At 68.6% G+C, this 42,240-nt stretch carries 42 protein-coding genes (1 of these 42 running past the window's edge); 19 read left to right on the top strand and 23 right to left on the bottom strand.

Going from position 1 to position 42,240, the window contains the following annotated elements:
• The coding region (locus AC069I_RS41130) for an isocitrate lyase/phosphoenolpyruvate mutase family protein (RefSeq protein WP_478267786.1) at positions 1 to 395 on the bottom strand (395 nt) is incomplete at its 3' end.
• A gap of 514 nt (positions 396 to 909) precedes the next feature.
• Here AC069I_RS41130 and fusA point away from each other — a divergent pair.
• On the top strand, positions 910 to 2,949 hold the full coding sequence (gene fusA / locus AC069I_RS41125; protein ID WP_478267779.1) for an elongation factor G: 2,040 nt from the start codon (positions 910 to 912) through the stop codon (positions 2,947 to 2,949).
• A gap of 96 nt (positions 2,950 to 3,045) precedes the next feature.
• Here fusA and AC069I_RS41120 read toward each other — a convergent pair whose 3' ends face one another.
• From AC069I_RS41120 to pdhA, 6 genes are all read right to left on the bottom strand, one after another.
• Positions 3,046 to 3,819: a PE-PPE domain-containing protein gene (locus tag AC069I_RS41120; protein ID WP_478267778.1), complete on the bottom strand. Its 774-nt coding sequence runs from the start codon at positions 3,817 to 3,819 to the stop codon at positions 3,046 to 3,048.
• A 71-nt stretch (positions 3,820 to 3,890) separates the two neighbouring features.
• Entirely contained in the window at positions 3,891 to 4,241 is a 351-nt protein-coding gene (locus tag AC069I_RS41115) for a VOC family protein (protein ID WP_478267777.1), read from the bottom strand.
• Positions 4,195 to 5,463 carry an MFS transporter gene (locus AC069I_RS41110; protein ID WP_478267776.1) on the bottom strand — a complete coding sequence of 423 codons (1,269 nt, stop codon included), beginning with the start codon at positions 5,461 to 5,463 and terminating at the stop codon, positions 4,195 to 4,197. Before AC069I_RS41110 ends, AC069I_RS41115 begins: the two co-directional genes overlap by 47 nt.
• An 81-nt stretch (positions 5,464 to 5,544) precedes the next feature.
• Positions 5,545 to 6,738 carry a dihydrolipoamide acetyltransferase family protein gene (locus tag AC069I_RS41105; protein ID WP_478267775.1) on the bottom strand — a complete coding sequence of 398 codons (1,194 nt, stop codon included), beginning with the start codon at positions 6,736 to 6,738 and terminating at the stop codon, positions 5,545 to 5,547.
• Positions 6,731 to 7,729 (bottom strand): alpha-ketoacid dehydrogenase subunit beta, encoded by a 999-nt coding sequence (locus AC069I_RS41100; protein WP_478267774.1) that lies wholly within the window; start codon positions 7,727 to 7,729, stop codon positions 6,731 to 6,733. The genes AC069I_RS41105 and AC069I_RS41100 overlap by 8 nt, the downstream gene beginning before the upstream one ends.
• Positions 7,726 to 8,817, bottom strand: a complete 1,092-nt coding sequence (pdhA, locus tag AC069I_RS41095) for a pyruvate dehydrogenase (acetyl-transferring) E1 component subunit alpha (RefSeq protein ID WP_478267773.1) — start codon at positions 8,815 to 8,817, stop codon at positions 7,726 to 7,728. The genes AC069I_RS41100 and pdhA overlap by 4 nt, the downstream gene beginning before the upstream one ends.
• 135 nt (positions 8,818 to 8,952) lie before the next feature.
• Between pdhA and AC069I_RS41090 the strand changes: the two genes are divergently transcribed.
• The 4 genes from AC069I_RS41090 to AC069I_RS41075 all read left to right on the top strand — a co-directional run bounded on the left by AC069I_RS41090 (position 8,953) and on the right by AC069I_RS41075 (position 10,778).
• Complete coding sequence (locus AC069I_RS41090) at positions 8,953 to 9,435, top strand: Lrp/AsnC family transcriptional regulator (RefSeq protein ID WP_478267772.1); 483 nt, start codon at positions 8,953 to 8,955, stop codon at positions 9,433 to 9,435.
• Between the two features lie 94 nt (positions 9,436 to 9,529).
• The gene (locus tag AC069I_RS41085) at positions 9,530 to 9,760 is read left to right on the top strand and encodes a hypothetical protein (RefSeq protein ID WP_478229412.1); all 231 of its coding nucleotides are present in this window, start codon (positions 9,530 to 9,532) and stop codon (positions 9,758 to 9,760) included.
• A 141-nt stretch (positions 9,761 to 9,901) separates the two neighbouring features.
• On the top strand, positions 9,902 to 10,201 hold the full coding sequence (locus tag AC069I_RS41080) for a hypothetical protein (RefSeq protein ID WP_478267771.1): 300 nt from the start codon (positions 9,902 to 9,904) through the stop codon (positions 10,199 to 10,201).
• Positions 10,202 to 10,316: 115 nt separating this feature from the next.
• Positions 10,317 to 10,778 carry a hypothetical protein gene (locus AC069I_RS41075; protein ID WP_478267770.1) on the top strand — a complete coding sequence of 154 codons (462 nt, stop codon included), beginning with the start codon at positions 10,317 to 10,319 and terminating at the stop codon, positions 10,776 to 10,778.
• Here the strand turns inward: AC069I_RS41075 and AC069I_RS41070 are convergent.
• A complete protein-coding gene (locus tag AC069I_RS41070; protein WP_478229415.1) occupies positions 10,735 to 11,910 on the bottom strand; it encodes an ROK family transcriptional regulator in 1,176 nt (391 codons plus the stop codon). The two genes, AC069I_RS41075 and AC069I_RS41070, sit on opposite strands and share 44 nt — an antisense overlap.
• A 93-nt stretch (positions 11,911 to 12,003) precedes the next feature.
• On the opposite strand from AC069I_RS41070, the gene xylA reads away from it, so the two are divergent.
• Positions 12,004 to 13,173, top strand: a complete 1,170-nt coding sequence (gene xylA, locus AC069I_RS41065; protein WP_478267769.1) for a xylose isomerase — start codon at positions 12,004 to 12,006, stop codon at positions 13,171 to 13,173.
• Here xylA and AC069I_RS41060 read toward each other — a convergent pair.
• On the bottom strand, positions 13,170 to 14,186 hold the full coding sequence (locus AC069I_RS41060) for an alpha/beta fold hydrolase (RefSeq protein ID WP_478229417.1): 1,017 nt from the start codon (positions 14,184 to 14,186) through the stop codon (positions 13,170 to 13,172). The two genes, xylA and AC069I_RS41060, sit on opposite strands and share 4 nt — an antisense overlap.
• Positions 14,187 to 14,284: 98 nt before the next feature.
• Complete coding sequence (locus tag AC069I_RS41055) at positions 14,285 to 15,040, bottom strand: thioesterase II family protein (RefSeq protein ID WP_478229418.1); 756 nt, start codon at positions 15,038 to 15,040, stop codon at positions 14,285 to 14,287.
• Positions 15,041 to 15,201: 161 nt separating this feature from the next.
• On the opposite strand from AC069I_RS41055, the gene AC069I_RS41050 reads away from it, so the two are divergent.
• Positions 15,202 to 15,579 (top strand): hypothetical protein, encoded by a 378-nt coding sequence (locus AC069I_RS41050; protein ID WP_219151665.1) that lies wholly within the window; start codon positions 15,202 to 15,204, stop codon positions 15,577 to 15,579.
• Here the strand turns inward: AC069I_RS41050 and AC069I_RS41045 are convergent.
• Positions 15,576 to 16,439, bottom strand: coding sequence for an alpha/beta fold hydrolase (locus AC069I_RS41045; protein WP_478229419.1), 864 nt, complete (start codon positions 16,437 to 16,439; stop codon positions 15,576 to 15,578). The genes AC069I_RS41050 and AC069I_RS41045 overlap by 4 nt on opposite strands.
• 57 nt (positions 16,440 to 16,496) lie before the next feature.
• Between AC069I_RS41045 and AC069I_RS41040 the strand changes: the two genes are divergently transcribed.
• Positions 16,497 to 17,315 (top strand): helix-turn-helix domain-containing protein, encoded by an 819-nt coding sequence (locus AC069I_RS41040; RefSeq protein ID WP_478229420.1) that lies wholly within the window; start codon positions 16,497 to 16,499, stop codon positions 17,313 to 17,315.
• Positions 17,316 to 17,401: 86 nt separating this feature from the next.
• Complete coding sequence (locus tag AC069I_RS41035) at positions 17,402 to 18,250, top strand: fructosamine kinase family protein (protein WP_478229421.1); 849 nt, start codon at positions 17,402 to 17,404, stop codon at positions 18,248 to 18,250.
• A gap of 1 nt (position 18,251) precedes the next feature.
• Here the strand turns inward: AC069I_RS41035 and AC069I_RS41030 are convergent, their stop codons facing one another.
• Positions 18,252 to 18,926 carry a TetR/AcrR family transcriptional regulator gene (locus AC069I_RS41030; RefSeq protein ID WP_340681732.1) on the bottom strand — a complete coding sequence of 225 codons (675 nt, stop codon included), beginning with the start codon at positions 18,924 to 18,926 and terminating at the stop codon, positions 18,252 to 18,254.
• Between the two features lie 93 nt (positions 18,927 to 19,019).
• Here AC069I_RS41030 and AC069I_RS41025 point away from each other — a divergent pair, with 93 nt between their 5' ends.
• Positions 19,020 to 19,745, top strand: a complete 726-nt coding sequence (locus AC069I_RS41025; RefSeq protein ID WP_340681733.1) for an SDR family oxidoreductase — start codon at positions 19,020 to 19,022, stop codon at positions 19,743 to 19,745.
• 96 nt (positions 19,746 to 19,841) lie between these two features.
• Here AC069I_RS41025 and AC069I_RS41020 read toward each other — a convergent pair whose 3' ends face one another.
• The 3 genes from AC069I_RS41020 to AC069I_RS41010 form a co-directional block, all read right to left on the bottom strand.
• Positions 19,842 to 20,105 (bottom strand): amphi-Trp domain-containing protein, encoded by a 264-nt coding sequence (locus tag AC069I_RS41020; protein WP_125677397.1) that lies wholly within the window; start codon positions 20,103 to 20,105, stop codon positions 19,842 to 19,844.
• 81 nt (positions 20,106 to 20,186) lie between these two features.
• Entirely contained in the window at positions 20,187 to 20,783 is a 597-nt protein-coding gene (locus tag AC069I_RS41015; RefSeq protein ID WP_478267768.1) for a formylglycine-generating enzyme family protein, read from the bottom strand.
• Between the two features lie 30 nt (positions 20,784 to 20,813).
• Complete coding sequence (locus AC069I_RS41010) at positions 20,814 to 21,959, bottom strand: Cmx/CmrA family chloramphenicol efflux MFS transporter (protein ID WP_478229423.1); 1,146 nt, start codon at positions 21,957 to 21,959, stop codon at positions 20,814 to 20,816.
• Between the two features lie 368 nt (positions 21,960 to 22,327).
• Between AC069I_RS41010 and AC069I_RS41005 the strand changes: the two genes are divergently transcribed.
• Both AC069I_RS41005 and AC069I_RS41000 read left to right on the top strand, forming a co-directional pair.
• Positions 22,328 to 23,407 (top strand): NAD(P)H-dependent amine dehydrogenase family protein, encoded by a 1,080-nt coding sequence (locus AC069I_RS41005; protein ID WP_478229424.1) that lies wholly within the window; start codon positions 22,328 to 22,330, stop codon positions 23,405 to 23,407.
• Entirely contained in the window at positions 23,404 to 23,883 is a 480-nt protein-coding gene (locus AC069I_RS41000) for a carboxymuconolactone decarboxylase family protein (RefSeq protein WP_340681737.1), read from the top strand. The genes AC069I_RS41005 and AC069I_RS41000 overlap by 4 nt, the downstream gene beginning before the upstream one ends.
• Positions 23,884 to 23,941: 58 nt before the next feature.
• Here the strand turns inward: AC069I_RS41000 and AC069I_RS40995 are convergent, their stop codons facing one another.
• Positions 23,942 to 25,561, bottom strand: a complete 1,620-nt coding sequence (locus AC069I_RS40995) for a GMC oxidoreductase (RefSeq protein WP_478229425.1) — start codon at positions 25,559 to 25,561, stop codon at positions 23,942 to 23,944.
• A gap of 95 nt (positions 25,562 to 25,656) precedes the next feature.
• Between AC069I_RS40995 and AC069I_RS40990 the strand changes: the two genes are divergently transcribed.
• Positions 25,657 to 26,022 carry an RNA-binding S4 domain-containing protein gene (locus AC069I_RS40990; RefSeq protein WP_340681739.1) on the top strand — a complete coding sequence of 122 codons (366 nt, stop codon included), beginning with the start codon at positions 25,657 to 25,659 and terminating at the stop codon, positions 26,020 to 26,022.
• A gap of 5 nt (positions 26,023 to 26,027) precedes the next feature.
• Here AC069I_RS40990 and AC069I_RS40985 read toward each other — a convergent pair whose 3' ends face one another.
• Positions 26,028 to 26,240: an ArsR/SmtB family transcription factor gene (locus AC069I_RS40985; protein ID WP_478229426.1), complete on the bottom strand. Its 213-nt coding sequence runs from the start codon at positions 26,238 to 26,240 to the stop codon at positions 26,028 to 26,030.
• A 227-nt stretch (positions 26,241 to 26,467) separates the two neighbouring features.
• Between AC069I_RS40985 and AC069I_RS40980 the strand changes: the two genes are divergently transcribed.
• Both AC069I_RS40980 and AC069I_RS40975 read left to right on the top strand, forming a co-directional pair.
• On the top strand, positions 26,468 to 28,789 hold the full coding sequence (locus AC069I_RS40980) for a cellulose binding domain-containing protein (RefSeq protein WP_478267767.1): 2,322 nt from the start codon (positions 26,468 to 26,470) through the stop codon (positions 28,787 to 28,789).
• A complete protein-coding gene (locus tag AC069I_RS40975) occupies positions 28,786 to 30,237 on the top strand; it encodes a cellulose binding domain-containing protein (protein ID WP_478232897.1) in 1,452 nt (483 codons plus the stop codon). The genes AC069I_RS40980 and AC069I_RS40975 overlap by 4 nt, the downstream gene beginning before the upstream one ends.
• A gap of 163 nt (positions 30,238 to 30,400) precedes the next feature.
• Here AC069I_RS40975 and AC069I_RS40970 read toward each other — a convergent pair whose 3' ends face one another.
• A complete protein-coding gene (locus AC069I_RS40970; protein ID WP_478229429.1) occupies positions 30,401 to 31,204 on the bottom strand; it encodes a class I SAM-dependent methyltransferase in 804 nt (267 codons plus the stop codon).
• A gap of 50 nt (positions 31,205 to 31,254) precedes the next feature.
• On the opposite strand from AC069I_RS40970, the gene AC069I_RS40965 reads away from it, so the two are divergent.
• Positions 31,255 to 31,827 (top strand): TetR/AcrR family transcriptional regulator, encoded by a 573-nt coding sequence (locus tag AC069I_RS40965; protein ID WP_478229430.1) that lies wholly within the window; start codon positions 31,255 to 31,257, stop codon positions 31,825 to 31,827.
• Positions 31,828 to 31,941: 114 nt separating this feature from the next.
• Here the strand turns inward: AC069I_RS40965 and AC069I_RS40960 are convergent, their stop codons facing one another.
• From AC069I_RS40960 to AC069I_RS40945, 4 genes are all read right to left on the bottom strand, one after another.
• Positions 31,942 to 32,775 carry a bifunctional 5,10-methylenetetrahydrofolate dehydrogenase/5,10-methenyltetrahydrofolate cyclohydrolase gene (locus tag AC069I_RS40960; RefSeq protein WP_478232895.1) on the bottom strand — a complete coding sequence of 278 codons (834 nt, stop codon included), beginning with the start codon at positions 32,773 to 32,775 and terminating at the stop codon, positions 31,942 to 31,944.
• Positions 32,772 to 33,395: a cyclodeaminase/cyclohydrolase family protein gene (locus tag AC069I_RS40955; protein WP_478267766.1), complete on the bottom strand. Its 624-nt coding sequence runs from the start codon at positions 33,393 to 33,395 to the stop codon at positions 32,772 to 32,774. The genes AC069I_RS40960 and AC069I_RS40955 overlap by 4 nt, the downstream gene beginning before the upstream one ends.
• A 121-nt stretch (positions 33,396 to 33,516) precedes the next feature.
• Positions 33,517 to 34,344 carry a peptidoglycan-binding protein gene (locus tag AC069I_RS40950; protein ID WP_478229433.1) on the bottom strand — a complete coding sequence of 276 codons (828 nt, stop codon included), beginning with the start codon at positions 34,342 to 34,344 and terminating at the stop codon, positions 33,517 to 33,519.
• Between the two features lie 79 nt (positions 34,345 to 34,423).
• Positions 34,424 to 35,398 (bottom strand): hypothetical protein, encoded by a 975-nt coding sequence (locus AC069I_RS40945; protein ID WP_478229434.1) that lies wholly within the window; start codon positions 35,396 to 35,398, stop codon positions 34,424 to 34,426.
• A gap of 248 nt (positions 35,399 to 35,646) precedes the next feature.
• Here AC069I_RS40945 and AC069I_RS40940 point away from each other — a divergent pair, with 248 nt between their 5' ends.
• The 3 genes from AC069I_RS40940 (at position 35,647) to AC069I_RS40930 (ending at position 40,932) form a co-directional block, all read left to right on the top strand.
• Positions 35,647 to 36,033 carry a hypothetical protein gene (locus AC069I_RS40940; RefSeq protein ID WP_478229435.1) on the top strand — a complete coding sequence of 129 codons (387 nt, stop codon included), beginning with the start codon at positions 35,647 to 35,649 and terminating at the stop codon, positions 36,031 to 36,033.
• A gap of 77 nt (positions 36,034 to 36,110) precedes the next feature.
• On the top strand, positions 36,111 to 38,474 hold the full coding sequence (locus AC069I_RS40935; RefSeq protein ID WP_478267765.1) for an ATP-binding protein: 2,364 nt from the start codon (positions 36,111 to 36,113) through the stop codon (positions 38,472 to 38,474).
• Between the two features lie 124 nt (positions 38,475 to 38,598).
• Positions 38,599 to 40,932 (top strand): chitobiase/beta-hexosaminidase C-terminal domain-containing protein, encoded by a 2,334-nt coding sequence (locus AC069I_RS40930; RefSeq protein ID WP_478229437.1) that lies wholly within the window; start codon positions 38,599 to 38,601, stop codon positions 40,930 to 40,932.
• 864 nt (positions 40,933 to 41,796) lie between these two features.
• Here the strand turns inward: AC069I_RS40930 and AC069I_RS40925 are convergent.
• On the bottom strand, positions 41,797 to 42,240 hold the 3' portion of the coding sequence (locus AC069I_RS40925) for a hypothetical protein (RefSeq protein ID WP_478267764.1). 237 nt of this gene lie beyond the right edge of the window; 444 of the gene's 681 nt are visible here — the last part of the coding sequence; its start codon lies beyond the right edge, outside the window — the gene reads right to left on this strand; the stop codon is at positions 41,797 to 41,799.

Below are 42,240 nucleotides of genomic sequence, written 5' to 3'. Positions count from 1 at the left end.
GGGGTAGAGGGGGGGGGGGGGGGGGGGTGTTGGGGGGTGGGGGGGGGGGGGGGGGGGGGGGGGGGGGGGGGGTGTTTTGTCCCCCACCCCACCCCCCCCCCCACGACCGGGGCACTCAGGGCCACGCCGAGTTCCCGGAGCGCGGCCAGATCCAGTTCCTCGCCGAAGTTGCCGTTCACCGGGCACGCGAGTTCGCTGACCAGCGCGGCGACGTCGTCCCGGCGGCGCACCCCGATCGGATACACGCAGTCGGCGCCGGCCTCCCGGTAGAGCCTGCCCCGCCGGATGGCCTTGGCAAGCCTTTCCGGCTCCGGGATCCCGCGGTCGCCCAGGAACGCGTCGACCCGGGCGTTGACGACGATCGGGACGCCGGCCTCGGTCGCGGCCGAGCGGATGTCCGCGAGCCGCTGGGCGTGCCGATCGGCACGCCCAGCTTGCCGGTCCGGTGATCGGTGTCCTCCAGGTTGCAGCCGACGGCGCCGGTCTTCGCCAAGCCCAGCAGCTCGTCCGCCCCCATGCCCGGTTCCTTCCTCCTGTGGTGTCCCTCGAAAGGATGGACACCGCCGTCGCCGGAAACCGGTCGGTCTTCGCCCAGTTTCCTCCGGATCCGCGGAAAACCGGTTCCCGGTCCGCGTCTCCGGTGGCTACACTCGCCGCGAATCATCCCGGCGAGGAAGGACAGGACAGTGCGTCATCACCACGCCGTCGTCGTCCCCTCGGCCCGCTACGAGGTGATCCTCGTGTCTCCGCGCGTCCGGTGCCTGCCGCGCGGCTAGCACCGGCCCGTTGACGAACGCCTGACTTTCTCGCGCCCGCTTCCCGTCGTCTCACGACGGCGAGGGCGCCTGCCCGCGTTCGCCCGAATCGCGCAGTCCGAGCTCCGGAGATCACTTTCGAAAGGCCCGCGCCATGCGCACCGTCCCCTTGTCCGCCGTCCGCAATCTGGGCATCCTCGCCCATGTCGACGCGGGCAAGACCACGCTGACCGAACGGATCCTGTACGTCACCGGAACCACTTACAAACGTGGTGAGGTCCATGACGGCACGACCGTGACCGACTTCGATTCCCAGGAGCGAGACCGTGGCATCACCATCTTCGCCGCCGCCGTCAGCTGTACGTGGGACGGCCATCTCGTCAACCTGATCGACACCCCCGGCCACGTCGACTTCTCCGACGAGGTCGAACGGTCGCTCCGCGTCCTCGACGGCGCGATCGCGGTGTTCGACGGCGTCGCCGGGGTCGAACCGCAGAGCGAATCGGTGTGGCGCCAGGCCGACCGCCACGGCGTACCGCGGATCGCGTTCGTCAACAAACTCGACCGCGCGGGCGCCGATCTGGACGCGGCCGTGGAGTCCATCCGGGAGCGGCTGCATCCGCGTCCGCTGGTGGTCCAGCTGCCGATCGGGGCGGAAGACGGTTTCGCGGGCGTCGTCGACCTGCTGCGGATGCGGTCGCTCGTCTGGGCCGACGGCGCCGAGAGGGCCGAGGAAGGACCGGTTCCGGAGTCCCTTGTGGACGAAGCGAACCGGCGTCGCCGTCTGCTCGAAGAGACCGTGGCGGAACTCCATCCGGCCGCGCTGGACGAGTTCTGCGAGTCTTCGGCGGTTTCGACGGAGACGCTGGTCTTGGCGCTGCGCGAGCTGACCCGCACCGGGGACGGCGTCGTGGTGCTGTGCGGCTCGGCCTACCGCAACCGGGGTGTGGAGCCGTTGCTGGAAGCCGTGGTGGCGTACCTGCCCTCGCCGTCGGATGTCCCGGCGGTCCGGGGTGAGTACGAAGGCACGGCCCGCGAACGGCCCGCCGATCCGTCGGCGCCGTTCGCGGCACTGGTGTTCAAGGTGACCTCGACCGCCACCGGGCGGTTGACGTACCTGCGGGTGTACTCGGGCACGATCCGGACTTCGGAGGCGGTGATCGACGTGGGCAGCGGTCGTATCGAGCGCGTCGGCCGCATCCTGCGGGTCCAGGCGGACCGGCACACCAGGGTGGACAGCGCCGTCGCGGGCGACATCGTCGCGGTGGTCGGGCTGAAGACGGCCCGCGCCGGCGCGACACTGTGCACGCCGTCGGAGCCGCTCCTGCTCGAGCCGCCCGTCGTGGCCGATCCGGTCGTGTCGGTCGCCGTCGAGGCACGGACGGGAACCGACACGGAACGGCTGATGGCGGCGTTGGCGCGGCTGGTCGAGGAGGATCCGTCGCTGGTCATCCGGACCGATCGCGAGACCGGCCAGACCCTGCTCTCGGGAATGGGCGAGCTGCATCTGGAGGTGGCGGTGGAGAAGATCCGGCGCGACCACGGCCTGGCCGTCGGCGTCGGGCGGCCTCGTGTCGCCTACCGCGAGACGGTGGCTCGGGGCGTGTCCGGTTTCGTCTACCGGCATGTCAAGCAGGACGGCGGCGCCGGGCAGTTCGCCCACGTCGTCATCGACACGGAACCGTTGGAGGAAGGGGAGTTCGAGTTCGAGTCCACTGTGGCCGGTGGCCGGGTGCCGCGGGAATACGTCCGCGCTGTCGAAGCCGGTTGCCGTGACGCGCTGGTGGAAGGCCCGCTCGGCGGGCATCCGGTGACCGGTGTGCGGGTCACGCTGACCGACGGGGCCACCCATGCGAAGGACTCGTCGGAGATGGCGTTCCGGACGGCCGGGCGATTCGCGCTCCGGGCCGCTTTGGCCGCCGGCACGGTCACCCTGCTGGAGCCGGTCGCCGAAGTGACCGTCACCGTGCCCGAAAGTGCTGTCGGCGTGGTGCTCGGCGACCTCGCCGCCCAGCGTGGCCGGGTGCTGGGGTCGGTGGTGCGCGCGGGAACGACCGTGGTCACCGCGACCGTGCCGCTGGCCGAACTGTTCGGCTACGCGACACGGCTGCGCAGCCGCACCCAGGGGCGGGGCACGTTCACGGCCCGGCCGACCGGCCACGCCCCGGCACCGGAGGGACAGCCGGTCCGGTAGATCGACGATGGCCCGCCCACGACATTGTGGGCGGGCCATCGCCCGAACCGCTGCCACCCGGCGATCGGGCGCCGGGCGGCAGCCGTCTTCAGCCGATCACGCCACCGGCCACGGCGGACGGCAGTTCTGCCGCGGCAACGCGTGCGATCCGTTGGTGTACACGCCGTCCGCGATCGTGTCCTCCATGATCGAGCGGTGATCAGTGGGCCGGGCCCACTGGTAACACAAGTGCTGGGCGAAGTACCCGCCCGGCGCTTCGAGGGTGTCGAAGTGGCAGACACCGTCGGTTTCGATGCAGTAGCGGATGTACGGGATACCGCCGAAGTCGGTGCGGCCGGGACCGAACGACACGTAGCCGCCGAACGGCGACGGTGCCCCGGTACCCGGCGGGAGCACCGCGCTGATCCCGCGTCCCGGCGGGCCGACGGGCTGCATCGGGTCGGCGAAGATCTTCGCCCTGAACCGCGACCTGTCCACCGCCAGCTTCCCGTCGGCGATGTCGTTCAGCACCAGGTTCGCGACCAGCGCGCCCTGCGAGTAGCCGACGACGGTGAATTCCGCGCCGGGGTTCTCGTCGAAGGAGCTTTGGGCGACACGACGGGCTTCTTCGTGCCCGCGCGCGACGCTCTGGTCCATCGGCGTCTGGTCGCAGTTCGGTGCTCCGGCGGCCCCCGCCGGGTAGTGGACCACCTTCTTGATCCCGCCACGCAACCAGGCGTCGTTGTAGACGGTCGCGGCCCCATCGCAGGTGCCGCCGATGAGGATGTAGTAGCGCGCCTGGTCGGCCTGGGCAGCCGGCGCCGTGACGCCGATCAGCCCCGCGGCCAGCGCGGCCGCCGCCAGGACCCCCCTGAGCTTCTTCACACTCATGCCCCTTTCGTTCGACTACGGTGCGTGTTCGAACGCTAGGGACGAGTCATGAAATTTCGATGAAACAGCCTTCAGCGATGGGACAGCACGTTGACCACGTGACCGCCGGGATCACGGACGAAGAACCGCCGGACACCCCAGGGCTCGTCGGTCAGTTCGTGCACGATCTCGGCGCCGGACGCCTTCGCTTCGTCGTACGCCGCGTCGACGTCGTCCACCTGGATCGAGACGGCCGGGACGACGGGCGCCGTCTCGTCGTGGGTCATGAGGCTCAGCTGCACCTCCGGCCGATCCGGATCGGCCAGGGTCACGATCCAGCCGTGATCCATCACCACTTCGAAGCCGAGCACCCGCTCGTAGAAGGCCTTCGCCTGCTCAAGAGACTTGGTCTCGAGGTCGGCTACCACTCTCTTGATCGCCATGCGCCGATACTGGCACAGCCCTCCGACGGTTTCGGGGGAGCAGGAGCGGGGTCGCGAGCATGAGCGCTCCGGCGATGCCGACCGCCGCGCGCGGTCCGGTGAACGCCGCGAGCAGGCCCCACAGCGCGGTCAGCGAAGCGGTGGTGAGTTTTCCGGCGATCGACCAGGCCGACAGCGTGCGCGCCGCTCGGTCGAGGGGAACCTGTTCGAGCCTGCTGGTGGCGAGCACCGGGTTGAACACGCCGATACAGGTGATCAGGCAGAATTCGACGACGATGACCAGGATCAGCCCGGGCACACCGGGCTGGATGAAGACCAGCCCGACGGGCCAGCAGACCCGCAGCCAACCGGCGGTGAAGAGGACGCGGTCCCGGCCGTACCGGGCGACCACGGTCCGGGAGAGCCTCGCCCCGATCAGCCCACCGAGGCAGGGCACGGCGAAGGCGACCGCGTACTCCCACGGAGCGAAGCCGAGTTGCCCGAGCATCAGGACGGCCATCAACGGCGCGGTCGCCATGATCAACCCGTTGACCACGATCGTGTTGACGAACAGCGGGCGCAGCAACGGGTGGGTGAGGATGAACCGCCAGCCTTCCCGCAGGTCGCGGCCGGTCAGCCGCGGCCTCTCCCGTTCGGTGGGTGGCGGCTCCGCACCACCGACCGCACGGATCCCGAGCGCCGAGAGCAGATAGCTGACCGCGTCGGCGGCGATCGTGATCACCGGCCCGAAGAGGCCGACGGCGAAACCGCCGAGCGGCGGACCGAGCACGGTCGCGGTCCAGGTCGTCGATTCGAATCGGCCGTTCGCGATCAGCAGATCTTCGGGTGGCAGCAGGGTCTTGAGGAACGCCCCACTGGCGGCCAGGAACGTGATGTCGGCTGCGGCGACGATGACGGACACAGCGAGAAGCTGACCGAACCCGAGCAAGCCGAACGCGTACGCCACCGGGACGGTCAGCAGCGCCGCACACCGGATCAGATCCATCGCGATCATCACCGGCCGTTTGCGGCGGAACTCGACCCAGGGGCCGAGCGGCAGCGCGACCACGGCGCCGACGACGAGACCGGCGGCCGCCAGCAGCGAGACCTCCGTGGTGCCCGCGCCCAGCGCCACGATGGCGATCAGGCTGAACGCGTCGAACGCGAACCTCGTGCCGAAAGCGCTCGCCGCGTACGCCGCCCACAGCCAGCCGAACCGTCGCCCCAGCGATCTCCCACCCACCCGCGAGATCAAAGCAAGCCGGGACCTCGAAGTCGAACAACGTGTCGTTGGCGGGTCACAACCGCGGGTTGTGCGGCCCGCTCACAGCTCCCCGAGCGCGGTGACCGGCGACTCGACGCAGTCGGCGACGAACCGCAGGAATCCGCCGGCGGTCCCGCCGTCGCACACCCGGTGGTCGAACGCCAGGGTCAGCTCGCAGATCTTGCGCGCCACGAGCGCGCCGTCGACCACCCAGGCGCGGTCGATGATCCGGCCGATGCCGAGGATCGCCGCTTCCGGGTGATTGATGATCGCGGCCGAGCCGTCGACCCCGAACACGCCGTAGTTGTTGACCGTGAAAGTCCCGCCGGTGAGACCCGCCGGGCCGAGTTTTCCTTCCCTGGCTTGTGTGGTGCGGTCTCCGATCGCGGCCGAAAGCTCCCTTGTGGACAGTGAGCCCGCGTCGCGGACCACCGGTACGACGAGACCCCGGTCGGTCTGCGCGGCGAAACCGAGGTTGATGTCCCGCAGCTGCACGATTTCGTCGCCCTCGACACGCGAGTTCAGCTCCGGGTACTTCCGCAGGCCCGCCACGGCGAACCGGGCGACGAGGCCCAAAAGGCTCACCGGGCGATCCGGTGCCGAGGCGTTGAGCGACTTGCGCGCCGCGACGAGTCCGGTCGCGTCGACGTCGACCCAGACCGTCGCTTCGGGGATCTGACGGCGCGAAGTCGTCAGCTTGTCGGCGACCGCCTTGCGAACGCCGGTCAGCGGGATCCGCGTCTCGCCGTCCCGCTGCTCGGGGACGGTGAGCGCCGCTTCGACGTCGGCCCGCCGGATGATGCCACCCGGACCGCTGCCGGTCAGCTTCGTCAGATCGATCTTGTTGTCCGCGGCCATCTTGCGGACGAACGGGGAGATCACGCCCGGCGCTTTCGACGGCTTCTCGGGTGTGGCGACGACGGTGCGCGTCCGGCGGCGCCTCGTCGTGGTGGTCGTGCCGTAGCCGATGAGGACGTTGCCACTGCCTTCGCTCGCGGTCGTCACGCCGGGTTCGGTGAAACCGGGGCCGATGGTGAGCAGCGGAGCGCCGACCGGAAGCGACTGGCCGGGTTCGCCGTGGAGGCGGGTGACGACGCCGGCGAACGGCACCGGCACCTCGACCGCGGCCTTCGCGGTTTCCACTTCGACGACGGGCTGGTCGACACCGACTGAGTCGCCCTCCGCGACCAGCCAGGTGACGATGGTGCCTTCGGTGAGCCCTTCGCCGAGGTCCGGGAGCAGGAAGTCAGGCACCGGCCACCACCGGTTCGTCGTTCCACTGCAGCCGGGCGACGGTGTCCAGGATCCGGTCGACGTCCGGAAGCTGATGGCGCTCCAGTTTCGGTGGCGGGTAAGGGATGTCGAGGCCGGTGACCCGAAGGACCGGCGCGTGCAGCTGGTGGAAGCACTGCTCGGTGACCCGGGCGACCACCTCGGCGCCGTAGCCGCCGAACCCGGCGGCCTCGTGGACGACGACCGCACGTCCGGTGCGGCGCACCGAAGCGGTCACCGTCTCGTCGTCGAACGGGCTGAGCGACCGGAGATCGACGACCTCGACGTCCCAGCCTTCGGCGGTCGCGGCCTCCGCGGTCTCCAGCGCGGTGGCGACCATCGGGCCGTACGCGATCAGCGTGACGTCGTTGCCCTCGCGGCGCACGACCGCGCGGTCCATGGCCGCGCCGTCCCGGGTGAAGGACACAGGTTCCTTCGACCAGTAGCGGCATTTGGGTTCGAGGAAGATCACCGGGTCCGGTGAGTCGATCGCGTCACGCAGGAGGTCGTAGGCGTCCTGGGGAGTGCCGGGCGTGACGACGCGCAGGCCGGGGGTGTGCGTGTAGTAGGCCTCGCTCGAATCGCAGTGGTGCTCGACGCCGCCGATCCCGCCCGCGTAGGGGATGCGGATGACCATCGGCAGCGACAGCGCGCCGCGGGTGCGGTTACGCAGTTTCGCGACGTGCGAGGTGATCTGCTCGAAGGCGGGATAGGCGAAGGCGTCGAACTGCATTTCGACCACCGGGCGGAACCCGCCCATCGCCATCCCGACCGCGAAACCGACGATGCCGGACTCGGCCAGCGGCGTGTCGAAACAGCGTTCCTCGCCGAAGTCGGCGGTGATGCCGTCGGTCACCCGGAACACGCCGCCGAGCGGGCCGACGTCTTCGCCGAAGATGAGTACGCGGTCGTCGTCCTTGACAGCGTCGCGCAGAGCTGCGTTGAGCGCCTGTGCCATCGAGATCTCGGTCATCGGGCCTCCAGTTCGGCGGCGACCAGCGCCCGCTGGGCGGCGAGTTGGCGGGTCGGGACGGCGTACACGTGCTCGAACAGCGACATCGGATCCGGCTCGACGTCGGCGTTGAGGGTGTCGCGCACCCCGGCGGCGAACGTCTCAGCCTCGGCCTGGAAGCGCTCGATATCGTTGGTGGACAGCAGATTCTCGGTGGTCAGATACGTTTCGAGACGGCGCACCGGGTCGGCCGCGCGCCACTTCTCGACCTCGGCCTGATCGCGGTAGCGGGTGGCGTCGTCGGCGTTGGTGTGCGCGTCGATCCGGTAGGTGTGCGCCTCGACCAGGACGGGGCCGAGGCCGGAGCGCGCGTGCGCGACGGCGTCGTCCAGCACTGAGAGGACCGCGACGGCGTCGTTGCCGTCGACCTGCTCGGAGCGCACGCCGTAGCCGACACCCTTGTACGCCAGCGCGGGGGCGGCGCTCTGCTTCTCGAACGGCACGGAGATCGCGAAGCCGTTGTTCTGCACGAAGAACACCACCGGCGCCTTGAACACGGCCGCGAAGTTGAGCGCCTCGTGGAAGTCGCCCTCGCTGGTGGCGCCGTCCCCGATGAGCGCGAACGCGACGCTGTCCTCGCCGCGGCGCTGCATCGCGTGGGCGAGCCCGGCCGCGTGGAGGGTCTGGGTGGCCAGCGGGGTGCACTGCGGAGCGACACGGGTCTTGGCGGGGTCGTAGCCGCAGTGCGCGTCGCCGCGAAGAAGCGTCAGGATCTCGCCCGGTTCAAGGCCGCGGGCGACGAGCGCGACGGAGTCGCGGTAGGTGGGAAAGAGCCAATCCGCGTCGGTGAGGGCCAGTGCGCTCGCGACCTGGCAGGCCTCCTGGCCGGCACTCGACGGGTAGACCGCGAGACGGCCCTGCTTGGTCAGCGCGGTCGCCTGGGCGTCGAACCGGCGGCCGAGCACCATCAGCCGGTAGGCCTCGACGAGCCGTTCGGACGGCGGGTCCGAATAGCCGCCGTGCTCGTCGACGCGTGTGCCGTCCTCGGCGAGGAACCGCACCGGGACTTCGGACGGCAGCAACGCGGCGGCAGGGGTCTCCCGCGACATGGCGCAGCACCACCTTTCACAGACATATGATGCTGAGATGGTGGTTTCCGGAGTCCCAGTGTTCAAGAGGCACGCGGAATGAGCGACAAATTGTCCGTCGGATCGGTTCAGCCGGGCCAACCGTCCAGTAGTGGCGTGGCTCACGGGCCGGATCCGGGACGAACGGTCCTTGCCCTCGACGACATCGATCGCGCGATCGTCGCCGAACTCACCGCCGACGGCAGGCTCGCCGTCCGCGCGCTGGCGGAGCGCCTGCACATCTCGCGTACGAACGCCTACGCGAGACTGGACCGGCTGATGTCCGAAGGCGTCATCACCGGCTTCGGCGCCCGGATCGACCCGCGGCGGGCCGGACTCGGGACGAGCGCGTACATCCTGATCACCGTCGAGCAGACGTCATGGCGGACGATGTCGGCCGAGCTGCGGCAGATCCCGTTCGTCGAGCACGTTTCGCTCGTCGGCGGCGACTTCGACATCCTGCTGCTGGTGCGGACACCGGACAACGCTTCGCTGCGGGATGTCGTGCTGGAACGATTGCAGGCGCTGGACGGCGTGCGGTCGACGCGGACTTGGCTGATCTTCGAAGAACAGCCGGGCGTCGCCCCTCGTGAATGGTGAGGACGTGTGCCGGCCGGAGGTCTCGCGTCTATGAAGGATTTGGGACGGTGAGTGTCCCAGATCCTTCATAGACGCTCCTGCGATCTTCGTCGCGATGCTGCCGCAATTCACCGACCCGGCGGTGCGCTGGCCGGTGCTGCTCCAGATGAGTGTTCTAGGCCTGACCTTCGTCGGCACCTGCGCGGTGGTCTACCCGTGCGTCGGGGCGGGAGCGCAATCCCTGTTGCGCGCACGCCCTGCCGTGTCACGGACCGTTTCCCGGATCTCCGGCGCGTCGATGATCCCGGTGGGAGCACTCCTGGTCGTCGAGCGGCTGGTGGCGTGAGTGCGGCGTATGCGCTTGATGCGCGCGTCGATGTCCGCCGGATGGCGACGGTTTCTGACACGTTCGCCGGGCGGTGACGCTGTAACGCTCTTCGCCCTCCCACCGAATACAGTCGGGTTCGATGGCGGAGGCGGAGGAATCATGGTGCGTGTCCTGCTCCTGCTGCCGGTCGCCGTGGCGTGCTTCGTGGCGGTCGCCTGCGCGAGTTCGGCTCCGACGACGAGCAAGGTGCCGGCCAAGACGAAGGTACAGGCGGCTTGCCGCGAAGACGAGGATCAGTGCCACGAGCCGGGGACGACCATCAAGGGCCGGACCGGCGGTTGCGTGAACGCCGGGCGGGGGATGACGCAACGGGACGTCGAGAAGCAGCGCGACGAGTGGCTTCGTCGGCATGCGGGTTGGTGCGCCGCGGGCGAGACCGGAGCCGTGGCACCCTGTTGACCGAGACGCATCGCCGAGCACGCCATTCGGGTGATAACGGTTCGGCATTCGATGTATCTGACCTGCTCCCCATTGACACCTTCCTACGATCGCGGCGACTGGGTGGAGGAATGCGGTGACGGTGGAGTGCGCGGGTCAGGACTACCTGACGCGGCAGATCGGGGCTCTGCTCGAAGCGATTCGCGAAGAGGGGCCGGTCGGTGAGGGCAGACGCAGTTTCCGCCTCGCGGGGCATCTCGCGGCGGAGGGCGGGTTCCACCTCGGTGACATCCTCGCCGCGACGGCCCAGCTGCTGGCGGTCCACGCGTGGAACAACGGCTATCTCGGCGCGGCGGAGCTGCTGACGCGCCGGATGCGGGACTTCGGTGCCGAGTCGGTGGAGCTGGTGCAGTACCTCGTGCGGTTGGAGACCGGGAGCGAGCAGGGCTGGCTTCCCCAAGACGACCGTGAAGCCCTCATCGACTACGCGCGGCGGGCTCGGAGGCCCGACATCGAACGCCGGGCGCAGGCCATCGAGCCGTTGCCGCCCGGGGTCAGCGGCCCTGAGCGTCCTGATCGGATGGCCAGTGAGTCGTGAGATAGTGCTCCGGGTCAGCGAGGATGCCGCGGATCACCGATCCGGCGGCCCCGCGTACGGCGGCTCCCGTGCCGAGCGCCGAGCGGACGACCCGCACCGGCGACCACGCCGTGCTGGGCACGCGGCGTTCGAGCTCGGCGAGGAGTGGCTCACGAAGCCACGGCTCCAGCCGGGCGTAGGTTCCGCCTAGCACCACCGCCGGAACGTCCATCAGATTGACCACAGTGGACAGTCCGACGCCGAGATGTCCCGCGGCGGTGGTCACCGCGGAGACCGCCGCGTCGTCGCCGGATTCCAGCGCGGAGACCAGGTCGTCCACCGTTTCCGCGCCCGCGAGCCGCAGGATCTCCTCCTGTCCCGCCATCCGTTCCAGGCAGCCGTTCGCGCCGCAGGAACACGGCGGGCCGTCGGGCGCCACCGGCAGGTGGCCGATCTCGCCGCCCGCGCCGCGGACGCCTTCGAACAGCGCGCGGTCCAGCACGATGCCCGCGCCGATCCCGATCTCACCGGACACGTGGACGAAATCCGGCAACGCCGAGCCGTGCCAAAGTTCGGCGAGCGCAGCGAAGTTCGCTTCGTTGGCGACGGTGAACGTCTCGCCGAGCCGGTCGGCGAGGTCGACGTCGCGCCAGCCCAGGTTGGGCGCCAGCCGCACGAGCCCGGATTCGACCAGGCCCGGAACCGCGATACCGACGCCGCCGACGGGAACACCCAGCGCGTCCGCCCGCGTCTGTGCTCCTCGCAGGAACGCCGAGACGCGCTGGAAGACGCGCGGGGTCCGGTTGTCCGCGTACCGGACCTCCTGCGCCCGGACGGTGCCGGTCAGATCGACGAGGCAGGACGCCAGGTAGTCGACGCCGATTTCGATGCCGAGCCCGTGCGGGCCGGTGGGGGAGAGCGACACGACGGTGCCGCGCCGCCCGGGGCCAACGCGCTGTTCCGGTTCGCCTTCGGCCACGAGATCCGCCGCGATCAACCGGTCGACCACGCTCGACACGGTCGCCTTCGTGAGTCCGGTGACGGCGGCCAGGCCTGCCCGTGAGGTGCCGGGACCATCCGCGATCGCCCCGAGGACGAGGGCGGCGTTGTGCTGCCGCACGGTGTGCTGTCCCGCCGGGCGCGTGCCTATCATCGCGCGATTGTATTCGTTCGATGCCTGAACGAAAGCCTTGACCCGCCGGAGTGGCGTCGATAAGTTCAGGCATCAAACTAATTGGGAGGCGAGATGGCTCAGGCACCGACGCGTGAGGACAAGTTCAGCTTCGGGCTGTGGACCGTGGGCTGGCAGGCGAACGACATGTTCGGCCCGGCGAGCCGTCCTCCGCTCGACCCGGTCGAAGCCGTGCATCGTCTCTCGGATCTCGGCGCCTGGGGGATCACCTTCCACGACGACGACCTCGTCCCATTCGGCTCGGCCGACGCGGAACGCGCGCGGCACCTCAAGCGCTTCCAGGGCGCGCTCGCCGAGACCGGCCTCGTCGTCCCGATGGTCACCACGAACCTGTTCAGCCACCCCGTTTTCAAGGACGGCGGCCTGACCAGCAACGATCGCGATGTCCGTCGCTACGCGCTGCGGAAGGTGCTCCGGAACCTCGACCTCGCCGCCGAACTCGGCGCGTCGACGTTCGTGCTCTGGGGCGGCAGGGAAGGCAGCGAGACCGACGCCGCGAAGGACGTCCGCGCGGCGATGGACCGTTACCGTGAGGGCATCGATTTCCTCGCCCAGTACGTCCTGGACCAGGGCTACGGCCTCCGGCTCGCGCTCGAGCCGAAGCCGAACGAACCACGCGGCGACATCCTGCTGCCGACCATCGGGCACGCGCTCGCGTTCATCTCCACGCTGGACAACCACGAGATCGTCGGCGTGAACCCGGAGGTCGGGCACGAGCAGATGGCCGGGCTCAACATCGTCCACGGCATCGGGCAGGCCCTGTGGCAGGGCAAGCTGTTCCACATCGACCTCAACGGCCAGCGCGGCCCCCGGTTCGACCAGGACCTCGTGTTCGGGCACGGCGACGTGCTGTCGTCGTTCTTCCTGGTCGACCTGCTGGAGCACGGCGGCTACGACGGGCCGCGGCATTTCGACTACAAGCCGCTGCGCACGGAGAACATGGACGGCGTCTGGGCCAGTGCCGAGGCCAACATGGCCAGCTATCTCCTGTTCGCCGAACGAGCCCGCGCGTTCCGCGCCGATCCCGAGGTGCGTTCCGCGCTGGACGCCGCCCTCGTCCCGGAACTGGCGACGCCGACCCTCGACGAGGGCGAGACGGCGGCGGATCTGCTGGCGGACCGGTCGGCGTTCGAGGACTTCGACCCGGACAAGGCCGCGGAACGCGGTTACGGCTTCATCCGCCTGTCCCAGCTGGCCCTCGAACACCTCACCGGGGCACGCTAGAACCGGTCGACGTCGAGGACGGCCTTGGCGAATTCCGCCGGGGCCTCCTGTGGCACGTTGTGGCCGATCCCGTTCAGGACGCGGTGCTCGTATTTGCCGGAGAACTTCGACCGGTACGCCTTGCCGTCGGTGTTCGGGCCGTCGAAATCGCTGCCGATCGTGATTGTGGGCACCGAAACCGCCGGCCCCTGCGCGAGTTTCGCTTCCAGCGCGTCGAGTTTCGGGTCGCCCTCGGCGAGGCTCAGCCGCCACCGGTAGTTGTGGATCACGATGGCGACGTGGTCCGGGTTGTCGAAGCAGGCCGCGGAACGGTCGTAGGTCGCGTCGTCGAAGCTCCACTTCGGCGACGCGATCTTCCAGATCAGCTTGTTGAAGTCGTGGCGGTTCTTCGTGTAGCCGAGGATGCCGCGCTCGGTGGCGAAGTAGTACTGGTACCACCAGCCGAGCTCGGCGGCCGGGGAAAGCGGCTGCTTGTTCGTCTCCCGGTTGGTCACCAGGTAGCCGCTCACCGAGACGAGCGCCTTGCACCGTTCGGGCCACAGCGCGGCGATGATCACGGCCGTGCGTGCGCCCCAGTCGAAGCCGCCGAAGACGGCCTTGTCGATCTTGAGGGCGTCCAGTAACGCGACGATGTCGGCGGCGATCGCGGACTGCTGGCCGTTGCGGAACGTGTCCTTCGACAGGAACCGTGTCGGCCCGTAGCCGCGCAGGAACGGCACGATCACCCGGTACCCGGCCGCGACCAGACGCGGGGTGACGTCGACGTAGCTGTGGATGTCGTAGGGCCAGCCGTGCAGGAGGACCACCACCGGACCGCCGGCGGGGCCGGCTTCGGCGTAACCGATGCTCAGTTCCCCGGCGTCGATCTGCTTGATCGGCCCGAACGAGGTGTTCCCGCCGGTCGTGGCGGGCGTCGCCGCCGGGGCAGCCGCGGGCTGGGCCGAGCAGCCCGCCACAGTGACTCCCGCTGTCGCGGCGACGATGGCCTGCGCGAACCTTCTCCTGCTGAGCATCCTGATTCCTCCCGCGAAACGCCTGGTACGGGACGAAATTAGGGGGCAGGCTCCTGGCGCGGCGACCGTCGGACGACGTCACCGGTGTACGTCATCTACTAGGCGACTTCAGGTTCGGCGGTCACGAAGGCCGCTTCCAGCCTGCGGATCCGGGCCCAGAACTCGGCCTCCCTGCCGGGCTCGAGAACGCCCAGATACCCACCGGGTACGACGCGCCCCACGAACGCACCGGACGTCCACACCCGCCAGCCGCCGGTGGCGTCGTCGCCCGAAGCGGACGCGGGATCGTCGGTGCCGCGGATCGCCGCGATCGGGCACGGGAGCCGGGTCCTGGCGGGCCCACGGTAGGCGTTCAGCAGCTGGAGGTCGCCGAGCAGCAGGTCCAGGGCGTACTCCCAGCTTTCGGGTGAGTCACGGTAACCCGCGACGGGAGTGAGCCCGGTGCGGCCGAACACCCGCCCCATCGCCGACGCGCCCGCCTTGGCGTTCTTGTCCGGTGAGCGTCGCTGCGGGGCGCACGCGTCCACGACGACCAGCGCGCCGGGGGCGACGCCGAGGCGTTGAGCGGTTTCCAAGGCGACGAAGGCGCCCATCCCGAATCCGATCGTCACGGAGCGGGAAAACCAGGCCTTCGGTGTCGCGGCGGCCAAGTGCGTGGCGAGTTCTTCGAGAGAGGACGCCGGGGATTCCGCGAGCCGTTCCCCGTGTCCGGGATATTCGAAGGCTCGGATGTTCGCATCGACCGCGCCCGCGAGCGCGTCGAACGCTCGGCTGGTACCGCCGGCGGGCGGAAACAGCAGGTAGCCGGGTCCGCGACTGTCTGATGTGGACAGTGAAACGAGTGCGGCCGTCATGATCCGAAAGATACGCGCGATTAACCCGAATGGGGTAACGGTTCGGATTCGACCAAGATCGATTCACCCTACTGAGGGAGGTTTCGGCGAAAAGCTGCCCGGCCGTGTCGTATCTGGCACTGCCCGTTCGACGTCTTGAAAAGAGCCGGAAGGAGAAAGCGATGAACACCACGACACTGGCCTCGACCACGCGGCTGAACCCGGTGAGCCGCACCCTGCCGGTTCTGCTGGCGATGGAGGACGACGCGGAGGACGTCGGCCGCCTGTCCCCGGACGACCGCCTGACCTGCCACGTGCACGGCCGCTGGATCCACCAGTGCGTGGCTTCCCCGCTGCACGTCAACCCGATCACCCGCCACCGCTGGTGTCGTTCTTGCGCGACCGCGTTGACCGTCTCGGTCGACGAATTGTCCGGCGACGTCACGATGTCCTGTCCTCGGTGCGGCCACGGCGAAAGTGCCGCCTCGGCCAGGCTGATCGCCGCTTGCCGCGCCAGTCTGGCCGCCGCGCGCCGGGGCTCCGGCGCGCGGGCCGCCTAAGCGACCTTGTCGAGGATCCGCTCGATGATCAGGACGCGGTCCTGCGGGCGGAGATAGAGGTAGTGGCCGGCGTCCGGCAGGATTTCGACGTCGGCATGGGGGAGCAGACTCTCCAGTCGTGCGGCGGCAGCGGCGGAATCGTGCACGACGCTGCGCCCGCCGAAGAGGGCGAGCGTGGGTACTTCGATGGACCGCAAGGCCTCCTCGTCCGGGCAGACCTGGAACGGCACTCGGGCGCGATAACACCGGATCCCGGCGAGCACGAGCCGGGCGGCGGGCTGGTCGAGGACGTCCTCGCCGGCGGACCACGTCACGAAGCGGCGCCACAGCCGGTCGCTGTCGAGTACGGCGGCGGCCAAGCTGTACCGGAACACCTTCCGGGCGAACGGCGCGGCGACGGTGGTCGCGTCGAGCAACGCGATGGACGCGAGCCTGCCGGGTGCGTGGATCGCCTGGTTCACCGCGTGCCAGCCGCCGGTCGAACCACCGACGAGACGGACGTCGGTCAGTTCCAGGTTCTCGAGAACGTCGTCGAGGGCGTTCGCGCGGTCGCGGATGTCTTTGAACGGCGCCTTTTGCACGCTGCGGCCCGCTTCGCCGAGAGTGTCGATCGCGTAGACGGCGTGCCGCTCGGCCAAGGCGGGGATCAGCGCCGCGAAGCAGGCCGAGGTCGCCAGAAGGCCCGGCAGCAGGGCGATCGGACTGCCGCCGTCACCGTAGCGGTAGACCCGCGTGGTGCCATGGCGCGTTTCGACGTCGAAGACCGCGCCCGGTTCCGGGCATTCGGCCATGGCACGGTCGTAGGCGGCGAAATAGCGTTTTTCGGCCGCCGGATTCCTGAAGCCTCCGATTTTGTTCATGAGCGGAACGCTAGGCAAAGCCGTCTTCCGGGTCTTGAACGAAAGTAAGATGACGGCATGGGCGGGTGGGGTCTCGTGGTGCCGCGGCGGGACATCGTCCGCGCACCCGGCGAGCGGATTCTCCGGTGGCCGCACCCCGGCCTCGCCGCCCATGTGGCGAGCTACGTCGCGCACGATCTTCCCGACGCGGGCGCGAACTCCTGGCAGGTCACCCCGTTGTCCGTGCTCACCTGGGTGATCGACATCGACGCGCCTGCCAGGGGACCGGATATTCCCGCGTCGCCGGTGCTGGGCCTGCGCGACCGGCCGTTGCGAGTCGACCAGGCAGGCGCTTCGCGCGGGATCATCGTCACCCTGCCCCCGCTCGGTTCGTACGCGTTGTTCGGGATCCCGTTGCGGGAGCTGGCGAACTCGGTCGTCGCGGCGTCGGACCTGCTGCCGTCCGGATCGTTGACCGAACGGCTGGCCGAGGCGGCGGACTGGCCGGAGAGATTCCGGCTGCTGGACGACTACCTCGCGGCGAGGCTCGCTCGCGGCCCCGAGCTGGCCGCACCTGTCCGGTACGCGTGGGACCGGCTTTGCGCGGGCCCGGTCCGCGTCGACGTCCTCGCGGACGAGATCGGCTGGAGTAGGCAGCACCTCAACGTCCGGTTCCGCGAGCAGATCGGGCTGAATCCTCGCACGGTCGGACGGATCGCCCGGCTCAATCGCGTGCTGGCCCTGCTGGACCGGACGTCGTCGCTTTCCTGGGCGGAGGTCGCGCATTCGGGCGGTTACAGCGACCAGGCGCATCTCATCCGTGAGTTTCGGGCGTTGACCGGACGCACCCCGGCCGAGGTCGGGAAGCCGGCGGGGCTGTTCGTTCCGCCCCGGTAAGGCCGTTCGTCTCTCGAAAGCGCACGCACGCGAATTTCCGCGGGACAACGAGCGTTCACCCGATCGGCGGAGGTAGGTTGCGGGGCATGACCCAGGTTTCGACGCCTGCCGAGGCTGCCATGAAGATCACCGGACGCGCCGTCGCCGGGCAGAGGAGCCTGTCGAGCGGGGTGACCGAAGTGGTACTCGACAGCGGCGACACGGTGGTCGTCAAACGGGGCCACGCCCGGAACGCGACACCGGCCGAGGCCGCGGGCCTGCGGTGGCTGGGGGAGCCCGGTGCGGTACGGGTGCCCGAGGTTCGCGGCCACGACGGTGAATGGCTGGTCACGGAACTGGTCGGCGGCGGACGGCCGACGCATCACGCGGCGGAGCGGCTGGGGCGTGGGCTCGCGGAGTTGCACGCGGCCGGTGCGCCGGCGTTCGGCGCGGCGCCGCCGGACGGGCCCGCCGACGCGTGGATCGGCCTGGCCCCGATGGAGAACACGCCGGGCGAGGACTGGCCGACGTGGTACGCCGAGCACCGGGTCCTGCCCTACGTCCGTCGCGCGGTCGACGAGGGCATCCTGAACGGTGACGAAGCCGCTGCCATCGAGCAGGCTTGCGCACGGCTCCCCGAGGTGTCCGAACCTCCGGCGCGCCTGCACGGTGACCTGTGGAACGGCAACGTGCTGTGGGGAGCCGTCGAGGCCTCGCTCATCGATCCGGCCGCCCACGGCGGCCATCGTGAAACCGATCTGGCGATGCTGCAGTTGTTCGGCTGCCCGCTGCTCGACCGGGTGCTCGCCGCCTACCAGGAGGTCGCCCCGCTCGCCGACGGCTGGGCCGACCGGATCGGCGCGCACCAGTTGTTCCCGCTACTGGTCCACACCGTCCTTTTCGGACGGTCCTACGCCGGGCAGGCGGTCGCGGCGGCGAAGGCCGTCGGCCGGTGATTCAGCGCGCGAGGCGGTCGAGCCATTCGGCGAGCATCGCCTGCTCGGCGGAGGTCAGGACATTGCCGGGTTCCTTCTCCAATGCGGCTTTGAGCGCGATGGCGCGGCTGGGGATGTCCGAAGCCTTGTCCGCGCTGTCGGTGGTGATCGCCGCGATCACGTGTTCGCGAGCGGCGGTGATGAGGTCCGGATCGCGCTGCTCCGGCGGGCTCGCGAGGAACGACAGGATCACCCCCATTCCGGTCGCGTGCACCAGCTGCGCGGCTTGCTCGACCGGGACGCGCAGCCTGCCCGCCTCGGCGATGCGTTCGATGATCCGGCGGAGTATCGCGTCGGCCTCCTTGCGTGCTTCGCGAACGCGGGGCTCGCCGTACATGAGCATGTAGAAGGCGGGCTGGTGCAGGCCGAACTCGACGTGGAGGTCCCAGCCTCGCCGGAGGTCGCGCACCGGGTCGCCGGTCTCTCCGAGAGCGTGCTTTCCCTCCAGGTAGCTCTTGAAGCCGTACGTGGCGACGGCATCGAGAAGACCGTCCTTGTCGCCGAAGGTCCGGTAGAGCGTCGGCGCCTGCACTCCGGCGGCGGCGCTGACCGCACGCGTCGACAACGCCTCGCGTCCGCCCTCCTCCAAGAGTTCCGCCGCCGCGCGGATCAACCGGTCCTTCGTGGTCAACGTCATGTATCAACGATAACACTCACGTGGTATCACTGGTTCGATATCGCTGATACAGTGATCTCGTTAGCAATGGAAACCCCTGATGGGAGCACTTGCATGGCACGCGTAGCGATCGTCACCGGCGGTTCGCGGGGCATTGGCAGGCAGTCGGCCGAGCGGCTTGCGTCCGACGGGTTCGCGGTCGTCGTCGTATACGGCGGCAACAAGGACGAGGCGCAGGCCGCGGTCGACGCGATCACCGACGGCGGAGGTCAGGCGATCGCGGCACAGGCCGACGTCGCCGACGAGCAGGCCGTCGCGGCCGTGTTCGACACCGCGGAGAAGACCTTCGGCGGAGTCGACGTCGTGGTCCACGCCGCCGGTGCCATGTACCTGGCGCCGGTGGCCGAACTGGACCTCGACCGGCTGGACCGGTTGCACCGCACCAACATCCGCGGCACCTTCGTGGTCGACCAGCAGGCCGCCCGCCGAGTCCGCGACGGTGGCGCGATCATCAACTTCTCCACGTCGGTACTCGGCCTCGCGCTGCCGGGATACGCCGCCTATGCCGCCTCGAAGGGTGCGGTCGAGGCGATCACTCTGGTCCTCGCCCGCGAATTACGCGGCCGCGACATCACCGTGAACGCGGTCGCCCCCGGCCCGACCGCCACGGCGCTGTTCCTCGACGGCAAGGACGAGGCGACCATCGCGAGCATGGCGGCGCAGCCCCCGCTCGAACGCCTCGGCACCCCGTCCGACATCGCGGAGGTCGTCTCGTTCCTCGCCGGCCCGGCCCGCTGGGTCAACGGTCAGGTCCTTCGCGCCAACGGCGGAATCGTCTGAGCTTCTTGGATCAGAGGTAGCAGTGGTGGCGCGTTGCGAAAGGGGCGGGCCCGCCGACGAATGACGAGCCCGCCCCAGTCCTTTATGGACAGAAGATCAGACGACGGTTCCTTCGGAGTCGTCGTCCGAGTCGGTCTCTTCGATCTTCCACTTCAGCTGGAACTCGACCTCTTCCTCGCCGTCACCGCGCTCGTGCTCGATCGAGAACTGCGCACGAGCGGGGACACGGAACCGTTCCCCGGCGATCTGGATGCGGAAAGAGGTCTCGGACTCGAGCGCGTCGGCGAGCCGGCGCAGTTTCGCGACGACGTCGGCGGTGGAGTAGACGCGTTCGACGTCTCGGGGAGCGGTTCCGGTCACGATTTCCTCCAGTGTCCGACACCCTGGCCGGGTGTCCGTGCCGTCATTCAATCGCGTGATCATCACGTCGTGGAGGCGGGGTCACAGTGACCGGGCGAGGCGGAAGCCGACGTCGTCGACACGGAAGGTCGGGTGGCTGCGGCGCCGTACCGAAGCCCGGCAGCTCCAGTGCTCGTCGAACCAGCCACCGCCCTTGAGGACCCGGTATTCGCCGTACACCTCGGCGTCGTACACGTCCCAGCACCATTCCCAGACGTTGCCGAGCATGTCGTGCAGGCCCCACGCGTTGGGCGCCTTGCCGCCGACTTCGTGCACGGTCTCCGCGGAGTTCTCGCGGTACCAGGCGATCTCGTCGAGCGGCCCGTAGCGCGGACCGCTCGTGCCGGCGCGACAGGCGTGCTCCCATTCCGCTTCGGAGGGCAGCCGATAGCCGTTCGCGGTCCGGTCCCAGACCAGGGAATCCAGCTGGTAGACGGGAGTCAGACCTTCGCGTTCGGACAGGGTGTTGCAGAACTCGAGGGCGTCCTGCCACGAGACATCGACGAGAGGAAGCCGGCCGGGCTCGCGGGTGACCGGAACCGAGGCGAGCAGAAAGGACGCGACATCGACGGTCCAGTTCCGCTGTGTCCGGCGGTCCGACAGCGGCACCTCGCCCGCGGGCACAGTGATCATCTCCATGGTACGGCCGATGGTACCCACCCCCCGCGTTCATCGATGACGCACGCGGGCGGGCCGCAGGACGAGCGGAAGCGCGAGGAGGGTGATCGCCGCGCTGATCCAGATGGCGTAGCGGTAGTCGCCGGTCGACTCCGTGACGAAACCGGCGAGCACCGGGCCAAGGAACGCGCCCGCGTTCAGCGCGACGGTCGCGAACGAGCCACTCAGCGTCGGAGCTCCCGGGGTCACGTGCATGACCCGGGCCACCAGTGCGGAACCGCAGCCGAACGACAGTCCACCTTGGACGGCCGTCACGACGAACAGGGCGATCGGCTGCGTCCCGACCATCGCCAGCACCGCCCAGCCCACCGGCAGCGCACACAACCCGAGCACCAGGCCGCGCCGGAGTTCGCCGTCTCCCGTGCGGCCCGCCACTGTGACACCGAGGAACGCGCCGACGCCGAAAGCCGCCAGCAGCCCGGAAACCGCTCTGGCGGGGAGGTGGGCGACATCCGTCGCGATGACCGCGAGGAAGGCGAAGGTCGCGAAGGTGGCGCCGTTCACCAACGCGCCGAGGAGCATCGCCTGCCGCACGGGAGTTGCTTTCAGTTCACGGGCTTCGCGCCTGATCGAGACTTCGTGCGGATCCGCCGCGCCGGCCGGTGCGGAACGGAACACCAGCACCAGCGCGGGAAGGCACAACGCGGCGACGGCCCAGAACGCCGACCGCCAGCCCGCGAGGTCGCCCAGTACGGCGCCCGCCGGCACTCCGGCGACACACGACAGCGTGATACCCGCCAACAGGACCGCCGTCGCCCGCGCCTGCTTTCCCTGAGGTGCCAGGGCGACCGCCACGGGCATGGCCACGGCGAGGAATCCGGCGTTGACGATCGCCGCGACGATCCGGGTGCCGAACAGCAGCGGGAAACTCGTCGTCACGGCGCCGATGACGTGCACCACGACGAAGGCGGCCAGGAACCCGGCCAAGGCCCGGCGGCGAGGCCAGTGTGCGCTGAGCACGGCCATGGCGGGCGCGCCGACGATCATTCCGACGGCGTAGGCCGACGTCAGCGCGGCGGCCGCGCCCACCGGGACGGACAGTTCACCGGCGATCCCCGGCACGAGGCCGGAAGCCATGAATTCGGAGGTGCCTTGCGCGAAGACGGCAAGGCCGAGGACATAGACGAACAGGGGCAACAGACGACTCCCAAGGAAAAGTGAGCAGGAGGAAGCCGTGCGCGGGGCAGGAGGAAACCCGGCCGGACGCACGGAACAGCGCTCCGGTCACCGGGAAGCGAGAGGGCCGACGCCTAACGGCCGGACACGACGACTCGCCGCCGGATGACCGGCGGCTGGGTTCTGTCCGACTCGGGGCTCGTCACGGGAACGCACACTACACACGCCCGCCGCCGCCCCTCAACCCGATTGCCTGTCACCGCGGAAAACGATGTCCGTTCCGCGTACCGGAACGCTTTCGTTGCCCGCTGGATTGAACCCGAGTAATGCACTCTGACCTGCGGTTTTCGTGATTGTTTCGGTACTGGGATTCGGTTAATCTCGACTTCATGATTCCCACTGTTGTCTGGGGTACAGGCAACATCGGCCGCGCCTCCATCCGGGCCGTCGACGCGCATCCGGCGCTGGAACTCACCGGTGTGCTCGTGCACGATCCCGCGAAGGTCGGCCGCGACGCGGCCGCGCTCGCGGGAATCGACGGCGAACTGGGTGTGGCGGCGACCGATGACGTCGAAGCGATTCTGGCGGCGGGTCCGCGAGCGGTGGTGTACGCGGCGTCCGGCGACATCCGGCCCGCCGACGCGCTGGCCGACATCGTCCGCGCGATCCGGGCCGGGGCGGTGGTGGTGACGCCCGCGCTCTACGCGTTGTACGACCAGCGCAACGCGCCCGAAGAACTGCGCGAGCCGGTGCTCGCGGCGATCGCGGAGGGCGGCGGGTCGCTGTTCGTCTCCGGAGTGGATCCGGGATGGGGCAACGACATCCTGCCGTTGCTGATCAGCGGGCTCGGCACCACCGTCGACGTGGTCCGCTGCCAGGAGATCTTCGACTACTCCACCTACGACCAGCCGGACTCCGTCCGCTACCTGGTCGGGATGGGGCAGCCGATGGACTACGAGCCGCCGATGCTCGCCCCGTCGGTGCCCACGATGGTGTGGGGTGGGCAGGTGCGGCTGATCGCCCGTGGTCTCGGGGTCGACCTGGACGAGATCCGGGAGACGCTCCACCGCCGTCCGCTGGAGACGACCGTGACCACGCGGGCGATGGGCGAGTTCGAAGCCGGCACGCAGGGCGCGGTCCGCTTCGAAGTGCAGGGAATCGTGGACGGCGAGCCCCGGATCGTCATCGAGCACGTCACGCGGATCCACTCGTCGTGCGCGCGGGACTGGCCGATGCCGCCCAGCGGCGACGGGGCGCACAAGGTGATCATCGAGGGCCGTCCCCGGATCGAAGTCTCGGTCGAGGCCACCGACGAGGGCGAGAACCGGTCCGCCGGCGGTAACGCGACCGCGGTCGGCAGGCTGGTCGGCGCCATCGACTGGCTCGTGGACGCGAAACCGGGCCTCTACGACGCACTCGACGTCCCCCTGAGACCGGCGACCGGCAAGCTCGGAAGGAGCGCGCGATGAACATCGACATTCCCGAGGGCAAGGACCCGATCGGCTACGTGTGGGGCGAGATGGTGCCCGGGATCGGTGTCGCGGCGTCGCAACTCTCGCTCGCGGTGTACTCGCACACCACACTGGGGCTCCGCGAGTTCGAGGCGGCCCGGTTGCGGATCGCGCAGATCAACGGTTGCGTCTTCTGCCTGGACTGGCGGACCGAGCGTGACGGGGTGAAGGTCGAGGAGGAGTTCGCCGACGCGGTGACCGAGTGGCGGACCACCGACGCGTTCGACGAGCGGACCCGGCTGGCCGCCGAGTACGCCGAACGCTACGCGCTCGACCACCACGGCATCGACGACGAATTCTGGAAGCGGATGTCCGAGCATTACAGCCAGAAGGAAATCGTCGAGTTGAGCATGAGCATCGGTTCCTGGCTCGCCTTCGGACGGCTGAACCACGTTTTGGGGATCGACACCGTCTGCGTTCTGCCGAAGATATGACAGTGCTTGTTCAAAGAATAGGCCGGGGGTGCCGCCCCCGGCCTATTGTAGATCGTCGTCACAGATCGGTGGCGACGATCTTTTCGATGTTCCTTTCCGCCAGCGCGGTGATGGTGACGAACGGGTTCACCGAGGTGTTCCCCGGAATCAGCGCGCCGTCGATCACGTAAAGCCCCGGATATCCGTGGAGCCTGCCGTAATTGTCGGTCGCCTTGCCGAGTACCGCGCCGCCGAGCGGGTGGTACGTGAGGTGGTCGCCCCAGATCTTGTACGTGCCGAAGAGGTCGGTCCGGTAGATCGTGCCCTCTTTGGAATTGATCTTGTCGAAGATCGTCTTCGCCATCTCGATCGACGGCTGCTTCCACGCGGTCTGCCAGTCGAGGTCGACCCTGTTCGCGCTCGGGTTCCAGGAGAACGACGCGCGGTGGGGGTTCTTGGTGATCGACAGGTAGAACGAAGCGTAGGTCTCGATGCCGGTCGGCAGGGGTGCGACCTCGGCGAACGCGCCACCCGCCGCCCAGTTGTCGATACCCGCGGTGGGGATGGACGACTGCAACGCCCCGGTGGCGTCCCACATGTGGTTGGCTCGTCCGCACATGACGTTCCCGTTGTCGCCCCAGCCTTTTCCGACCTCGTTGCTGAGGTTGGGCAGCGCACCGGTGGCCCTGAGCTTGACCAGCAGTTTGCTCGTGCCGACGCTGCCGGCGGCGAAGAACACCTTGTCCGCGGTGACGGACTTCGTCGCAGTCACGGTGCCGCCGGTGTCGAGCTGCTCCATCACCACGGTGTACCCGCCGCCGGACGCGGGCGTCACCGAGGTGACGCGGTGCAGCGCCGAGATCGTCACCCGCCCCGTCGCCTTGATCCGCGGGAGATAGGTCTGCTGCAACGACTTCTTTCCGGCGTTGTTGCCGTAGAGGATCTCTCCGGCCAGCGCCGACCTCGGAACCGTGCCCGCCTGTTCCTTCTTCATGTAGTCCCAGTCGTACACGTCCGGGACGAACAGGAACGGGAAACCGGACCGCTGCGCGTGTTTCCGGCCGACTCGCGCGTACTGGTAGCACTCGGCGGTCTCGAACCAGTTCGGGTCGATGGTGGCGACGCCGAGACCCGCGTTGGCGCGCGGGTAGTAAACGCCGTACATCTCGTCGGCGTTGACCGTGGGCAGGACGGCGCCGAAGTTCTCCCGTTTCGGCGTGACGGCCATGCCGCCGTTCACGAGCGAGCCGCCACCGACGCCGCGGCCCTGGTAGACGGTGATGCCGCTGAAGTCCTCGGCGTCGAGGATCCCGGTGTGACGCGGGACGTCCTTGTCCAGCGGGAAGCCGAGGAAGTTGCTCAACGGCTGCTTTGTCCTCGTCCTCAGCCAGAAGGAGCGGTAGTCGGGTTTGGTGGTGTTGGCGAAGATCTTGCCATCCGTGCCCGGGGTGTCCCAGGCCATGCCGAGCTCGACGAGATGGACGTCGACGCCGGCCTCGGCGAGCCGGAGCGCGGCGACACAGCCGCCGTATCCGGAACCGATGACGAGTGCCGGGATTCGGGCGGCGTCGGCGATCGAACTTTTCGCGGAAGCGGTCCCGCCGAGGGCAGCCGCCCCCAGGATAGAACCAGTTCCAGCAATAAAGAGGCGGCGGGATAACTGTCCGGAAGCGCTTCTCCGCATGGTTTCGTCGCTCACGTGATCTTCCTCACCGTTGAGGGATTTAGAACAAGTTATACCTGCGGCTATGCCGGGTGGCAATAAAGATGGCCGATAGGCCACTATGTACTGCTGTGGAGTCCACTCGAGTTGATCGCTGGCTGTGGGCCGTCCGGCTGACCAAGACGCGCCCGGACGCCGCGGCGGCATGCCGTGGCGGCCATGTCCGCGTGAACGGCAAACCGGCCAAACCCGCGACCACGGTCGTGGCGGGTGACGAAGTGCGTGCGCGGGTGCACGACACGACGCGGATCCTGGAAGTGACGCGCGTGATCCAGAAAAGGGTCGGTGCCGCCGACGCCGCCACCTGCTTCATCGACCGGACGCCGGCGCCGCCGCCCGAGGCCGCCATCCCGGTCGCGCGGCGAGAGCGGGGCGCGGGGCGTCCGACGAAGCGGGAGCGCCGCGTGCTCGACCGGTTCCGTTCGGGTGAGGGCTGACCTGCCTACCCGTTGGCGCACAAGGTGTCACCGAGCGCCGAGCGCGCGTAGAACACTTCGCGTCCGGTCCGATGGCGCGTGATCAAGCCGGTGTCGTGCAGGACCTTCAGGTGCTGACTGACCGCGCCGGGCGCCATGGACAGCCGGTGGGCGAGCGCGGTCGTCGTCACCGCGTCGGCGATGGCCACGAGGACGCGGGCGCGCGTCCGCCCGATCAAGGCAACTCCCCGGTGCCGGGCAGGCCGGAGGCGTGACGGACGACGTAACGGAGGCGTTCGTTCGTCGCTACCTGGAGGCGTTCTCCATCCATATCTCGACCTTCGTCCGTTCACATACGTGGACATGATTCACATCCGTTGACGAGCAACAGGGACGTGAACTATAAAGACGGGGTCCGGGTGTACACGCCGCAACACCTTCCGTCAGTCCGTCACGGAGGTTTCGGGTGTCCCGAAAAAGTCCTCTTCGTCGTGCCGTCCTCCCGGCGGTCGCCGCCGTGGTCGCCACCGCCGCACTCCTGCAGGTACCGCCCCAGGTGGCGGACGCGGCACCGGGACCCGGCGCGCTGACCGGCCTCGACCTCGGAGCGGCGAACCGCCGCGCGCCGGTCGCGGGGCTCTACGACTGGTCCAAAGCCGGGTATCGCGGCGGTGCCGCGCTGCCCGGCTCCGGTGAGGTGAATCCGAATGCCACCTGCCAGGTCACCGCGGCCGAGCTGGCGAGCCAGTACAACGTCAAACCCGACGACGGCGCCGACGACACGAACGGTATCCAGGCGGCGATCGACGGGATCAAGAGCGCGTGCTCGCCGTCCGGGAGCTACACCAAGCTCAGCACGATCACCTTCCCGGCGGGCCGATTCGACGTCACGCACGAGATCCACGTCGACGCCGACTACCTGATCCTGCGCGGCGCGGGCAAGGACGCCACGAAGTTCGTCTACAAACCCGACGCGAACACCCTCTACGACACCCTCACCCCGGACGGTTCCGACTGGGACGAGGACGGGATGACCTCGGGCGCGGGCAAGGGCGGCTGGCTGTGGCCCGGTCGCGGGCTGTTCCGTGTCCAGTCCAGGGGAGTGCACACGTCCTACTCCAGCGACTACGCCTCGGCGCCCGCGAACCGCAAGGACATCTTCGAGGGCACCATCAACGTCCATTGGAAGGCCGGGGTGAAGCTGCGGGGCAAGCCGGGCGACACCGCGTTCGCCGCGCGGATGGGGGACAAGGTCGTCCACTTGGCGAGCAGCGGCGCGCTGACCGCGCTCGCCGCCGGGAACCTGGTCAACATCAGGGCGGCCAACTCGCTGAAGTTCTACGAGCAGCAGCAGGCGACGCCGACCACGTTCCCGTTGCTGAACATGCACATGCGCCAGCAGATCTTCACGATCGCGGCGCTCGACACGTCCGCCCGCACGATCACCCTGGACAAACCGCTCGAGTACGACGTCCCGGTGAACTCCACTTCGGACGGTTCGGCCCCGATCGACGGCGCCACCTACGACTCGAAGGCGGCGCCGCTGGTCGACCCGGTGCTCGGAGTCGGATTCGAGAACCTCGGCTTCACCCAGGACATGCCGGGGCTGAACCCCGCGGAGGCGGACAACAACTACGGGAACATGGCGCCCGCCGCGGAGATGCACGGGATCGTCTTCAAATGGGCGGCGAACTCCTGGGTCCGCGGCGTCCGCGCGGAGATGACCGGATCACATCCGATCGTCACCGAGGAGGCCAAGAACCTCCAGATCGTCGACAACGAACTCAACGGTTCGTGGAACAAGGGCAAGGGCGGCAACGGCTACTTCCGCGGCTCCCGCGTCTGGGATTCGCTCTACGCCGGCAACACTTCGACCCTGCTGCGGCATTTCACCTTCCAATGGTCCGCCGCGGGCAACGTGGTGATCGGCAACTCGTTCGACTCCGACCTCAACCTGCACGGCGGCTGGGAACGCAACAACCTGTTCGAACTCAACACCGTCAAGGTCTCGTACGCGCACCGCTCCGGGAACTGCCGGGCCAACTGCGGCGAGGAGGGTGGCGGCGGTCCCGACGACTCGAACTGGTTCCCGATCTGGTGGGGCGCGGGCAAGAAGGCGGTCAAGTGGTCGGGCGCTTCCGGCTACCGCAACGTGTTCTTCAACAACGCCATGACCAAGCAGGTCGCGGACAACGGGCCGTATAACGACTTCTACGCCGACCGGCACCGCGTCCACTCCTTCGGCTGGGACGGCACCGCGTACAAACACCTCGATATCGGCGGCACACCGATCGCCGACTGGGCGAAGAACGAGCAGCGGGACTACACCGGAGGGCAAGGGGTCGACGCCACCAAGACCGACGCCGCTTCGTCACTCTTCCTGAAGTCCGTCGACGGGACCCCGCCGTCCTCGACGGCGAGCCAGAGCCCCACCACGACGACACCGACCACCACGACGACCCAGACCCCGAGTGCCTGCCTGAACGCGACGTTCACCCGTAAGTCGGTGTGGGACAGCGGCTACGGTGCCGGCTTCACCGTCACCAACACCTGTTCGGCCGCCGTCGGTTCATGGGCGGTCGAGTTCGACCTGCCCGCCGGGACGACCATCACCGGATCGTGGAGTTCGGTGCTGGCGAGGACCGGACAGCACTACCGGTTCGGGAACGCGGCCCACAACGGGAGCGTCAAACCCGGCGGCACGGCGACGTTCGGCTTCAACGCCGCCGGTCAGGGACTCCCGGTCGCGTGCTCGATCGCCGGAACCAAATGCGGAGGCACGGAATGACGAGGAAACGACTGCACGCCGCGATCGCGGCCACGGCGTCGGCGGCGGGCCTGTTCGGCGCCGTCGTCACCGCCGAGGCCGCCGCGCCCAGCCTGACCGCGGCCTTCGCCCAGAGCTCGGTGTGGGACAGCGGATACGGCGGTAAGTACACGCTGACCAACGCGGGCGACGCGAACAGTACGCAGTGGACGATCGAGTTCGATCTCCCCGAAGGCACCGCGATCACGACGTCGTGGAGTTCGGTGCTCACCAGGACCGGCCAGCACTACAAGGTGACCAACGCCGGCTTCAACGGCACGATCAAACCCGGCGGCACCGCGTCGTTCGGCTTCAACACCTCGGGGCTCGGCCTGCCGACCGGCTGCACGATCAACGGCAGCCCGTGCGGGGGAGGGGCGCCGAGCACCACCACGACCCCGCCCACCACCACGACCACGAGCAAACCGCCGACGACGACCACCAGTGTTCCCGCGGGAGACGTGATCGACGTGAGCACGGCGGCGGAGCTGCGGGCCGCGCTGGCCGTCGCGAGCCCCGGCCGGACCATCCGGCTGGCCGCCGGAACCTATCGGGGTTCCTTCGTGGCCACGAAACCCGGCACGGCGGGCGCGCCGATCACGGTGACCGGACCGTCGACGGCGATCCTGATCAACGACGGCCCGTCCGGTGAGGCGCCTTCCTGCCCGGCGCCGACCGCGGGCTGGGACTCCGGGTACGGCTTCTGGCTCTACGGTGCGCCGTACTGGCACCTGAAGGGCTTCACCGTGCAGGAGTCGAAGAAGGGCGTCGTCGCGGACAACTCGCACCACACCGTGATCGAGGGAGTGCGAGTACACCGGATCGACGAGGAGGCCGTGCACTTCCGCCGTTCCTCGGCGGACAGTGTCATCCGTGATTCGACGATCAGCCACACCGGTCTCGTGCAGGCGGGTTACGGCGAGGGCGTCTACCTGGGCTCCGCGAACTCGAACTGGGCGTGCCACGGGAACTCGGGCGGGGTCGACCGCAGCGACCGGATCCAGGTGCTCGACAACCACATCGGGCCGTACGTCGCCGCGGAGGCCATCGATGTCAAAGAGGGCACCGTGGACGGCGTCATCCGGGGCAACACCTTCGACGGTCAAGGGGTTTCCGGGCAGAATTCGGCCGATTCCTGGGTCGACGTCAAGGGGTCCGGGTACGTGATCGAGGGCAACACCGGCACCTTCGCTTCGCCGGGGACGTTCGCGAACGGCTACGAGACGCACAATCCCGGCACCACCCCGTCGTTCCCGAACGGGTGCGGGAACGTGTGGCGGGACAACAAGTCCGATCTCGGCGGGGTCGGCCAGTACGCCATCAAGATCACGTCGACGTCGAAGTGCTCGGATCGGCCCAACGTCGTCCACGCGTCCAACACCGTGTCGAGGGCGGTGAACGGGCTGACCAACATTCCCGTCACGCCTTGACAGACGCCGGGGACGGGAGCTCCACGGCTCCCGTCCCCGGCGGGTTTCGAGGGGTAAGGCGAAGGTGGCGTGCGGTCGGCCCGTCGGCTGGAGGGCGTCGCGAAAGCCACAGTGACATTCGCCGGCGAGCCGGTCAGGTGGGTGACAACTGCCTTTCCTCTCATCAGTCCCGGACCGCGGTGATCGCGACGGTGGCGTAGCGCACGGTGAACCGCCCGCCCATCCCGTCGATCACCGCGCCGACTTCAGCGAGGATCTCTTGGCGCACTGTGGATTCGACCCAGGTGAGCGAGCCGAACGTGGGGAGCTGGTCCAGCCATTCGTCCCGGGTGTAGACCCTGGCCCAGTCGTGGCGGCTTCGTTCCGGTTCGCCGAACCCGCCTGCTTCGCGCAGGCCGTCGGCGACCTTCACGATGAGTGGCCCGTACGGGTCAGAGGGTTGTTTCGGCACGCTGTCGAGATCGATCGGGGAATCCGGCACGAGCCGCCGGTAAGCGTCCGCCAAGGCGTTCGCGACCTTTTCCGGCGGTTCGGGTACGTGCCAGAACGCGGCCAAGAGCCCGCCGGGCCGTAGCACTTCGGCGGCCTTGGCGGCGCCCGCCACCGGGTCGACCCAGTGCCAGGCCTGCCCGGAGACGAGCAGATCGAACCGGCGTCCGGCGGGGTCCCATTCCTCGAACTTCGCGACCTCGACGTCGACGCCGCTCCGGCGGGCGAACTCCGCCATCCGCGAGTCCGGCTCGACGCCAAGGACGTGACAACCCGCCGCCTGGAACTGGCGCGCTTCGATTCCGGTGCCTGCGCCCACATCGAGGACACCGCGGCCGGGCGCGGCGGCGATGAGGTGATCGATGAGTTCCGGGGGATAGGCGGGCCGGGTGCGGTCGTAGCGCTCGACGTCCGCGCCGAAGGAATCCGCGGCCTGTCGATAGCGATGAGGCTCTTGCCCCGAAGGTAGAGTGGGCATGCGCCCACCTTAAGTGGGCGATTGCCCACTCGTCAACGCAAGGGAGCCGTATGCCGACCGGGGTAGCCCTGCGCGCCGTCCGCGCGCAGTTGTTCGACGCGGCGGAGCGTGTCCTGCTGCGGGAGGGGCCGAGCGGGCTCACGAGCCGCGCGGTGACCACGGAGGCGGACTGCGCGAAAGGTGTCCTTCACCGGCATTTCGACGACTTCGACGGATTCCTGGCCGAGTTCGTGATGGACCGGATCGAGAAGCTGGACGAGAAGGGTCTTCGGGAAGCCGTCGGTACCGGAACGGTCGTGGACAACCTCACCTCGGCGCTCATCGCGGTGTTCGAGTCGGTCGCGGTCGCGATCGTCCCGCTCGTGATCTTCCGCGACGAGCTGCGTGCCCGGTTGCGCCGCGAGTGGCCCGCCGGGGTCCCGGTGCTGACCCAGGCCGCCATCATGATCGGTGGCTACCTCGACGCGGAACGGGCGCAGGACAGGATCGCGGCGGACGCCGACGTCGAGACCCTCGCGGCCACGCTCATCGGCGCCACACACCTGCTCTATGCCGACCGCACCGCGCCCGCGCCGGAAACGGCGCAGGTGCGGAAGGTGGTGGAGACGGTGATCGGGACTTGACAGCGCGGTGACGCCGCTGCCGACGTTGCGAAAGCCACTTTCGCAACACGCCACCTTGCCTCAGGACGCGAAAAGGCGGCGAGTCCTCAGTGGACTCGCCGCCTTTTCGGTGGATCAGGACTGCGCGGCGGTGACGGTGTGCCGCAGCAGCAGCGACGTCGTGACCGGGCCGACGCCACCGGGGACCGGCGTGATCGCCCCCGCGATCTCCTCGACCGCGGCTTGGTCGACGTCGCCGACGAGCCCGCCTTCGGGAGTCGGGTTCGTGCCGACGTCGATCACCACGGCACCGGGCTTGACGTGGTCCGCGCCGATGAAATGCGCGCGGCCGACGGCGACGACCAGGACGTCCGCGGTCTTGGTGACCGCCGCGAGGTCCTTGGTGCGGGAGTGACAGACGGTGACCGTCGCGTGCTCGCCGAGCAGCAGCAGCGCGGCGGGCTTGCCGACGATGGTCGAGCGGCCCACGACGGCGACCTGGGCGCCGGACAGAGCGACCTGCTCGCGCTTCAGGATCTCCAGCACCGCGGCGGCGGTGGCGGGCGCGTAGGTCGGGAGGCCCGCGGTGAGACGGCCGAGGCTGACCGGGTTGGCGCCGTCGACGTCCTTGCGCGGATCGATGTGCGCGCCGACGTCGTCGAGCGTCACGCCTTCGGGCAGCGGGGTCTGGCAGATGATGCCGTGGACCGACGGGTCCGCGGAGAGCTTGTCGAGCTCGCGGGTGACGTCCTCGCCGGTCGGCTTCTCGAGTTGGACCACGCGGCAGTCGACGCCGACCTTCTTCGCGGCACGCTCGATCGAGCGCACGTACCAGGCGGTGGCGTCGTCGTCGGTCGGCACGAGCACGGCGAGCGTCGGGGCGGTGCCCGATTCGCGGAGCTTGGCGGCGGTCTCGGTGACCTCGGCGGTGATGGCGGCGGCGATCGCGCGCCCGTCGATCAGGGTCATCGGGTGAGCCTTTCGCGAACCTGGGTGATGAGGGCGTCGGCGCGCCCGGCGGCGGGGGTGTACTCGGCGAGGCGGGCCTCGGCCTCCCTGCAGAGCTGCTCGTCCGACATGGACGCGAGGTTGACCTCGACGTTGACCACGCCCGATTCGAGGGCGGACTTGGCGGACGAAGCCGCGACCGCGATGTCGGAGATGACGTTGGTGTTGGCGCCTTCGAGGATCGAGGCGGCGACGTCGATGACCTCGGCGGCGAGGGCGGCCGTGCGCAGCGGAACCTCGGCGGCGCCGACCAGCGCGGCCTGGATCGCGGTGGTGCGCGCCTGCTTCTCCTCGTCGGTGGCCTTGGGGAGCTTGTACGCGGCGACCACGGCGTCGAACGCGGCGGCATCGTCGGCGGCGAGGCCGAGCGCGCGCGTCCGGAGGTCTTCGGCCTTCGCGAGCGCCTCGGTCATGGTGGCCTCGTGCTCGGCGTACTTCGGCTTGCCGATGGTCAGGTTGCACACCATGGAGACCAGGGCGGCACCGACCGCGGCGTTCATCGCGGCACCCGCGCCACCACCGGGCGTCGAGGCCTTCGATGCCAGCTCGTCGAGCCACTGACCGACCGGTTGAGCCTCCACGCGATGTTCCCTTCCCGCTGGTTTTGCCGTCGCGCCGAAGCCTACCTGGGGGTTCCCGGACAACCCGAAGGCCACCTTCGCGACGATCGACATCGGCGAAGGTGGCCTCCGGCCAGCGGGGTCAAGACCGCTGGTACTCCTCCCACGTGAGCTTCGGCGTGACGGCAGGGCCGTCGTCGGAACCGCGGCCGGCGAGGCCGTTGTAGCCGAGGTAGTAGTCACCGGCCTGGTGCTGCGCGCCCGACGACAGGTCCGGATCGGACAGTGCGATGGCGTGGATGTGGTAGGCGAAACCCTGGGCCGGGGTCCGGACCCAAGCCGCGAAGCCCACCTGACGCAGCTTCCGTGCGACGTCGGTCCGCGTGGTCGAGGACATGCCCTCGACGCCGATGTCGAGCGCACCACCACCGTCGTGAGTCCCGGCCGAAGCGCCGACGCCGCCGGGGTTGTACGAGCCCTGCGTGATGGTGAGCTGCCTGCCGAGCAGACCCTCGGCCTTCACCAGCATCGCCTTGGTCCGCGTGTTCATCGTCTTGCCGTGGTAGGTCAGGCGGCTACCCGCCGAGACCACCGCGGTGACGGTGTACCGGCCCTCGCCCAGCTTCTCGAGCGACGTCTTGCCCGGCAGGCCGGAGGCGTCGATCCCGGTGTAGCCCAGCGACTTCTGGTAGCTGGAGTACGCGGTGATGGTCGACGTCCCGAAATGGCCGTCGACGTACTGCTGGGCGAGCAGTCCCTTGGCGGCGAGCGCCTGCTCCACCAGCAGCACGCTGTCCTTGGCCCCGGGGGTCAGGGCGCTGTCGGCCCGGCGCGGGTCGATCTGCGCGGCCTTGAGCACCGCTTCCATGCTGGCCGTGGGCAACGCGGTCACTTCGGCGCCGGCCGGTGCGGCGGCCACGCCGAGGGAGAGCGCGGTCGCTGTCGCGAGCACGGCTACCTTGGTCAACAATTCCTGCCTCCTGAGCGGATTCGGTTTGTCCGGACAGCATGGGCAGCGTGAATACAAGGGCCGTACAAACGAACGTTCTTCAGGTCTGGTCCGGGCCGGTGACGAACAAGGTCACCGCCTCGGACAAAGTCCGGCAATGGGCGTCATCGGGGTGTTGGGCGGCTTCCCGCTCGAGTGGGCGCAGCCGGTCTCTCGTGCGGACCGATTTGACCGTTTCGGCGCTTTCGATCGCTTGGATGCCGACGGACAGCGCCTGGTCGCCGTCCCCGTCGAGAATATGCCCCGTGGCCAGCATGGCCAGGCACAGTGAACGGCTGCGCGCCATATCCGGACCGTAGCCGCGAACGGCGTCGGTGAGTGCGGCGATGGCCAGTCCGACATGACGGCCACCCTTGCGCAAAGCCAGGTCGGTGTGCACCGAGCCCGCCATCGCGGAAACGTCGACCTCGGTGAAGAACCTGGCCCAGTCGGGTGGCTCGGCTTCATCCTTTTCGGCGAATTCCTCACCTGCTTGATCCACCAGTCCGACAGCGAGGTTCGCGTCGCCTTTCTTGGCGTAGGCCCAGCCTTGGTTCGCGCTCAGGATACTCGCGGCCAGCTTCGAACCGGCACGCTTCGCGGCGAGCCTGCCCAGCTCGAATCGGGCGAGGGCTTCGTCCGTGACGCCGTAATGCAGATCGATCCGGCCCCGCCGGTAATGGATGTTCGCGATCAACTCGGCGTTCTCGCCGTCGGCGGCGAGCTCCAGCGCGACATCGAGATGGTGCTGCGCGGCGCCGACGTGACCGCTGTCGAAACAGGTCCACCCGGCGAGGTTGTGCAGATCCGCGACCGCGGAGAAAAGCCTGGCCCGCAACGGTTCCGAGATCGACATCGCGAGCATCCGGTGGCCGCGATGGATCCGGACCACGACGGCGTCGCGGCACATCCCGCCCCCGAATTGGTAGTCGACGGCACGGAGCGCCTTCGTCTGCGTTTCCAGCGCCTCGACATCGCGGTTCCCCACCCGGTCCGGAGTGAGGTGGCGGCGAGCGGTGCCTTCAGGATTTGTCATGGTCATTCAGCCCCTGACGTAACCCCCAGCGCGAGTTTCGTGGTTTCAAAGCCTACCCGAACGTCAACGCGCACTCAGGTACGAAGACAGGTAGTTGTACGGGTGTCGTCCAGCCGGAACAAGCGCAACCTGATAAGACTTCCAGTGGATGCCGAAAGGTCGAGACCCATATGGTGCTGCGTGTTTCACCGCCTTCGCGAGCCCGTCTCCGACTGGTCTCCTCGGAGGAGGCGCGTAAGACACCCCGGGTGGGCGGCCGTCTGGATCGGTACGGCGAGATCGCCGACCGGCGGCTGGCCGCGATCCTCGCCGCCGAGGACGTGGCGGAGGAGTACGGGCTGAGCGCACACACGCGCACGACCTGTTACACGCACCGCTGCTGGGTGCACCAGTGCATCTCCGATCCGTTGCACGTACTGGTCGTCACCGGGCACCGCTGGTGCAGGCGCTGCGACCGCACGGTCGACGTCGAGATCGACGAGACCATTCCGGGATCGGTCGAACTCTATTGCGACGGCTGTGGTGTCCCGCCGGACACGGTCGCGAACCGCGAAGTGCTCTTCGCCTGCCGGAGCAGCCTGATGGCCATGCACGGAGGCGAAGCATCGACGCTCTATGTGGTGCCAGACAGCTGAATTCGGATTGGGCTGACCGAGCGAACGGGCCCCAGGCCTCGTTGACCGCCGGTCGCAGGCGTCCGTACGGTTCAGGGGTGGGCACTGCGGCCGCAGCAGGCCGGCCGGGCAACATCCCCGCCGGGACCACGAGTTTCGTGGGTCGAAAGAAGGACATCGCCGAGGTCAAGAGACTTCTGTCCAAGGCGAGGCTGGTCACCTTGACCGGGGTCGGTGGGGTCGGCAAGACGAGGCTGGCCCTGCGTACCGCCGCCGAACTGCGCCGGGCCTTCCCCGACGGTGCCTGGCTCGTCGAACTCGCGGATCTGTCCGACCCGGACTTGATGGCTCACACGGTACTGGAGGCGCTGGGCGTCCGCGACGACACGGGCCGCGACCAGGCGGACGTGCTCGCGGATCACCTGAGGGAGCGCCGGATCCTGGTGATCCTGGACAACTGCGAACATCTGATCGAGGTCTGTGCGGCGTCGGCGGACCGGCTGCTGAGGGTGTCGCCGGGGCTCCGCTTCCTCGCCACCAGCAGGGAACGGCTCGGGATTCCGGGAGAGCACCTCTGGCAGGTCGCGCCGTTACCGCTGCCTGAGCCGCTGGTCCCGCTGCGCTCGGAGGCTTGGCGTGGCTATCCCGCGATGACGTTGTTCGCCGAACGGGCGGCCGCCGTCGAGCCGGCGTTCGTCGTCACCGACGAAAACCAGGCTTTGGTCGCGAACGTGTGCCGGATGCTCGCGGGGATACCGTTGGCGATCGAGCTGGCCGCGGTCCGGGTCCGGGCGCTGTCGCTCGAAGAGCTGGAGACCCGGCTGGCGGACAGCTTCCACTTACTCGCCAAGGGTGAACGCGGCGGACTGCCCAGGCACCAGACACTGCTGGCAGCGGTGGAATGGAGCCACGACCTGTGCGGAGCCGCCGAGCGGGTCCTCTGGGCGCGGGCGTCGGTCTTCGGGGGTGGGTTCAGCTTGCACGCGGCCGAATCCGTCTGCGCGGGGGACGGGCTGCCCGCTCGTTCGGTGCTCGGGCACCTGGCCGGGTTGGTGGACAAGTCGGTCCTGCTCTTCGAACGCGACGGTGACCGGACGAGGTACCGGCTGCTGGAGCCGCTTCGCCAGTTCGGTGGGGCGAAGCTCCGCGACATGGGTGACGAGGACTCGATCCTGCGCCGTCATCGGGACTACTACCTCGCGCAGGCCGAGCAGAGCGAGCAGGAATGGTTCGGGCCGAATCAGGCGGAGATCTTCACGCGGACCAAACTGGAGCACGCGAACCTGCGCGCCGCGCTCGACTATTGCCTCGCCACGCCGTCCGAAGGCAGGACCGGGTTGAAGCTGGCGGGCACGTTGTGGTTCTACTGGGCGGGTTGCGGTGTGCTGGGGGAGGGGAGACACTGGCTCGACCACGCGCTCGAAGCCGTCCCAGACGGCGGCGAAGACCGCTTGAAAGCATTGTGGGTCAACGGATACGTCTCAACCCTGCAGGGTGACGTCTCGCATGCGGTGACCTTGTTGGGGGAGTGCCGCACGGAAGCGGGCAGGGTCGGGGACGAGGCGGCGCTCGCCTACGCGACCCACCGCCTGGGTTGCAACGCGCTGGTCGGCGACGACGTCGGCTACGCGAAGGACCTGTTCGAGGACGCCCGAATCCGCTATCGGCGGCTGGGCGAGATGAACGGCAACGTGATGCTGGCCGGAATCGAGATGGCGATCGCATCGATCTTCCTCGGCGAATTGGAGGAGGCCGCGGCGCTGTGCGAAGAGGCGCGCGCGATCGGTGCCGCGCATGGCGAGGAATGGGCCTACGCCTACGCGATCTACGTACTGGCGCTCGTGGCGCTGAACCGGGGCGAATTCGAGCTGGCGACCGGTTACGCGCGCAACTGCCTGAGGATCAAGCGCACCTTCAACGACCTGCTCGGCATGGTGCTGTCGATCGAGGTGCTCGCGTGGATCGAGTCGTCGCTGCGGCACTGGGTGCGCGCGGCGACCCTGCTCGGCTGTGCGGGGCGGATCTGGCAATCGGTCGGCTACCCGATGTTCGGCTCGAAGTACTTCGGCGCCCCGCACGGTGACTGTGAGGCGGCGACCCGTGAGGCGCTCGGTGACAGCCGGTACGCGGTCCTGTCTCGGTACGGGAGCGAGTTCACCTTGGAAGAGGCCGTCGCCTTCGCGCTCGACGAGGCCGAGGTGGCGGAGAGCGCTCCCGTCGCCGCGGTCGAGACGGTACTCACCGACCGAGAGCACGAGGTCGCGGTCTTGATCACCGACGGCCTGTCCAACCAGGAGATCGCCGATCGGCTGGTGATCTCCCGCCGCACCGCCGAGGGCCACGTCCAGCGCATCCTGCGGAAACTGAGCTTCGATTCCCGTGCGCAGATCGCGGCCTGGGTGACCCAGACGGCGGTGCGAAGCGAGCGGAATGGCAGCGTCCGAGGGGGCCGTCCGGAGTAGTCGGTGGTTTGGACCACCACTGTTACCGAAGCTTGATCTGGGCATATCGCGCGGACCGCTACTTTGTTGTGGCGCGCAACGAATTGCTTCGCCCGTGGATTTCCAACGCCGGAGGTGTCACGACGTGAACCGGATCTTCGTGCAGCCCAAACGGCGGAAAGGGGTCCGGGGCGCGCTCGCCCTCGGCCTTTCCGCGCTCCTGATCTCTGCCGGGCTCGGCGGTGCCACCGCCGCGGCCGCCGACTACAGCCAGAGCGCCGCGTCCTTGAACGCGACCCAGGCGCAGTTCTCCTTCACGCCGGCGACCCCCGCGCGCTACGTCGACATCCACTACACCGGCGTTCCGGGAGTGGGGCAGCAGAACGTCCGCATGACCGACAACGGGGGCACGTGGCGGCACACCGTCGGCTCGCTGTCGGCGGGCACGGTGCTCGACTACTGGTTCACCTACGAGAAGAACGGGCCGCAGTACGACACCCCGCACTTCACGTACACCCACGGCGGCAGCGGCACGACCGTCGCGTCACCGACGTTCGATCCGCCGGGCGGCAGTTACCCGAGCGCCCGCTCGGTGACCCTGTCGAGCGCGACCGCGGGTGCGACCATCCGGTACACAGTGGACGGTTCCGCGCCGACGGCATCGTCCACTCTGTACACCGGGCCGGTCACGGTCTCCGCGTCCTCGACGATCTCCGCGATCGCACTCAAGTCCGGTTCGGCGAATTCCCCGGTGACGTCGGCGAGCTACACGATCGGATCCACGCAGGCGACCTGCCCGGCTCAGGCTGAGGTCCCGGACTTCGGCCCGAACGTGCGGATCTTCGACCCGGGGATGTCCGCGGCGTCGATCCAGTCCCGGCTCGACGCGGACTTCAACGCGCAGAAGGACACCCTGACCGCGCAGTTCACCGAGCGCCGGTACGCGCACCTGTTCAAGCCCGGCGTGTACAACGGCATCCACGACAACGTCGGCTACTACACCTCGGTCGCGGGCCTCGGGCAGAACCCGGGCGACGTCGTGATCAACGGCGACGTGACCGTCGACGCGTTCAACGAGTCGGACAAGGGCGTGGCGCTGCAGAACTTCTGGCGCTCGGCGGAGAACCTGGCCGTCGTACCGAGCAGCGGATCGACCCGCTGGGCCGTCGCGCAGGCCGCGCCGTTCCGCCGGATGGACATCCGCGGCGGGCTGCAGCTGTACCCGGCCAGCTACGGGTTCGCCAGCGGTGGTTACACGGCCGACAGCAAGGTGTCCGGGCAGGCCGCGTCGATCTCGCAGCAGCAGTGGTACACCCGGGACAGCAGCTACGGCAGCTGGGACGGCGGGGTCTGGAACATGGTCTTTTCCGGGACGAGCGGCGCTCCCGCGAACACTTTCCCCAACCCGCCGGAGACGACGCTCGGCACCACGCCGGTGTCCCGCGACGTCCCGTACCTGTACCTCGACGGCTCCGGCAAGTACCGCGTGTTCCTGCCTTCGCTGCGCACCAACGCTTCCGGGCCGAGCTGGGCCAACGGCGGCACTCAGGGCGGCTCGCTGCCGATGAGCCAGTTCTACGTGGTGAAGGCAGGGGACACGGCGGCGTCGATCAACACCGCGCTCTCGCAGGGCTGCAACCTGTTCTTCACTCCGGGCGTCTATCACCTGAACCAGACGCTCAACGTGACGAAGGCGAACACCGTCGTCCTCGGCATCGGTTACCCGACTCTGGTGCCGGACAACGGTGTCGATGCCATGAAGGTCGCCGACGTGGACGGCGTCCGGATCAAGGGCCTCCTGTTCGACGCCGGGACGACCAACTCGCAGTCGCTGCTCACGGTCGGGCAGGCGGGCTCGACGGCGAATCACTCCGCGAACCCGACGACCTTGCAGGACGTGTTCTTCCGGATCGGCGGCCAGATCGCGGGGAAGGCGACGAACAGCCTTATCGTCAACAGCCGTGACACGATCATCGACCACATCTGGGCGTGGCGGGCCGACCACGGGAACGCCGGCACCTACGGCTGGACGATCAACACCGGTGACACCGGCGTGGTCGTCAACGGCGACAACGTGCTGGCCACCGGCCTGTTCGTCGAGCATTACCAGAAGTACCAGGTGATCTGGAACGGCCAGAACGGCAGGACGATCTTCTTCCAGAACGAGATCCCGTACGACGTCCCGGATCAGGCAGGCTGGAAGAGTCCCAACGGGCTGAACGGGTACGCCGCGTACAAGGTGGGGGACAATGTGACCTCCCACGAGGCGTGGGGACTGGGCAGCTACTGCTTCTTCAACGACAACCCTTCGGTGAACCTGTATCACGCGTTCGAGGTGCCGAACCGCTCCGGCGTCCGGTTCCACAACATGGTGACGGTTTCGTTGAACTACAAGGGGACCATCACGCACGTGATCAACGACGCCGGGGCGGTGACGCCACCGGACACACGGCCGAGCAACCTGGTGAGCTACCCGTAAGGCCGGGCCACGTCTCGCGAAGTACATGAAGGACCCCTTCACGGCGCTAGGCGCAATGAAGGGGTCCTTCATGTAGTCGGGAAGGAGGCTTCCTCTGCCAGGGGAGTGGACTTGTCAAAGAAGTCCTCGCGGCGTGATTCTGGACGCCGGCAGGGCGGCCGTGTCTTGTGTCCGCTGGGACACTCTTCGGTCACTGAATGCCTGATTTGTGCCGATATGTACAGTTCTGCAACGGGTCGTGAAGTGGTAATGAGGGTTAGAACCCAATGTCACGTAGCTTAAGTTGATCTTGGACGAGGTTGACAGGTGGGGTGAAGGCTCCCTTCACTGCGTCTGATGCGACGAAGGGGGCGCCTGGTCGTGGGTCGGGTTGGTCGTGAGTGGCGTTTCGGGTTCTAACCCGAAACGCCACTCACGACCCCCTCGTGAAATCGCCCCTCCCGGCATCGCTCAGACATTGAGTCGGCGAAAAGTGTCCTTAGTGGACATTCAGGGGCGCGGTCGGCTCCTGTCGGTCAGGGCGACCGAGCGCATGACCTGCGGCAACCCTCACCGCTTACGATCAAGACCCCCATCCAAGATCAACTTAAGCTACGTGGCCTTGGGCTGGAACGCTCTTTGCCGCTCGCGGCCCCCGTCGCGAAGCCGTGCAAAGTACTCGAATCGGGCAGGCGGGTCTCGATTAATGTCCCTTGCGGACGGTCAAGGTTTATTCCCCTGAAACGGTTTCTGTATAACGCTCTATACCGCGCGGCGGAAGACGTCCTCGATCAGGCTCAAATCCGTGATCAGCAAGGATGCCCAAGCCGCCGCCGAGCGGACTGGTGTTCGGCGCCGCGCTGGACAAGCCGCCCGCGGGGTGACTCAGCGACCCTCCCGGCTGCCTTCATAGGCCCGCTCGCGTAGCCCGGAGAGCCAGCCGGGCCGCAGCTCCCAGCCTGGCGGTGGGTTGAGCATCGGATCGAAGGCGGGACGAAGGGAGTCTTCGTCGACCTCGTGGAGGGTCAGTGTCGCGCAGGGCTTCCGATGGCCGTTCGCGCGGACGGCCTCGACGAGGTAGGTCACCGGCCCTTCGGCCACCAGCCGTCTCAATCCGCCCAGCGACGCTTCGGCGTGCCGTGACGTCTCCGCGCGGGCCGACAACCAGACCAGTTCACCCTTTGTGCGATAGGGCAGCAACGTGCTGTAGCGACCGGTGGTCCAGGCGCGAGCCGGCCGCGGCAACACGCGGCCGGCGAGGCCGGTGCCCGAAGTGGTCAACGCGAGATCCCACGGGTGGCCCCCGACGGCCGGGATCCGCACCGCCAG

The sequence above is a fragment of the Amycolatopsis sp. NPDC043885 genome (assembly GCF_056435685.1).
The sequence above is the reverse complement of the archived record's forward strand: the minus strand, read 5'-3'. Positions and strand labels throughout refer to the sequence as shown.

Excerpts from the sequence above, each read along its gene's own strand:
- fusA (WP_478267779.1), top strand. The coding sequence starts at position 910 with ATGCGCACCGTCCCCTTGTCCGCCGTCCGCAATCTGGGCATCCTCGCC.
- AC069I_RS41120 (WP_478267778.1), bottom strand. The coding sequence starts at position 3,819 with ATGAGTGTGAAGAAGCTCAGGGGGGTCCTGGCGGCGGCCGCGCTGGCC.
- AC069I_RS41115 (WP_478267777.1), bottom strand. The coding sequence starts at position 4,241 with ATGGCGATCAAGAGAGTGGTAGCCGACCTCGAGACCAAGTCTCTTGAG.
- AC069I_RS41100 (WP_478267774.1), bottom strand. The coding sequence starts at position 7,729 with ATGACCGAGATCTCGATGGCACAGGCGCTCAACGCAGCTCTGCGCGAC.
- pdhA (WP_478267773.1), bottom strand. The coding sequence starts at position 8,817 with ATGTCGCGGGAGACCCCTGCCGCCGCGTTGCTGCCGTCCGAAGTCCCG.
- AC069I_RS41085 (WP_478229412.1), top strand. The coding sequence starts at position 9,530 with ATGCTGCCGCAATTCACCGACCCGGCGGTGCGCTGGCCGGTGCTGCTC.
- AC069I_RS41080 (WP_478267771.1), top strand. The coding sequence starts at position 9,902 with ATGGTGCGTGTCCTGCTCCTGCTGCCGGTCGCCGTGGCGTGCTTCGTG.
- AC069I_RS41070 (WP_478229415.1), bottom strand. The coding sequence starts at position 11,910 with ATGATAGGCACGCGCCCGGCGGGACAGCACACCGTGCGGCAGCACAAC.
- xylA (WP_478267769.1), top strand. The coding sequence starts at position 12,004 with ATGGCTCAGGCACCGACGCGTGAGGACAAGTTCAGCTTCGGGCTGTGG.
- AC069I_RS41060 (WP_478229417.1), bottom strand. The coding sequence starts at position 14,186 with ATGCTCAGCAGGAGAAGGTTCGCGCAGGCCATCGTCGCCGCGACAGCG.
- AC069I_RS41055 (WP_478229418.1), bottom strand. The coding sequence starts at position 15,040 with ATGACGGCCGCACTCGTTTCACTGTCCACATCAGACAGTCGCGGACCC.
- AC069I_RS41050 (WP_219151665.1), top strand. The coding sequence starts at position 15,202 with ATGAACACCACGACACTGGCCTCGACCACGCGGCTGAACCCGGTGAGC.
- AC069I_RS41045 (WP_478229419.1), bottom strand. The coding sequence starts at position 16,439 with ATGAACAAAATCGGAGGCTTCAGGAATCCGGCGGCCGAAAAACGCTAT.
- AC069I_RS41040 (WP_478229420.1), top strand. The coding sequence starts at position 16,497 with ATGGGCGGGTGGGGTCTCGTGGTGCCGCGGCGGGACATCGTCCGCGCA.
- AC069I_RS41035 (WP_478229421.1), top strand. The coding sequence starts at position 17,402 with ATGACCCAGGTTTCGACGCCTGCCGAGGCTGCCATGAAGATCACCGGA.
- AC069I_RS41030 (WP_340681732.1), bottom strand. The coding sequence starts at position 18,926 with ATGACGTTGACCACGAAGGACCGGTTGATCCGCGCGGCGGCGGAACTC.
- AC069I_RS41025 (WP_340681733.1), top strand. The coding sequence starts at position 19,020 with ATGGCACGCGTAGCGATCGTCACCGGCGGTTCGCGGGGCATTGGCAGG.
- AC069I_RS41015 (WP_478267768.1), bottom strand. The coding sequence starts at position 20,783 with ATGGAGATGATCACTGTGCCCGCGGGCGAGGTGCCGCTGTCGGACCGC.
- AC069I_RS41005 (WP_478229424.1), top strand. The coding sequence starts at position 22,328 with ATGATTCCCACTGTTGTCTGGGGTACAGGCAACATCGGCCGCGCCTCC.
- AC069I_RS41000 (WP_340681737.1), top strand. The coding sequence starts at position 23,404 with ATGAACATCGACATTCCCGAGGGCAAGGACCCGATCGGCTACGTGTGG.
- AC069I_RS40975 (WP_478232897.1), top strand. The coding sequence starts at position 28,786 with ATGACGAGGAAACGACTGCACGCCGCGATCGCGGCCACGGCGTCGGCG.
- AC069I_RS40970 (WP_478229429.1), bottom strand. The coding sequence starts at position 31,204 with ATGCCCACTCTACCTTCGGGGCAAGAGCCTCATCGCTATCGACAGGCC.
- AC069I_RS40965 (WP_478229430.1), top strand. The coding sequence starts at position 31,255 with ATGCCGACCGGGGTAGCCCTGCGCGCCGTCCGCGCGCAGTTGTTCGAC.
- AC069I_RS40960 (WP_478232895.1), bottom strand. The coding sequence starts at position 32,775 with ATGACCCTGATCGACGGGCGCGCGATCGCCGCCGCCATCACCGCCGAG.
- AC069I_RS40945 (WP_478229434.1), bottom strand. The coding sequence starts at position 35,398 with ATGACAAATCCTGAAGGCACCGCTCGCCGCCACCTCACTCCGGACCGG.